The organism is Okeania sp. KiyG1 (assembly GCF_014132355.1).
In the GTDB taxonomy this organism is placed as follows: domain Bacteria; phylum Cyanobacteriota; class Cyanobacteriia; order Cyanobacteriales; family Microcoleaceae; genus Okeania.
In genome coordinates this window covers 1-57671 of record NZ_BLZO01000060.1, presented here as the reverse complement: position 1 = coordinate 57671, position 57671 = coordinate 1, and the positions used below count along the sequence as shown (strand labels likewise).

The 57671-nt window shown below is 38.1% G+C and carries 44 protein-coding genes and 1 pseudogene; 24 read left to right on the top strand and 21 right to left on the bottom strand.

Translation table 11 applies throughout. From position 1 onward, the window contains the following. Positions 1-196: 196 nt before the first annotated feature. The 3 genes from SAGCYANO_RS12320 to SAGCYANO_RS12310 all read right to left on the bottom strand — a co-directional run bounded on the left by SAGCYANO_RS12320 (position 197) and on the right by SAGCYANO_RS12310 (position 4774). The gene (locus tag SAGCYANO_RS12320; protein WP_202220350.1) at positions 197-1381 is read right to left on the bottom strand and encodes a methyltransferase domain-containing protein; all 1185 of its coding nucleotides are present in this window, start codon (positions 1379-1381) and stop codon (positions 197-199) included. A gap of 853 nt (positions 1382-2234) precedes the next feature. Next, positions 2235-3623: a hypothetical protein gene (locus SAGCYANO_RS12315; protein ID WP_202220349.1), complete on the bottom strand. Its 1389-nt coding sequence runs from the start codon at positions 3621-3623 to the stop codon at positions 2235-2237. A gap of 668 nt (positions 3624-4291) precedes the next feature. Next, the gene (locus tag SAGCYANO_RS12310) at positions 4292-4774 is read right to left on the bottom strand and encodes a hypothetical protein (RefSeq protein ID WP_202220348.1); all 483 of its coding nucleotides are present in this window, start codon (positions 4772-4774) and stop codon (positions 4292-4294) included. 187 nt (positions 4775-4961) lie between these two features. Here SAGCYANO_RS12310 and SAGCYANO_RS12305 point away from each other — a divergent pair, with 187 nt between their 5' ends. The 5 genes from SAGCYANO_RS12305 to SAGCYANO_RS12285 all read left to right on the top strand — a co-directional run bounded on the left by SAGCYANO_RS12305 (position 4962) and on the right by SAGCYANO_RS12285 (position 10735). Then, entirely contained in the window at positions 4962-5225 is a 264-nt protein-coding gene (locus tag SAGCYANO_RS12305) for a hypothetical protein (RefSeq protein WP_202220347.1), read from the top strand. Next, complete coding sequence (locus tag SAGCYANO_RS12300) at positions 5226-5459, top strand: type II toxin-antitoxin system VapC family toxin (protein ID WP_202220346.1); 234 nt, start codon at positions 5226-5228, stop codon at positions 5457-5459. A 138-nt stretch (positions 5460-5597) separates the two neighbouring features. Beyond that, a complete protein-coding gene (locus SAGCYANO_RS12295) occupies positions 5598-5789 on the top strand; it encodes a hypothetical protein (RefSeq protein WP_202220345.1) in 192 nt (63 codons plus the stop codon). 33 nt (positions 5790-5822) lie between these two features. After that, the gene (locus tag SAGCYANO_RS12290; protein ID WP_202220344.1) at positions 5823-9338 is read left to right on the top strand and encodes a caspase family protein; all 3516 of its coding nucleotides are present in this window, start codon (positions 5823-5825) and stop codon (positions 9336-9338) included. 278 nt (positions 9339-9616) lie between these two features. Beyond that, positions 9617-10735: an RNA-guided endonuclease TnpB family protein gene (locus tag SAGCYANO_RS12285; RefSeq protein WP_202220343.1), complete on the top strand. Its 1119-nt coding sequence runs from the start codon at positions 9617-9619 to the stop codon at positions 10733-10735. A 933-nt stretch (positions 10736-11668) separates the two neighbouring features. On the opposite strand, the gene SAGCYANO_RS12280 is transcribed toward SAGCYANO_RS12285, so the two are convergent. From SAGCYANO_RS12280 to SAGCYANO_RS12270, 3 genes are all read right to left on the bottom strand, one after another. Further along, a complete protein-coding gene (locus SAGCYANO_RS12280; RefSeq protein ID WP_202220342.1) occupies positions 11669-11875 on the bottom strand; it encodes a CopG family antitoxin in 207 nt (68 codons plus the stop codon). A 4-nt stretch (positions 11876-11879) separates the two neighbouring features. Further along, positions 11880-12116: a BrnT family toxin gene (locus tag SAGCYANO_RS12275; protein ID WP_375339921.1), complete on the bottom strand. Its 237-nt coding sequence runs from the start codon at positions 12114-12116 to the stop codon at positions 11880-11882. Between the two features lie 154 nt (positions 12117-12270). Further along, positions 12271-12429, bottom strand: a complete 159-nt coding sequence (locus SAGCYANO_RS12270; RefSeq protein ID WP_202220341.1) for a hypothetical protein — start codon at positions 12427-12429, stop codon at positions 12271-12273. Positions 12430-12656: 227 nt separating this feature from the next. Here SAGCYANO_RS12270 and SAGCYANO_RS12265 point away from each other — a divergent pair, with 227 nt between their 5' ends. Beyond that, a complete protein-coding gene (locus SAGCYANO_RS12265) occupies positions 12657-13547 on the top strand; it encodes a Uma2 family endonuclease (RefSeq protein ID WP_202220340.1) in 891 nt (296 codons plus the stop codon). Between the two features lie 337 nt (positions 13548-13884). Here SAGCYANO_RS12265 and SAGCYANO_RS12260 read toward each other — a convergent pair whose 3' ends face one another. Then, positions 13885-14343 carry a hypothetical protein gene (locus SAGCYANO_RS12260; protein WP_202220339.1) on the bottom strand — a complete coding sequence of 153 codons (459 nt, stop codon included), beginning with the start codon at positions 14341-14343 and terminating at the stop codon, positions 13885-13887. Between the two features lie 717 nt (positions 14344-15060). On the opposite strand from SAGCYANO_RS12260, the gene SAGCYANO_RS12255 reads away from it, so the two are divergent. Further along, on the top strand, positions 15061-15264 hold the full coding sequence (locus tag SAGCYANO_RS12255) for a hypothetical protein (protein WP_202220398.1): 204 nt from the start codon (positions 15061-15063) through the stop codon (positions 15262-15264). Positions 15265-15529: 265 nt separating this feature from the next. Here SAGCYANO_RS12255 and SAGCYANO_RS12250 read toward each other — a convergent pair whose 3' ends face one another. The 3 genes and pseudogenes from SAGCYANO_RS12250 to SAGCYANO_RS12240 all read right to left on the bottom strand — a co-directional run bounded on the left by SAGCYANO_RS12250 (position 15530) and on the right by SAGCYANO_RS12240 (position 18836). Then, on the bottom strand, positions 15530-16204 hold the full coding sequence (locus SAGCYANO_RS12250; protein WP_202220338.1) for a response regulator transcription factor: 675 nt from the start codon (positions 16202-16204) through the stop codon (positions 15530-15532). Between the two features lie 499 nt (positions 16205-16703). Further along, entirely contained in the window at positions 16704-17510 is an 807-nt protein-coding gene (locus SAGCYANO_RS12245) for a DUF1838 domain-containing protein (RefSeq protein WP_202220337.1), read from the bottom strand. Between the two features lie 41 nt (positions 17511-17551). Then, positions 17552-18836: pseudogene (locus SAGCYANO_RS12240) on the bottom strand (RNA-guided endonuclease InsQ/TnpB family protein). A gap of 179 nt (positions 18837-19015) precedes the next feature. Here SAGCYANO_RS12240 and SAGCYANO_RS12235 point away from each other — a divergent pair. Then, complete coding sequence (locus tag SAGCYANO_RS12235) at positions 19016-20359, top strand: SRPBCC family protein (protein ID WP_202220336.1); 1344 nt, start codon at positions 19016-19018, stop codon at positions 20357-20359. Between the two features lie 731 nt (positions 20360-21090). Here the strand turns inward: SAGCYANO_RS12235 and SAGCYANO_RS12230 are convergent. The 6 genes from SAGCYANO_RS12230 to SAGCYANO_RS12220 form a co-directional block, all read right to left on the bottom strand. After that, positions 21091-21261, bottom strand: coding sequence for a hypothetical protein (locus tag SAGCYANO_RS12230; RefSeq protein WP_202220335.1), 171 nt, complete (start codon positions 21259-21261; stop codon positions 21091-21093). A 239-nt stretch (positions 21262-21500) separates the two neighbouring features. After that, the gene (locus SAGCYANO_RS47515) at positions 21501-21602 is read right to left on the bottom strand and encodes a zinc ribbon domain-containing protein (RefSeq protein WP_255502549.1); all 102 of its coding nucleotides are present in this window, start codon (positions 21600-21602) and stop codon (positions 21501-21503) included. Then, positions 21580-21756, bottom strand: a complete 177-nt coding sequence (locus SAGCYANO_RS44610; protein WP_255502552.1) for a transposase — start codon at positions 21754-21756, stop codon at positions 21580-21582. Before SAGCYANO_RS44610 ends, SAGCYANO_RS47515 begins: the two co-directional genes overlap by 23 nt. A 143-nt stretch (positions 21757-21899) precedes the next feature. Beyond that, complete coding sequence (locus SAGCYANO_RS44605) at positions 21900-22505, bottom strand: RNA-guided endonuclease TnpB family protein (protein WP_237396095.1); 606 nt, start codon at positions 22503-22505, stop codon at positions 21900-21902. A gap of 27 nt (positions 22506-22532) precedes the next feature. Next, positions 22533-22742: a helix-turn-helix domain-containing protein gene (locus SAGCYANO_RS44600; protein WP_237396094.1), complete on the bottom strand. Its 210-nt coding sequence runs from the start codon at positions 22740-22742 to the stop codon at positions 22533-22535. Between the two features lie 31 nt (positions 22743-22773). Next, positions 22774-22968, bottom strand: coding sequence for a hypothetical protein (locus SAGCYANO_RS12220; RefSeq protein WP_202220334.1), 195 nt, complete (start codon positions 22966-22968; stop codon positions 22774-22776). A 727-nt stretch (positions 22969-23695) separates the two neighbouring features. Here SAGCYANO_RS12220 and SAGCYANO_RS12215 point away from each other — a divergent pair. The 5 genes from SAGCYANO_RS12215 (at position 23696) to SAGCYANO_RS12195 (ending at position 26442) form a co-directional block, all read left to right on the top strand. Further along, on the top strand, positions 23696-24094 hold the full coding sequence (locus tag SAGCYANO_RS12215) for a hypothetical protein (protein ID WP_202220333.1): 399 nt from the start codon (positions 23696-23698) through the stop codon (positions 24092-24094). A gap of 180 nt (positions 24095-24274) precedes the next feature. Continuing rightward, positions 24275-24664 carry a hypothetical protein gene (locus SAGCYANO_RS12210; RefSeq protein WP_202220332.1) on the top strand — a complete coding sequence of 130 codons (390 nt, stop codon included), beginning with the start codon at positions 24275-24277 and terminating at the stop codon, positions 24662-24664. A 173-nt stretch (positions 24665-24837) separates the two neighbouring features. Continuing rightward, entirely contained in the window at positions 24838-25227 is a 390-nt protein-coding gene (locus SAGCYANO_RS12205) for a hypothetical protein (protein WP_202220331.1), read from the top strand. A 173-nt stretch (positions 25228-25400) separates the two neighbouring features. Beyond that, positions 25401-25787 carry a hypothetical protein gene (locus SAGCYANO_RS12200; protein WP_202220330.1) on the top strand — a complete coding sequence of 129 codons (387 nt, stop codon included), beginning with the start codon at positions 25401-25403 and terminating at the stop codon, positions 25785-25787. A 457-nt stretch (positions 25788-26244) separates the two neighbouring features. Next, positions 26245-26442 carry a hypothetical protein gene (locus SAGCYANO_RS12195; protein WP_202220329.1) on the top strand — a complete coding sequence of 66 codons (198 nt, stop codon included), beginning with the start codon at positions 26245-26247 and terminating at the stop codon, positions 26440-26442. Here the strand turns inward: SAGCYANO_RS12195 and SAGCYANO_RS12190 are convergent. Together SAGCYANO_RS12190 and SAGCYANO_RS12185 are read right to left on the bottom strand one after the other, a co-directional pair. Further along, positions 26420-35242 carry a CHAT domain-containing protein gene (locus SAGCYANO_RS12190; protein WP_237396093.1) on the bottom strand — a complete coding sequence of 2941 codons (8823 nt, stop codon included), beginning with the start codon at positions 35240-35242 and terminating at the stop codon, positions 26420-26422. The two genes, SAGCYANO_RS12195 and SAGCYANO_RS12190, sit on opposite strands and share 23 nt — an antisense overlap. Next, positions 35235-36242 (bottom strand): filamentous hemagglutinin N-terminal domain-containing protein, encoded by a 1008-nt coding sequence (locus tag SAGCYANO_RS12185; RefSeq protein WP_202220327.1) that lies wholly within the window; start codon positions 36240-36242, stop codon positions 35235-35237. The genes SAGCYANO_RS12190 and SAGCYANO_RS12185 overlap by 8 nt, the downstream gene beginning before the upstream one ends. Before the next feature lie 658 nt (positions 36243-36900). On the opposite strand from SAGCYANO_RS12185, the gene SAGCYANO_RS12180 reads away from it, so the two are divergent. The 10 genes from SAGCYANO_RS12180 (at position 36901) to SAGCYANO_RS44595 (ending at position 48207) form a co-directional block, all read left to right on the top strand. Next, positions 36901-37206 (top strand): aspartyl/asparaginyl beta-hydroxylase domain-containing protein, encoded by a 306-nt coding sequence (locus SAGCYANO_RS12180; protein WP_202220326.1) that lies wholly within the window; start codon positions 36901-36903, stop codon positions 37204-37206. 383 nt (positions 37207-37589) lie between these two features. Then, positions 37590-38936 carry a nitrate/nitrite transporter gene (locus SAGCYANO_RS12175; protein WP_237396092.1) on the top strand — a complete coding sequence of 449 codons (1347 nt, stop codon included), beginning with the start codon at positions 37590-37592 and terminating at the stop codon, positions 38934-38936. Between the two features lie 449 nt (positions 38937-39385). Continuing rightward, complete coding sequence (locus tag SAGCYANO_RS12170) at positions 39386-39880, top strand: hypothetical protein (protein ID WP_202220325.1); 495 nt, start codon at positions 39386-39388, stop codon at positions 39878-39880. A 17-nt stretch (positions 39881-39897) separates the two neighbouring features. Further along, a complete protein-coding gene (locus tag SAGCYANO_RS12165) occupies positions 39898-40602 on the top strand; it encodes a toll/interleukin-1 receptor domain-containing protein (RefSeq protein WP_202220324.1) in 705 nt (234 codons plus the stop codon). A 38-nt stretch (positions 40603-40640) separates the two neighbouring features. After that, entirely contained in the window at positions 40641-42509 is a 1869-nt protein-coding gene (locus tag SAGCYANO_RS12160) for a hypothetical protein (RefSeq protein WP_202220323.1), read from the top strand. 20 nt (positions 42510-42529) lie between these two features. After that, the gene (locus tag SAGCYANO_RS12155) at positions 42530-42805 is read left to right on the top strand and encodes a hypothetical protein (protein ID WP_202220322.1); all 276 of its coding nucleotides are present in this window, start codon (positions 42530-42532) and stop codon (positions 42803-42805) included. Positions 42806-42823: 18 nt separating this feature from the next. Further along, positions 42824-45319 (top strand): hypothetical protein, encoded by a 2496-nt coding sequence (locus SAGCYANO_RS12150; RefSeq protein ID WP_202220321.1) that lies wholly within the window; start codon positions 42824-42826, stop codon positions 45317-45319. A 65-nt stretch (positions 45320-45384) separates the two neighbouring features. After that, positions 45385-46308 carry a hypothetical protein gene (locus SAGCYANO_RS12145; protein WP_202220320.1) on the top strand — a complete coding sequence of 308 codons (924 nt, stop codon included), beginning with the start codon at positions 45385-45387 and terminating at the stop codon, positions 46306-46308. Positions 46309-46384: 76 nt separating this feature from the next. After that, positions 46385-47287, top strand: coding sequence for an ARC6/PARC6 family protein (locus tag SAGCYANO_RS12140; protein WP_202220319.1), 903 nt, complete (start codon positions 46385-46387; stop codon positions 47285-47287). Between the two features lie 5 nt (positions 47288-47292). Further along, positions 47293-48207, top strand: coding sequence for a D-alanyl-D-alanine carboxypeptidase family protein (locus SAGCYANO_RS44595; RefSeq protein WP_237396091.1), 915 nt, complete (start codon positions 47293-47295; stop codon positions 48205-48207). A gap of 369 nt (positions 48208-48576) precedes the next feature. On the opposite strand, the gene SAGCYANO_RS12130 is transcribed toward SAGCYANO_RS44595, so the two are convergent. From SAGCYANO_RS12130 to SAGCYANO_RS12120, 3 genes are all read right to left on the bottom strand, one after another. Further along, positions 48577-49803, bottom strand: a complete 1227-nt coding sequence (locus SAGCYANO_RS12130) for a DUF1501 domain-containing protein (protein ID WP_202220318.1) — start codon at positions 49801-49803, stop codon at positions 48577-48579. A gap of 288 nt (positions 49804-50091) precedes the next feature. Continuing rightward, complete coding sequence (locus tag SAGCYANO_RS12125; protein ID WP_202220317.1) at positions 50092-51573, bottom strand: DUF1800 domain-containing protein; 1482 nt, start codon at positions 51571-51573, stop codon at positions 50092-50094. 1210 nt (positions 51574-52783) lie between these two features. Further along, on the bottom strand, positions 52784-54517 hold the full coding sequence (locus SAGCYANO_RS12120; RefSeq protein ID WP_202220316.1) for a trypsin-like peptidase domain-containing protein: 1734 nt from the start codon (positions 54515-54517) through the stop codon (positions 52784-52786). A 1226-nt stretch (positions 54518-55743) separates the two neighbouring features. Here SAGCYANO_RS12120 and SAGCYANO_RS12115 point away from each other — a divergent pair. Further along, positions 55744-57671: PAS domain S-box protein (locus SAGCYANO_RS12115; RefSeq protein WP_237396089.1), on the top strand; the 1928-nt coding region annotated here is incomplete at its 3' end.

The following is a 57671-nucleotide window of genomic DNA, read 5'->3' as shown; positions in this document are numbered from 1 at the left end:
TTCTGCTATACAAAAAAATACAGTAGAAATTAGTCTCTCGTTTCTACTGTATTTAAAGTCAGAGCATTAATAGCATATCCCTTTAATTAGTGATGAAAAAATCATCTTCTCACTTCAAAAACAAATCTATCTACTCCCATAAATAGCTGATAGCTGATGGCTGTTTGCGCAGCATGACCTAGGAAATGCTTACATCTTAAGGACTACAACAGTCAGTATTATCATTAATACTTGTAATTCGATAATCTAAACCTTTAGTTTCCTTCGGATGCCTATTTTTAGAACGTCGGCAATTAAATTTTTTTGCTGAACTTAATGGAATATCTGTATAAGGTTCAACAGACAAAAAATCCTGATGATAAGGACCATTTTGGTCTGTATAAATTTTGAAAGTTTTATCACAAACAGCCATTCTTTGACCTCTATGCAAAGTATGACCATCATCATCAACTACCTTTTTCCAAGGACCTTTGTAAATTACAGCCTGATTCTTTTCTAAACATTCTCCTTCTTTTCCTTTAAAAGCACGAACTGTCACAGAATTAAATTCAATTCCATCTATTACTTGCCATGGTTTTTCTTGACGTTTGAGAATTTCAACTCCGTAAAAACCAGCCTCTTCAAACATTCTCAGAAAAACATCTTCTCGAAATGCTCCAGCAATACAACCACTCCATAATTCCGGGTCATTAATAATGCCTGGAGTGGGGTCTTCATCGCAGACAATGTCAGAAATAACTGCTCTACCACCTCGCTTTAAAACTCTATAAATTTCACTAAATAGTTTTTCTTTATCTTGAGGGCGAACTAAATTCAATACACAATTAGAAATTACTACATCAACACTATTATCTGGAATTAAAGGTTGTTCCTTGCGGAGAGCATTACATTCTGATTCAAAAGCTGCTAGAGCATCAATAGAAGTAATTGGATTTGCCATTAGCCACTGTTCAACTATGTCTAAGTCAAGGGCTAAATCCTGAATTTTTCCTTTGACAAATTTAGTATTTTTGTATCCAATTTTAGCAGCTATTTCATCTTGATATTTTCGAGCTAATCCTAACATATCATCATTAAAATCTACTCCTATTACTTGCCCTTCAGCACCAACCTTTTGAGCAATAATATAGCAATTTTTTCCAACACCCGAACCTAAATCTACAACTGTTTCTCCTGGATAAATATAACGAGTAGGGTCGCCACAACCATAATCTTTTTGAATAATTTCTTGAGGCAAAATATCTAGATAATTTTCCTCATATTCAGTCGGACAACATAGAGTTGGTTGTACTTGTTGAGCGCCTGCTTGATAACGTTCTAAAACTGCATTTTCAATATTATAGTTAGCAGTCAATTTTTCATTTGTAGTTGTATCGGTCATTTCAGTTATCAGTTATCAGTTATCAGTTATCAGTTATCAGTACCTCTAGTTAAAGTTAGAGGTTTGAAATATTGAACTTTATTTTCTCTTGGTCGATTGGATATGGTTAGGAAACCCATCCATCCCTCGACCGCTTTTTTCATCCCCTTGAAAGGGGATGATTCAGACTTTATTTTTTGGTCATAGATAAATCTTGTTCAAATTTTTCCCAATTCATTATATCTACCAAATAATTAAGCTGAAGACGACACATATTAAGGAAATTTTCACAAAGTATAATTTATATCTTGTGAAAATTTATTTAGTTATATATTTTTATTTAAAACACTTTTAAATGAGTTTTTGCTGAGAAAAAGTAAAGAATAAGAGAATAAATAGGTAGACATAGTGCGGCTACGTGGAACTTAAAAGTCATGCATTTCAAAGTCAATCATTTTTGATTTGTAATTGTTTTAGTATTTTGTAACTGGTCAGTTATTTCTGCCATCCTGCAATAGTTAAACCAAATATCCCTGAAGGAATAAATTTTCCATACTACTCTGACTTCTAGACATCTACATAAAAGAGGGAATAGGGATTAGGGAGTAGGAAATAGGGGGAAAGAATTGATGAATAAGAGTGTGATAATTGATTTAATTTTTTATTATAGGAGATGTCTTTTGTACGAAGAATAATTGATTAAAAGCAAACTAATTTATTTATCAACATAATTGGGTCTAAAACCCCGCCTTTTAAGGCGAAATATTTTTGGAGAGTTACTCACGTATCCCCTACTTCCCCTCCCCTCCACGGTCGGGGTTAGGGGTGGGTTAACTTCTAACTTCTAACTTCTGACTTCTGACTTCTGACTTCGTTAAGGCCGCTTTAATATATATCTTCTGACAAACCAAGCTAAGAAACTGCCAATAATCACTAATATAAATTTGTACAATAGTGTACTTTGACAAAGAAAAAAGTTGTTAGCAAACATAGATTTACATTCTGCTATTACATTAAAACCCGCTAAACTAGCAAAAGCTACTCCTGAACCTAATACCGCAATGAATTCTTGAAAGTCGCGATCGCTCTTAGCTTTTTCTGTTTCTATTTGAGTGTTGATAGCATTAATATTATCTTCTAATAATCTCAGTCCTAGCTCAAAACTTTCTAAATCTTTTGTGATTTGCAAGATATATTTTTCGTGTACTAATTGACTAAAATTTTCTAAAAAATTGATGTTAGTTTGATTATATACTACTTTTTTTGTGGCTCTCTTAGTAAGGGTTTCTAATCTTTTATCGTAATTATTTAAGTTAATTTCTATGGCACCTTGTTGAAATTTGAGATTATTGAGATTGCTGGTGTATTGCTTGATAATAACTTGAACTTTACTCAGGATATCGCTAATTTTTTGCAACTTATTAATTTTGGCATTCTCTTGAGTAATATTTTCTTCTATAGATTCAGTTATTGTCTGAATTTTACGAAATTTTTCTTTAGTTTGATTTGTTAAAATGCGGCTTTGACCGTAAGCCCAAATAATTTTGTGGTGGTAATAAAATAAGCGCATCCAGTCTGCATAGAATTCGGCTAATTTCTGGAATGTTTCTTGGTCTGGATAGATGGCAATAATAATATGTTGAGTTTGAACAACAGTAAAAATTTCTTTATCTTCTAGTTTGACTATCTCTTGTTTTAAACTCTTGTCAGAATATTCAAAAATTGCTGCTCCAATAAATTCACCTTCACTGTCAAACTCTATTTCTTCTATATCAGGAAAAATTACTTTGTAACATTCTTGGGCAATTTTTTCTATTTCTTCTGGGGTTTTTTCTGAGGAGTTGGGTAGGTAGGTAGATAGCATCCAGGTCTGACCTAATGTGGCTATATTTTCTCCTAATTTTTGTTTGATTTTTGTTCTTAATTCGGCAAAATGTTCGGGCAGTTGTTTGTCGGGTTTAGCTACTTCTAATAATAATCCGTAACTGTCTCCGAGTTGCACTGGATAGTAATAACCATTTTCTAGGGAAGTATCAGGATATAAGGGAGCATAAATAGATTTAAGAAGGTGAAGATATTCTACTTCTAGGTTTTGTTTTTGGTCGTTATATTGTCCGTCTTGTTTTAATTTTTCCCGAACAGTTTCATGCAATTTTTGATAAAAATATTGACGTTTTTGGTCTATGTCTTTTTCATCATCACCGAGACTGTTTTTCAGGTCATAGAGAAATAAGTCAATCGTAGGATTAATAATATCGGTCATTTCAGTTATCAGTTAATAGTTAGTTATTAAGTAAGCATTCAGCCGTCAGCTATCAGCCATCAGCTATTGCTTTTAGTTTTAGATAAAAGTTTTACTAATTGAGTCAGATTTAAATCTGACTATCAAAGCTGGCTTTAAAATCTATATTCATTAACATCCCCTTATGGAGAGCTGAGAGCTGACAGCTAATAGCTGAATGCTTACGTTATTAATATAAGTATGTAGGAAGGAAAATTTACCGAATTATTAATTATTAATTATTAATTATTAAATAATTCTGGTTTAAAGCCTCCCCTTGATCGGGGAAAAAGCGGTCGAGGGATGGCGAGGTCCCCTCGCCATATCCAATCGACCAAGAGAAGAAATAATATTTCCTTATATTCAATTCCGTAACGGTTTTAACCAGAGGTAATTATCAATTATCCATTATCAATTATCAATTAATGAAAACTACGTCATTGCGATTGTAACGGAGTGGAAAGAAGCAATCTCAAGAGTTTCGACTACATAAATATTTAGTTACATAGTGACGTTTATTCGTGCCTACCTACTTAGTTGAAAAGAATGATTGGTGGGTTCAGTAGATAGCTATAATATCGTGTTAATTAATATAATTATTCCCCCTTGACCCAATCTACACAAAAGCTGAAAAATTTTATAATTATGGTTTATTTATTCTCTGACCGATTTGGAAAAATAAAATTTAATAACTGCTCAAGCTTACTAATTTTTTTAGCTGTTTTTGATGGCTCTGGTGATGAGATAATCTGAATAGACATATTTGTAATTTCGTTACTTTTTAAATCTGAAGCATCAAGTTTGATAATAGGACGTTGAGGTGGTTCAATTTTAGTCTGGATAACTGTTGCTAATTCATCTTGACTGGGAATTAAGTTTTCGGGAATATTATCAATTTTTTCTAATTTGGATTTAATGTCTTGAAAAACTGCATTTAAACATGGGTTATTGTGAATTAGTTCTATTAAATTAGGCTTAATAGATATTTCCCAAGCAGTGATATCAGCCTTTAATTGCCCAGCAAAAATATAAAGATTGTTTTTTTCCTGGGAATTTAAGGGAGTATCTAATTCGTCTAATTCTCTGATTGCTAGTAACATAGATAATAAAAATTTGTTCTTTGAATCATTCATGGTAAATATCCTTTATTTATAGTTTATTTCTAATAAATATATACTCTCTAGGTCAAGGCCAGTTTTTTCCCAATACTTTCTTTCCTCTGACCTAGAGACGTTGTATTCAACGTTCCTAGCATTTGTAACAAACATTTATCATACTTAGTATAATAGAAGAAAAATTAGCTAAAAAAACGGGTAGGTTATGACACAAGCAATCCTTACACAAATTATAAATCAACTTGAGATGCTTGAGCCAGAAGAACTGCAACAACTTAATCAAAAAATTAAACAATACCTAACTAAAAGAAATGGATTAGATCCACAAGATGCTTTTCATAAATCTTTAATAAATTCTGGGATTATCAAGAAAATTAAAACTCCATCTTATAAACCAATAACTGAACGACAACTGGTTCAAATAGAGGGAAAACCTATTTCTGAAACAATTATTGAGGAACGTCGTTAAATGGCAATCTACTTTTTAAATAGTAGTGCATTAGTCAAGGGTTATATCAGTGAAATTGGTTCTACTTGGGTTTTAGGTTTGTTCAATCCTGCTTTGGATAATCAAATATTTATTGCTGCTATTACCCAGGTAGAAATTATTGCTGCTATTTCCAGGCGATCGCGTGGTGGAAATATTAGTATTAGGACTTACGCAGATACGCTATATATAGCGATCAAAACTATTGTCCAATAGTACTTTGACTCTATAAATAGTGCCTTTGCGTAAGTCATGAGTATGACAGATGCAGCAAAAATTAATCATCAATTTAGACAAGACACTCTTCAAGAGTAGCAAATTATTGAAATTACTGAAAGTATTATTAACTTGGGAATGACATTCGCTGAAACTTATGGTTTAAGGGTTTATGATGCGATTCAGTTAGCAGCAGGTTGTAATATTAATTCGCTCTGTTTAGCTTATAATTTACCTGCTATTACTTTTGTCTCAGCCGACAATGAACTAAATTTAGCTGTTTTGAATGAGGGATTATTGATAGAAAATCCTAATAATTATCTATCTTAATTTATTTAAAATTTTAATTAATAATTAATCATTATGTCTAGAGAAGCTTTAGTGGTTGGAATTAATTTTTATCCGTTTCTTATCAAAGCAGAACCTGGAGATTTAAACCTTAAAGCTCCTGTTAAAGATGCTGAATCTATTGCCAATCTTTTAGAAAAATCTGGTAACTTTCGAGTCCAACGTTTGCCAAAAGGCTATGATGAGGAAGGTAGAGAAAGATTTATTTCTGATGGTTTAGTTAAAATTAATGACCTCCAACAAGCAATTATCAATTTATTTAATCCACCTCTAAAAAATGAAGTTCCTGATGTAGCTTTACTCTTTTTTGCCGGCCATGGTTATCTAACAACTGAAGGGGGAATTCGAGAAGGATATTTAGTCACAAGTGATGCTCAACTGAATAGAAATATTTATGGTATTTCTTTAACTTGGTTAAAAGAATTATTACGCCAAAGTCCGGTTAAAAAACAAATTGTTTGGTTAGATTGTTGTTTTAGTGGTGAATTCTTGAATTTTGAGGAGGAATTTGACCCTGGAACTGAGGGAAAACAAATAAGTCGTTGTTTGATTACTGCTTGTCGTTCCTTTGAAAAAAGTGTCGAACAATTGAGTGGTAAACATGGTATTTTCACCTCTAATTTGTTGGAAGGTTTAAACCCAGAAAATAATATTGATGGTTGGGTAACTAATTATATTTTGGCAGATTTTATCAAAAAAAATATGTCTCAGACACCTCAAGCACCAATGTTTCATAATTCTGGGGATGCGATTATTCTTACTACTAATACACTCAAGCAACCTGTTGATGAACGCTGGAAAAATGTTGTTCCTTATCGGGGTTTATCTTATTTTCAACAGCAGGAAAATGATGCGGTATTTTTTCATGGTAGAACTCGGTTAACTGATGAATTAATTGACCGAATAAGGACTAATAATTTTGTGGCGGTTTTGGGAGCTTCGGGAAGTGGTAAATCTTCTTTGTTACGGGCAGGTTTGTTATATCAATTGAAGCGGGGGCAGAAAATTTCAGGGAGCGATAGATGGCTTTATATTAATCCCTTTACTCCTGGTTCATCTCCTCTGGAAAGTCTGAAACAGGCAATAGAAATTCCTACAGTTATGAGGTACATTGACGAACCCCTCCCCGCCCCCCTTGAAAAGGAGGGAGCCTTCAAAGTCCCCCTTTTTAAGGGGGATTTAGGGGGATCTAAAACTAGACCTCACCGCCATAATATAGAAGGGGAACAACCAGAGAATTTAACCGAGAAATTAATTGAGTTTATTGATGTAGCTGAAGCCGAAAGAGTAGTAATGATAATTGACCAGTTTGAAGAGGCTTTTACTCTCTGTCAAGGCAAAGAACAAAAAGAACAAGAACGACAGAAATTTTTTGATGTTTTTTTAGAAGCGCTGGAAAGGCAATCCGATAAATTTTGTGTGGTATTGGGAATGCGGGCAGATTTTCTCGACCGATGTTCTGAATATGCAGGGTTAGCTAATCAAATTAAGCAGCATCAACTATTAGTAATACCCTTGGAAAAAGATGAAATAGAAGAAGCAATAAAAAAACCAGCAGAATTAGTGGGAATCGGAGTTGAGCCGACATTAGTTGCGCAAATGACTGAAGACTTTTTGCGTAATCCTGGTAGTTTACCTCTCCTGCAATATACTCTGGATGAACTGTGGAAATCTGCTACTCAAGGGGAAGATAAATGTCAGTACTTAACTCTGGCAACTTATACAAACTTTGGTGGAATTAAGGGTACTTTGACTAAGCGAGCTAATGAAGTTTTTGAGAGTCTGAACAAAGAGGAAAAGTCGGTTGCTAAGAGGATATTTTTAAAATTAGTTCAGCCTGGGGAACAACAAATAAGTTCGGGAAAAATAACAGATACTCGCAGAAGAGTAATTTTAGAAAAGTTACCCAATGAACGACATAGTTTAGAGCTTTTGTCGGAAGTTAGTGATAAGTTGGCTGACCAAAATAATCGGTTAATTACTAAAGATAATTCTGAGGGAGGAACAGTTTTAGATGTTATTCACGAAGAGTTAATTAGAAGTTGGAAAACATTGAGAAAGTGGGTAGAAGAATATCAAGAAGCTTTGCCGTTGGAAAGAAAAATTGAAGCAGATGCTGCTCAGTGGGAAAAGGATGGTAAAAAAGAGGGTTTGTTATTACGAGCAGGCCAGTTAACTAAAGCAGAAGAATATCTGGAAAAGTATGGTGAAATGGCTTTATTGGATGGGGTGGCTTATGAGTTTATTGAGGCGAGTAAATATTTGAGAAGTTGTCAAGAAAAAGAAGAGAAAGAACGCCAAAAGCAAGTAGAAGAACAAGCAGCCAGAGTATTAGCAATGCTCTCTGAATCAATGATCGAACAGCCATTTTTAGTTCTTGAGAGGAGTCTTGAGAAGGGTGTATTACTGAGCGTGGAGTCAATGAAGCAATACCTTGATACTAAAAAACGTTATGGGAAAGCCAACCAAGATCTACTTGTTAAACTGGATAAAAATCTACGGAATGGGCTAACTAAACTATCCAACAATCTCGATACCCTCAAACATCGGGGCATGGTAAATGCAGTGGCTTTTAGCCCCGACGGCAAAACCATTGCTACTGCAAGTAATGACAAAACCGCTCGCCTCTGGGATGCAGATACCCAAAAAGAATCAGCTACCCTCAACCACGGAGAGAGGGTAAATGCAGTAACCTTTAGCCCTGACGGCAAAATCATTGCTACTGCAAGTCGTGACAAAACCGCTCGTCTTTGGAATGCTGACACTGGCGAAAAATTAGCTACCCTCAACCACCGCCAGTATGAGGTAAATGCAGTAGCCTTTAACCCCGACGGCAAGACCATTGCTACTGCAAGTAATGACAAAACTGCCCGCCTCTGGGATGCTAAAACCGGCCAAGAATTAGTTCGCCTCAAACATCTCAAACATGGGAGTAGGGTAAATTCAGTAGCCTTTAGCCCCGACGGCAAAACCATTGCTACTGCAAGTAATGACAAAACTGCCAACCTTTGGGAGCTTACTACTGGAAAAAAATTAGCTACTCTCGACCACCAGGGCAAAGTAATAGCAATAGCCTTTAGTGCCGACGGCAAAACCATTGCTACTGCTAGTGACAATAAAACCTACCTTTGGGAGCCTACTACTGGCAAAAAATTAGCTACCCTTAAACACAAGCGCACAGTAAATGCAGTAACTTTTAGCCCCGATAGTCAAACCATTGCTACTGCTAGTGACGATAAAACTGCCCGCATCTGGGATGTAGATACCCACAAAGAGTTGGCTACTTTTTACCACCAGAACTTGGTAAGAGCAGTAGCCTTTAGCCCCGATAGCCAAACCATTGCTACTGCAAATTTTGACAGAACTGCCCGCCTCCATTCAGTAACACCAGAAGCCTTAGTTCAACAAGCTTGTCGCCATCTCAGTCGGAATTTAACAGCAGAAGAGTGGCAGCAGTATATCAACAGTGACTTGGAGACATATCAGAAAACTTGCGAAAATCTTCCCGTTCATCCTTCCGTTAATCTTTAGGTGAGGAATATGATTATCCTGCTACCGTGTATGAGGGAGATAGTCATATTATCCCTTCCTGAAATATTAAGAGCGATCTCTGTCAAAAAAAGGAGTTTTGACTTAGTTGACAATTTGCGTTATAAAGCAGTATAATATGATAGTTTCTCTGGCTAAAGAAAATCACAATTGTCAACTAAAAAAAAGAGTCATTGACTAGCATTGACTTAATCAAAGAATAACGATAGAATACACTCAGTAATTGCTTACTACTCCGGTAAACTGCCACTCAGTCATACATGAAATCAATTCATACCAAGCTCAAACTGAATAACAAACAGAAAACCCTGATGGCTCAACACGCAGGTTATAGCAGATGGTGTTATAATTGGGGTTTGAGCTTGTGGAATGCAGCCTATAAAGACGGTTATAAACCGAATGTCCGTAAACTCAGAGAGGTTTTTACTAATCATACAAAACCACTAATACCCTGGATGAAAAAGTTGTCGTCTAGAGTTTATCAATACGCTTTCATCCACTTAGATGCAGCATTTAAGAGGTTTTTTAAAGGATTGGGTAAATATCCAAAATTTAAGAAAAAAGGTAGGTCTGATTCTTTCACAATAGATAATTGTGGAAAACCAATAGAACTAAACGGATGGAGTCACAAATTACCTTTTATTGGTATTGTCAAAACTTATGAAGCCATTGAGGCAACAACCAAAAAAATCACCATTAGCAGACAAGCAGGTGACTGGTATCTGAGCTGTAGCTATGAATTTAATGCCACAACTACACCAAAAAAAACTGATGTAGTTGGTGTAGATTTAGGAGTGAAAACCTTAGCGACTTTGAGTGATGGTAAAGTTGTGACAAGTGTGAAATCTTATCGCAGATTTGAAACTAAGCTGTCTAGAATGCAATACCTAAATCGTAATAAAGAGATAGGCTCTGCTAACTGGAAAGCAGCACAACTGAAAATAGCCAGGCTGCATAGAAAAGTAGCAAGCATCCGTAAAGACGCACTTCATAAATTGACAACATATTTAGCCAAAAACCACGGCAAAATTGTCATAGAAGATTTGAATGTTCGCGGTATGTTAGCCAATCATAAGCTAGCTAAATCTATAGCTGACCAAGGATTTTATGAATTCAGGCGACAGTTAGAATATAAGTGCCAATGGTACGGTTCTGAGTTAATAGTAGTTGATAGGTTTTTTCCATCATCAAAGACTTGTTCTAGTTGTGGTCACGTTCAAGAAATGCCATTAAATCTAAGGACTTATGACTGCCCTGAGTGTGGCTTGTCAATGGACAGAGATTTAAACGCCAGTATTAATTTAAGAAATGCGGTCGGCTCGGTCGTTAATGCCTGTGGACGGAGTGCTGCCGACAGTTCCGGTAGAAGCAGGAAGTAAACAGTAAAATGTCACATTATGACGTTTTATATCGGTTTTATAGAGCAGGAATATCTAGCCAAAAACCTTAGTCAAGCACTCTACAAGATAGCGAACGCTTCCTCTGAGTGTATCTAAACTTAACATGACTATTGGACAATAGTTAAAAAAAATCAATATGCTGAAAGTTAGCGTTCGTAAGGAAGAAATATCTACCTAAAAACTTTAGTCAAGCACTCTCAAAGATAGCGATCGCTTCCCCGGAGTGTATCTCTACTCAACATTACTATTGGACAATAGTTAAAAAAAATCAATCTGCTCAAAGTTAGCCTTTGTAAGGCAGAAATATCTAGCTAAAAACTTTAGTCAAGCATCCTAAAAGATAGCGATCGCTTTCCCTGACTGTATCTAAATTCAACATTACTATTGGACAATAGTTAAACAAAAATCCATATGCTGAAAGTTAGCGTTCCTAAAGAAGAAATATCTAGCCCAAAATTTTACTCAAGCACCTAACAACATAGCGATCGCTTTCCCTGAGTGTATCTAAATTCAACATTACTATTGGACAATAGTTAAAAAAAAATCAATCTGCTCAAAGTTAGCGTTCCTAAAGAAGAAATATCTAGCCCAAAATTTTACTCAAGCATTCTACAACATAGCGATCGCTTTCCCTGAGTGTATCTCTACTCAACATTACTATTGGACAATAGTTAAAAAAAAATCAATCTGCTCAAAGTTAGCGTTCCTAAAGAAGAAATATCTAGCCAAAAACTTTAGTCAAGCATCTTACAAGATAGCGATCGCTTTCCCTGAGTATATCTCTACTCAACATTACTATTGGACAATAGTTAAAAAATAATCAATCTGCTGAAAGTTAGCGTTCCTAAAGAAGAAATATCTAGCCCAAAATTTTACTCAAGCATTCTACAACATAGCGATCGCGCTATTGTTTCAAAAAGATAGTTCACGTTTGCTATTTACACAATTTTGAAGGTATAAATCAATTAATTGTTGATAAGAAATTCCTTTTTCTTGTGCTTTTTTTTCAAAATATTCTATTACTTCAATCCCTAAAGATAAACTTATTTGTTGCTTGAGTTTTTTAGCATAAGGATTAGGACGACTTTTCATTTTAGTTAGGTCATATTCTGGTTTCATAGTTTTATTTTCCATAAAGTTGACTTTCATTTTTAGTTGCTTTGCGGGCAGAAATAATTCTGATTACAGACTCTTGTTCTCGATAACAATGAACTATCAATAATATTCGCATTTTTGAGCTGATACCAAGCAACAAAAATCTATCCTCAAAATCAGAGTGTTGTTCATCCCAAAATTGAATAGCATTATCATCATAAAACACTGATTTTGCCTCTTCAAATGAAATATCGTACTTTTTAATCTGTGAGGTACAGATATTAGATCCCCCCTAACCCCCCTTAAGAAGGGGGGAACTTCAAAGTCCCCCTTTTCAAGGGGGATTTAGGGGGATCGTAGGTGTACCTCATCGATTCGATAATTGCTATAAATAAATATTTGTATATAAAAAAATATCCTCATCCATAACACTCCTGAAAAAGTTCTTGCTTCACTTCACGAATCAGCTCTAAAATTTGTTCTTGAGTTTCGATGCCAGCTTCTTTAAAATCAGCTTGCATTTTCCTACGAGCTTCTTCTAACTCAATTGATTGATTTTTATCAGAAACAATAATCACAACTTAAACCTCCTTATCAGTAGGCAAATATTGATGAGGTTGAGTAAGAATTAATTGCCCATTTTTAACTTTAGCTTTAGTTTGAATAAATTCCATATTTAATTTCCTAGCATTCCTCATTTGATTGACTAAATTTATCTAAATTTATCTTATCATTGTTTTCTACTTGGACTAATGTAGTTGTGATAAAATTCAGGTAATCATAATCACTAAAGGTAGAATTTTTAATGACAGAAACAAAAATAAAAATAGACCTACCACCACCCTTTCCCGATCATACTCAATTACCAGATGAAGACGGCAAATTTGTGAAAAATTTCCAGGAACATCCCCAAAGTATCCTTTTAACTGATTCCATCGCACCAATTTTACAACAACGACACCCAGATGGAAATTATGCCATCGGGCAAGATAGTGGTATCTATTGGCGAGAAACAGAACCCCGCGAAAAAGGTGCAGAAGCACCAGATTGGTTTTACGTTCCCAATGTACCACCACTATTAAACGGTGAAATTCGTCGTTCCTATTGTCTGTGGCGAGAATATATGGCACCTTTAATTGCTCTAGAATTTGCCAGTGGAGATGGAACAGAAGAATTAGACAAAACACCTTTGTCAGTTTCCGAAGATGGTGAAACAACAAAACCAGGAAAATTTTGGGTCTACGAACGCATAGTTAGAATATCTTACTACGGAGTATATATCATCAAAACTGGCAACCTAGAAATGTATCATTTAGAGGATGACTCTTATCGCCAGATGTCTCCTAATGAGCGGGGTCACTACTTTATTAGACCCCTGGGAATAGAATTGGGAAAATGGGAAGGTTCCTATCAAAATCAAAGTTTATCATGGTTACGTTGGTGGGACTCGGAAGGTAACTTGTTGTTAACAGGAGCAGAAAGAGCAGAAATAGAAAAAGCGCGTGGCGATCGCTTTGCCAACCAAGCAGAACAAGAACGCCAACGGGCTGAACAAGAACGCCAACGGGCTGAACAAGAACGTCAAGCACGAAGAAATGCTATTCCTCAATTATTAGCAACGGGAATGAGTGTGGAACAAGTAGCACAAATTCTTAGTTTAACTGTTGAGGAAGTATTGATAATGAATAATGAATAATGAATAATGGATAATTGCCTCTGGTTAAAACCATCGGATTGATTAATTATCAATTATCCATAGGGCTTACGCATCCAAATTTGGAGCATAACCCGGTTTTTGCGTAAGCCCTGAAAATGTATAATAATTACCAAATTCGATTGTGAAAAATTTCCAAGAACATCCCCAAAGTATTCTTTTAACTGATTCCATAACATCTAGTTAGGTAATACAGCAGATTTCAAGTATATGAAGTACAGATATTAACAATTAAATCTTCCCAGTGCATGCATCTTACCCGTTATGAGTATACCTCACTAAGCTGGAATCTGCTGTATTATTGAGTCTATAAATATTCTCAAGTTTCATTTGATTTCAACCACTCTTGATAACGCTGTTCATTACCGCCAAAAGATTCAGCCGAAACTTGAGCTTCTCGCTCATAAACTAAAGACTTATATTCCTCAAGAGTCATTGGTTTTTTCTCACAATATGCAATAATAACTTCACGGAATAATGGCATATTTTGCAAGTCTGGTTCATAACGTTCTACATGAGAAACTATCCAGTCCGTAGGAATTGCCCTGGAAGAACGAAGGGTAGCACCAGAACCAGTAGAATAGAGTCGCCGACCAATTTCTTGTTCATACTGTCTTTTTTCTACTGCTTGCCAATCATAACTAGCACGAATAAGACGAGTTGTTTCATCTTTTTCAATTAACCCTCCTGAATGTCGAACCCATTGCTCGCCTTGTTTTACCATATAAATAATTAGAGTTGCTCGATCGTCTAATAATTGTTCAATATTTTCAGTCATTGTCTTTTTCTTTGTGGTCTGCAAATGATGTTTCTCCTTCAAAAATACATTCGAATAGATTTACCGAAAAATTGGGTTTAAAGCCTCGCCCTTGTAGGGCGACTTTTTATTTTTATGTTAAGTCAATTGAATATATGCTATAGTATTATTAGTTGCCGGGGGGCACTCGGAAACTCTAAACGGACGTGGAGGGAAGCGTTAGACTACCGCCAAGGAAGCAGCACCCTGTGTTAGCGACAGCTATGCGAAGCAAAGCGTCAACCCGCCGAGGAGCTATGGCTCAGTAGGAATTCCCGTGCCTTTAGGCCGGGGAGGATGTCAATATCGTCTTTCCTAGTTTCTAATAATTTCCATTGATTTCTTTCTGCCATATTTTCACAATCTTCTTCTGAAACTGCCCAATGGCTAGATGTCTTATTTTGATCACTATTATTCGGCTCTGACATTTGCTAAGATTAGAGTGTATATTTTGTTTGTTCCTTGGGCTGAAGCTATTACTTCAAAGCCCAAGTTTTTTTGTGCTAAGTCCCTAGTTAACTTCCAGGGATGCTTACTTTTTATTTTTCATTTTTTAAAAAAATAGCAGATGTATACGTCGGTATATGTTTTTTGTTGATAAATATTACTGATGTATAGGTCGGAATAGAATAATAAAATCTGGCGACCGATGTATACAATGATATAATAGATAGATACAAAAATCATCAGCAGAAAATTATGTCCAAGTTAGTCAGAAATAAAAAAGGCCAAATAATGACCGTATTAGGTGAAGGTGAAAAGCCAAAAGCTGAAAAGCCTTTATCTGTAAGAGTTCCACAGGATATTGATGAGTATGTGCGATCGCTCCCAAATAGAAGTAAATGGTTAGAGGAAGCGATAACAGAAAAGGCGAGAAAAGAAATGCAGGAATATATTCATTAATTGATAATTGATAATGGATAATTGATAATTACCTCGGGTTTTAACCGCTACGGAATTGAATATAAGGAAATATTATTTCTTCTCTTGGTCGATTAGATATGGCGAGGAGACCTCGCCATCTCTCGACCGCTTTTTTCCCCTTAAAAGGGGGGGCTTTAAGGCGCGAATTATTTAATTATTAATTCTTCGGTAAGGAATAGTTTAACAATTAATAATTAACAGTGGGAAAACATTTCTCCAGATAATATTTTTCCTTATTCCTAAATTATTCCCGCAAAACATAACCCACTCCTCGCACAGTTTGAATTAACCTTTTTTCATCATTAGATTCTAACTTCAAACGTAAGTAACGAATATAAACTTCAATAATATTTGAATCGCCCATAAAATCATAACCCCAAACAGTTTCTAAAATTCTATCTCTTGTCAAAACTTGTCGAGGATGAGCCATTAAATATTCCAATAAATCAAATTCTTTTGCTGTTAATTCAATTGCTCTATTATCCCGATAAACTTCCCTCGTACTTCTATTTAAACTCAAGTCTTCAAACATTAATAAATCAGGATTAGGTTCTTGAGTACGTCTGAGATGTGCCCTAACTCTAGCTAATAATTCTTCCACACTAAAAGGCTTTAAAACATAGTCATCTGCCCCTGCATCTAAACCAGCTACGCGATCGCTCACATCATCTTTAGCTGTTAATAGAATAATTGGTACTTTATCGCCAGTAGTTCGCAAACGACGACATAATTCTAGTCCTGATAAACCAGGTAACATCCAGTCAAGAATTATCAAATCTGGCTTAATTTCTCGTGCCATTGTTATGCCAGCGAATCCATCATTAGCCACCGTTACTTGATAACCTTCATATTTAAGTTCTAGCTCGATAAATTGAGCTAGCTTTGCCTCATCTTCAACTACCAGAATGTGAGATGACATTTGCTTTTTAATCTAAACACTTCTATTTATTCTATAGCAGGGAATAGGCAATAGGGAACAGGGAATAGGCAACAGGCAACAGTGAGAAAAACATTTCCCGATTTTAGGTAATACTTCAGTTATTAAGTAATTAAAAAGGACGCATAGAACTTTTTTGGGCGTTGCTGAATTGAAGTATGAATGCGCGATTGTTTGGTTCTGATCAAGCCCCTAAATCCCCGTTCAACAAAAAGCGCAGCAACATCTGGCTTCCCCGATCCTGCGGGGGACGGGAGGGGATCGCGGGGGACTTTTAGAGTTTTATTCCCCCAAATTGGGGGCTAGGGGGCTTGCATCATACCCAGAATCAGCAACGCCCTTTTTTGCTAATTCGAGCAAAGTTAATGTTAATTATTTTGATGTTTACTACTCCCCCGCTCCCCTACTCCCCGCTCCCCTACTCCCCTACTCCCCGCTTCCCCACTCCCCTACTCAAAATACGGGTTGAAAAGAAATGGCATCACGCCTCCGGAATAGGAAACTTTTCTCCTTTCAAATAAGCATCAAAATTTTGCTTAAAATAAATCCAAGAAGTCACATCATCCTGATCTAAAAGAGATTTAGCTGCATTTTTAAACAACGGAACGCGAGTATTCATTTCATCCTGAATTAACTGAGGTAATTCAGCAACACCAGCCACCTTCCCACCCCAAGCACTATAAATTAGATTACCAGAGCGATCGCCCATTTTCATCCACGGCACCCAAGGACCTATTCTATCCCATGCCAACATTACCTTAGATACAGAAGTTGTGTCGGGATTTTGTAAATCTGCTGTCGGTACTGTCAACTTAAATAATTCGCTAGCTTGATAAAGAAGTTGAGGACTATATTCAGCAAACTTTGGATCGTCGGCGAGGGGGTTGGGGTAGTTAGAAAACAGGTCAAACTTATAAGTAGTCAACTCCTCATCAACTAATGCAGGCATTGGTCTTTTAAACAACCCCTGTACCGGATTATTGGCCACATGAACTACAGGCAAAACTTCATCCGTCCAGGGATTTTTCCAAGTATCCAACTTTTCCCCTGTTTCGGGGTCAAGATAAAAGGTTAGTTCCCTAGAAGTAAAATCCCAACCTCCCTCCGGCCTCGGAATACATCTGGCCACACTCATCCCTACTATTTGGAATAAATGCTGTTTTGGCTCCCCAGGAATAAAGGCATAAACCGAACCCTGCCAAGTCAGAAAAGATTGTTGAGCGTCGGTACTAGCACGCACTTTAACCCAGTCTTTTGCTTCCAGGAGTTTTTTGGTGAGATTGACCATTCGTTTGCTGATATAATTTTTTGTCTATCATAATATAGCAATTAGCACTTGACATCCTCCCGACGCTGCACTTGCGTGACAGCGCGGGATTCCCTAGCATTGCTGTTAGGGGCTTTCTGCCTCATAGCACCCGCCCTCCGAGTCATCTCTTCAGGTCTTACAGTCGCTCCGCAGACTGACACTGCTCCTCCCGCAGCCTTCGAGCGTGGGCGTTCCCTTGCGTCTATCGCCGACGCGGGTTCCCATCCGCAAAATGTTTATACTTGCATTTACGTCGCGGTCATGGTGACTGCCACACTCTGGACAATCCCACTCTCTAATATTTAGAGGTAGTTTTTCTACTACATGACCGCAACTAGAGCAACGTTTTGAGCTGGGAAAATATCGGTCAATTTTGATTAATTGACGACCATACCATTCAGCTTTGTACTCTAGTTGCCTGACTAATTCTCCCCAATTAGCATCTGATATTGCTCTTGCTAATTTGTGGTTCTTGACCATATTTTTTACTGCCAAATCCTCAACCACTATCGTTTGGTTTTCTCTAATTAGTTGGGTTGTTAGTTTGTGGGTATAGTCAAGTCTTGAATCTTTGATCTTTGCGTGTATCCTAGCTACTTTGAGTCGGGCTTTTTGATAGTTGTTAGTTCCTTTGGTTTTTCTATCTAGAGATTTCTGAGCCAACCTCAGCTTTTTGTGTAGCTTGTTTAGATTCTTAGGGTTAGCAAATGTTTTTCCATCGCTGGTAGTTAATAGATTGGTAATTCCTAAATCAATACCTATTTGCTTTTTAATCGGCTTGAGTCTCAAATCTCTGGTTTCATTAACTCTCAGAGATACTGACCACCTACCAGAAGGGTTGAGTCTCACTGTGATTGTGCTTGGTACACAACCCGGTGGTAGTTGCCTACTCCATCTTATAGGTAATGGACTAGAACATTTAGCTAGATAGACTTTACCATCTTTCCATCTAAATGCTGATTTGGTAAATTCAGCACTACCGCCATTACGTTTTTTCTTGAATTTCGGGTAGTTAGCACGGCCACTAAAAAAGTTAGTGAAAGCCTGCTGTAGATGTCTCAAACCCTGCTGTAAGGGTACACAGCTTACTTGTGCCAGGAAATCTAAATCCTCCTGCTTTTTCCAGGAGGTCAGCATAGCTGAGGTTTGCTTGTAACTTACTCGCTGTTTGTTTTCATGCCAGGCTTGAGTTCTAGCAGCTAAAGCTTTGTTGTAGACTAAACGTACACAGCCCAAAGTCCTCCGCAGGAGATTTTCCTGTTCTGGAGTAGGGTAAAACCTAAATTTGTACGCTTTTTCAACCATCAAGTAATAATTAAAAATTCTTTAGTCCTTAGATGGTAACATATTGTGTGTGAAACCGCAAAATTGATTGGTTTTCGCGGACGACGCTCCCCTATCGGGAGAGCGCGGGTCTCCAACCAACGTTGAGATGATATAAGATATACCTGCAACTTATCCTAATCAATAAAAAAGTACAAAAGATGAGGAAAAATTTCAGTAGAGACGAGATGGAAACAGTGCAGGAAATATTGCAGACTGATAGCCGACCTGTGCCGTCTGTATTAAAACAAGAGTCGGTCAAAAATCTGGGAACTGCCGATATTCCCAGAGAAATATTCTTTTCTCCTGAATATCATAACTTAGAAGTAGAAAAATTGTGGAAAAAAGTCTGGCAGTGGGCTTGTCGAGAAGAAAATATCCCCAATGTCGGCGATTATGTGGTATATGATGTCGCCGATCTTTCGGTAATTGTTGTTAGGAGTAAAACCGATCAAATTCAGGCATTCTACAACTCTTGTTTGCACCGTGGAACCCAGTTATGTGTTAACGAGGGAAATACTTTAGCTCTACAATGTCCCTTTCATGGTTGGACATGGAAACTGGATGGTACTCTAGCTCATATTCCTTGTCGGTGGGATTTTGAACAAGTAGAGGATGAAGCTTTCCGGTTGCCGGAAATTAAGGTGGCAACATGGCAGGGTTTTGTCTTTATTAATTTTGACCCAGACTGTGAGTCTCTGGAGAGTTACTTAGAAAATATACCCGAACATTTCCAACAGTTTGCTTTACAAGAAAGGTTTACAGCAGTTCACGTTGCCAAAGTGATGCCTGCTAACTGGAAAGTTACACTAACGGCTACTTTAGAATCTTATCATGTAATTACAACACATCCACAAATTCTCAAACTTATCGGAGATGTTAATTCCCAATATGACATTTATGGTCGTCACAATCGCATGATTAGTCCGTTTGCTGTTTGTAGTCCTCATCTCGGTAAGCCACAAGACCCAATGGTTCCCGCAAAAGCTCTAATAGAATTTAAAGGAGGAGACCCAGCAACATTACAGATGTCTGACGAAATGAACCCTCGTGCTTATGCAGCAGAGGTGACTCGCCAAACCTTAAAGCAACATCTTAAGATTGACTGCTCTGCTGTTTCTGATACAGAAATGCTAGATGCAATTTCTTACTTTATTTTTCCAAACTTTATGAGCTGGCCTGGTGTCGGTCAACCCCTCCAGTTTAGGTTTAGACCTTATGGTGCTAATCCCGATCTTTGTATTATGGATGTGCTTCTCCTCCAACCATTCCCACCTGGAATGACCCCACCAACAGCTAAAATTAACTGGCTGACATTAGAACAGAACTTTGCTGATGCACCAGAATTACGAGGAATAGGACCTTTTTTAGATCAAGATACCTCCAATTTTCTGCGACTGCAAAAAGGTTTGAAGGCATCTGCAAAACCAGGCATTACTCTGGGTAACTATCAAGAATCTCGCATCCGTCACTTTCATCAGATATTGGATAAATATTTGAGCTAATATTGTACTAAGCGCAATTTAGAATTTAGAACTAATTCCTGACTGAATTTAATCAAGTCAATGTCAGTCCAGTAGGGTGCGTTAGTGGAACGAAGTGGAGCGTAACGCACCAGCAATATCAAAAATGGTGCGTTATGCTATCGCTAACAGCACCCTACTTTATGAGAACTGTTAACTGTTAACTGTTAACTGTTTTCCCATAGGGTCGCGACAAATATTTTCCTTGGGGCGACCCTAAAACTTCTCCTTTGTCATAAATCAAATTTCCGTTCTTAGAAACCTACGATTATCTACATAAATCTATGATTTTCTTGCTGATAATCTGTTCTATTCCTGCTTCAACCTGGCAACGTCGGCGCCTGTCCAGTCCGCAAGCTGTCACGGTCGTTTGCGCTAGCGTTGCGGAGCAAACTGACCGCCATAGCTAAATTTAACGCTCTTATCAAGTCTCGTTCGCGCTAGCGTTGCGGAGCAATCACAGCTAAAATTGCAGTGTTCGCAATTAAACACGCGCTCTGATAAAAACAGAGACTCACGATTCAGTTCCACACCTACTGCAAGTTTTAGAACTTGGAAACCATCTATCAACGATGATTAACTCAGCAACCTAATAACTCATACTTGTACTCGCGCCTGTCTACGAAACTCATAAAAACCCATAGACTAGGGCAGCCTTAGCTAGCTTGTGATTTGACATCATACCTGATACATTTAAGTCTTCACCCACCTCTCTAGCTCCCCTCCCGGGAGGGGATGGGGGCGAGATGGTAACCATAGTCTACAAAAAAATTACCTTCTGAAAGCTTCAATGCTTCAGGAAAAAAATCTTTGTAAGGACCACCTCGGTTGAGATAATATTGCCCGGTACGAATATAAGTTAAACCTGTTGTCACCCCACCCATAGCAGCGGCTTTTGTTTCCGTTATGGCGTCTTGAGGTAGGGGTTGATAAATACCAATGTGTTGATGGGAGTCTACTAACCGTTCTACTAAACTTACCCAAACTTACCCATGAATGATTGCATGAGCTTTGGAGCTAGCTTCCTGCTTTGCTGACGCAATGCTGCGCAAACACTGAAGACCACTGACCGCAGTCTGCAAACTTATCTTCTCCACAGGCTTAAATTCGCTCTTGACTCAAGCTACTGATACACATAGTTTTTCAAGTTGACAGCAGCATTAAAATCTCTGTCAGTTTCAAAACCGCATTCACTACATTTGCTAACGCAAAGCTCCGCTAACATACGTTCTCAAGTGCAATGGCATTTTCTGTTGATGCCCACAGTTTGAACATATTTGAGAACTTGGATAAAATCTATCCGCTATGATTAATTTACTGTCGTACCATTCACATTTGTATGTAAGTTGACGTTGAAATTCATAAAACCCACAACCCACCACATCCCGGGAGCGAGCTAGAGTGGGTCTAGTTTGTGATTTTTAAGCATTCCACTTACATTCAAATCCTCAATTACTATGGTGCTGTGGTTTAAAGCTCGCCCATGTTGTGAGTTTATGTAGTGCATCTGCTCTGATATCGGCTACTGCTTGGTGCGCGTTCCGCAAGCGAGCTGACGTCGTCGCGGGGTCGCATCCGCTTTTTGTGGACTTTGGCTAGTTTTTACTGCTTTGCGTCTGTTTTTGGAGCCAATAACTTTTTTACTGACTGCACGTTGATGACGAACTAATTGTTTTTTGGCTTGTCTGTAGGCTTTGACATTGGCAAATTTACTACCATCAGAACAGGTTGCTAATGTATTTATGCCTATGTCTACACCTATAGTTTCTCTTACTTTTTCTGTTGGGTATGGTTCAAATTTGTACTTGAAACTGATGTACCAACTATCTGCTTTTTTTGAGATGGTGACGTTTTTTACTGGTACAGAGGGTAAGATTTCGTATGTTTTTACTATTCCTATTCTGGGTAATTGTATGTAGTTTCCTTGGAAAATCTTAATACTTCCTTCTAAGTAAAAGCTGTCTTTTCTCCCTTTTTTTTTAAAGACTGGAAATCCACGTTCAGGAATAGTTAGAAAGTTTTTAAATGCTCTCTCTAAATCTCTTAATGCTTGCTGGGGGGCACATTTAGATACCTCATAGTACCAAGGATTAACTGATTTTACTTCAGCTACTAAACGTTTATGCAAGGTAATTGCGCTTGGGCGTTTTTTAGTTTATTTGTACTCTTTTATACAAGTTGCTAACCCCCAGTTATAAGCATGACGTGCAACACCTGCGTGTTTGGCAAGTATTGTTTTTTGCTGGTTGTTAAGTTTTAGCTTGGTCTTGATTGATTTCATTGGAACTGGTAAACCATGAAAAAAAGCATTTGATAAATTAGGAGAATTGAATATACCATAGCAGATAATCGTAATTGTTTTCAAGATTTATTGATATTTTTCTAACTTTGTCCAATTATTCGGCTTCAGTAGTTAGCCCTGGAAAACCTAATAAATTTTGGGCATCAAATACCTCATTAGCTAATTCTGGGTTAATGTGAGCAAACTTGCCATTTTTAATTCCGAGGTCGAAGCGATCGCTCGAATTCTGATTTGGACGCACTACCCGGACATTTTTAATAACTAAATCGAAATCTAATACTTCTGACATTATCTATTTCCAAAAATTTAGCAATAACTTTGTCTATATTTTATCAAAATAACATGGGTCTAAAACCCCGCCTTTTAAGGCGCAATAATATTTTGGAGAGTTGCTCAAATCCCCTACTTCCCCTCCCTCCACGGTCGGGGTTAGGGGTGGGTTGGGAGGGGAGGGGCGAGGGTGGGTTAACTTCTGACTTCTAACTTCGTTAAGCTAATTGAGTAGGGGAGTAATATCAACAGGACTTACGCACGGACACTAAATAGACTGAGGGGGTTTTGCTCCGCAACATATAAAGTGGAGCTTTGCGGAACGCAAATGCCACTCGCCCCTAAAGATGCTGTTTTCAAGGTGAATTTGTGTAAGTCCCGATCGAGTAACATTAATTAACCGCAATGTACGTTGCATGCAACGTCCCTACCAGGTTGGGTAAAGATTGTTGATTACAGTTATTTAATGAGACATGATATAGTGGAGAAATTGAGCATCGTAGATTGCCACCCTATTTATATTGCAGCGATTAGAATAATTAAAATTAAAATCAAAAGTCAAAAGTCAAAAATCAAAAATAGTATGGTGGGTAAATGTAGTTGTGGATATTAGAAATTAATAATGCAGGCCTTAAACTATATTCTACTGTGAAATATAAAGAAAAAATAAATAATAGTCAATCTAATACAGTTTGCTATATTCTGTTATTAGGAAAAAACGTTCACACACAAAGTGACCTCACGGAGTGATAAAAATGAAAAAAGCATTAGGCAAAGTCATCGTTGCATTTTTTGTCTGTTTACTATCTTTTGCAGTAATTTCTCCCAGCCATGCAATGGCAGCTACATATTATTGTGATTTAGGACAACAGCCACAATGTGTAGAATTCTTGCCGGAATCTGGAGACTTGTTATATGTAAATATACCTCCATCTGGAGTTTACGCCATAGATGTTACTGTCAGCAATTACTCACAAGAGTATTATGCTGTATTTAACACCAATCTTGGCAACCCAATAGAACTACCCCCATATATGACTAGTGAAGTAATAACTTATCCAGTCCAACCATCAAGTTCAGCTACATTCTCAAATGCGAGTCGTGTTACAGATACACCAATACAGATCACAGTAGTTGCGAAATAGTGGTTAATTAAGATAATTTTTTTTAGGGGTGGGCTAATGTAGTGATTGATATTCGCAGTTAATAGACTTGATGTTTGCCCACCCTACCCATCACAAAACAATTGTAATAATAGAGGAACAAACTCCTCTGAAGATTTGGAAAAAACCTTCACACACAAAGTTACTTACGGAGTAATAAAAATGAAAAAAGCATTAGGCAAAGTCATCGTTGCATTTTTTGTCTGTTTACTATCTTTTGCAGTAGTATCTCCCAGCCCTGCAATGGCAGCTGAATATTATTGTATTTTAGAACTAGAGCCAGATTGTTTAAGACAATTACCGTTATCTGGAGACTTGTTACATGTAGATATACCTGAATTTGGAGTTAACTTAATATATGTGGATTTCAGCAATTTCTCAGAGAACGATGCTGTAGTTAACAGTAGTATTGACAGCCCAATATTCATGCCCCCATTTGGTCGTGAACGAAGAACTTATCCAGTCCAACCAGCAAGTTCAGTTACATTCTCAAATGCGAGTCGTGTTCTAGAGACACCAGTACAACTCAGAGTATTTGGGTATAGTCGTTAATTAAGATAATTTTTTGTAGGGGTGGGCTAATGTAGTGATTGATATTAGCAGTTAATAGACTTGATGTTTACCCACCCTACCCATCATGAAACAATTGTAATAATAGAGGAACAAACTCCTCTGAAGATTTGGAAAAAACGTTCACACAAAAATTGACTTACGGAGTAATAAAAATGAAAAAAGCATTAGGCAAAGTCATCGTTGCATTTCTTGTCTGTTTACTATCTTTTGCAGTAGTTTCCCCCAGCCCTGCAATGGCAGCTGAATATTATTGTATTTTAGAACTAGAGCCAGATTGTTTAAGACAATTACCGTTCTCTGGAGACTTGTTATTTGTAGATATACCTCCATCTGGAGTTGACTTCATATATGTGGATTTCAGCAATTTCTCAGATAACGGAGCTGTAGTTAACAGTAGTATTGACAGCCCAATATTCATGCCCCCATTTGGTCGTGAACGAAGAACTTATCCAGTCCAACCAGCAAGTTCAGTTACATTCTCAAATGCGAGTCGTGTTCCAGAGACACCAGTACAACTCAGAGTATTTGGGTATAGTCGTTAATTAAGATAATTTTTTGTAGGGGTGGGCTAATGTGGTGATTGATATTAGCAGTTAATAGACTTGATGTTTGCCCACCCTACCCATCACAAAACAATTGTAATAATAGAGGAACAAACTCCTCTGAAGATTTGGAAAAAACGTTCACACACAAAGTGACTTACGGAGTAATAAAAATGAAAAAAGCATTAGGCAAAGTCATCGTTGCATTTTTTGTCTGTTTACTATCTTTTGCAGTAGTTTCCCCCAGCCCTGCAATGGCAGCTACAGAATTTTGTTATTTACAACAAGAGCCAGATTGTGTAAGACGATTGCCATTATCTGGAGACTTGTTATATGTAGATATACCTTCATATGTTAGCGCTATAGATGTTACTTACACCAATTACTCAACTGAATATGAAGCTGTATTTAACACTAATCTTGGCAACCCAATAGCAATACCCCCATATCAAAGTAGTGAAGTAATAACTTATCCAGTCCAACCAGCAAGCTCAGCTAAATTCTCAAATGCGAGTCGTGTTACAGATACACCAGTACAAATCAGAGTAGTTGCGAAATAGTGGTTAATTAAGATAATTTTTTGTAGGGATGGGCTAATGTGGTGATTGATATTAGCAGTTATATAGACTTGATGTTTGCCCACCCTACCCATTAGATAAAATCCGGTAGCATTGGTGTAATTAGATAGTTAATCTAGGAGTCAGGAGTCAGGAGTCATATCAAATCCGGTTGAATACTTATCATATATTTGGGTGTGGGAAGGGTGGGAACCCACCCCTAACCCCTCCCAGGAGGGGAGTGTGGGGAGTGTGGGGAGGGTGGAGAGTTTCGGGATATTGAAGGCGAGAAAGTGTGGATAGAATTATAAACATATACTGTATAACCGGATTCTATATCAGGAGGAGAAAGAATTACAAAGATGAGCGTAGTTATGACGATTGGAGAATTTTTTGATGTTCAATAAAACGGATTTGATATCAGCAGCTAGAGAAATAGAATAGAGAAAAAGGTGGAAATTTGCCTCCCCATCACCCCATCACCCCATCACCCCATCACCCCATCACCCCATCACCCCATCACCCCATCACCCCATCACCCCATCACCCCATCACCCCATCACCCCATCACCCCATCACCCCATCACCCCATCACCCCATCACCCCATCACCCCATCACCCCATCACCCCATCACCTACCAAGGACTACCCACCATAGTAAACCCTGCCCAATGATAAGGATGAGATAATTTTCGATTCTCGATCTCCCCTAGCACCGATGGTAACTCTACGGACTCAAGACCTCCAACCCTCTCGATCTGATTTCCCCTAATCACCACATCCCCACGCAACATGGCTAACTGCGCCTGTCTTACAGCTTCTGCCTTAATCTTAGTCTGATTCAAATGACTATAAAACTCAGTCATTAATGCTAAGGTAGCTCGATCGTTGACATACCAAATGCTAGCTAAAGCTGACCTTACTCCTGATGCTATTGCTAATCCCGCAAATCCTAATTCGGCATCTTTGTCCCCAAAGGCGGTGCGACAAGCTGATAATACTAACAATTCTACAGAACTCTCATTCCAACCCAACTCCCTAATTTGGTCTAATTTTATTTGTTCAGTTCCCCATAACTGAATGTAAGAATTACTAATTTTTCCCGGTCTAAAATCAGCATGAGTGGCTAAATGAATAATAGGATAGGGATAACTTTCTTTTTGAGTAATTAAATTCTTAAGAGTAAAATCTTCATTGAGGAACATACTACCCTGCCATAGTTTTTGGGAAACAATTTCTAGTTCAACAGGTACTCCTGGTAAGGAATTGTGAGCAATAAACTCACTTGCTCCCATTGCTAATACCCTAGTATTTTGCAGCGGTCGGTAGTTGGTATCCATTAAACTGACACTGGGAATTAAACTCAGGCTATATTTTTCGATCAGGAATTGTTCGCCATCGTGTAATGCTGCTACGGCTAAAGTTCGCAAACCTTCATCCATACTGAATAGTAAGGTATCGATATTGGCTGCTTCTAGTTCTGATGCTATGGGTGCAATGAGCCAATTGTATAATGTTTGTGCTGGTGATAGATAACTATCATTATCTTGCTGGGACGGAGTTGTAACTCTTATTCGTAATTCTAGGGCAACTTTCATGATTTGTTCGCGGTTGACTTCGGGAATGGTTTTGATTATTGGTTGACCTTCTTTGGTATATAAGATTATTTGTAGTTGTTCTGGATAGACATTAATATAAACAATGGCAGATTCTTTTCCGGTTTGATTTGCCATGTCACTTAATATGTCTCGGACGCTTTGTGTAGAAATTAATTTTTCCTCAAGATTTGCTCCCAGGAAATCTGAATATTCCTGGAGACTGTTTCGTTCTAACATTGTTACTACTTGGTCTGAAGCTGTGGCTGTTATTAGAGTTCTGGTATTAACTGGATTAATTGTTTTTAAGATTTGTTGGGTGTCAGTTGTATGCTTGATAGATGCTTCTGTTTGTTCTTGAGCAGTGCCTGCATTGGTTGTTTGGTTATTGTTAGTGGGAGCGGTCAGGGTGAAAAAATTGCTATTGTTTGATATTTGCTGTAATATTGACTGGGATTGATTATTCTCTATTTGGGTGTCAGTGGTGTCAGTTGCGGTGGTTACTGGTATCTCGGTTGAATCATTGAGATTTTCTATTTGGATGGGGTTAGTTTCTACTGGGAGAATCTGGTTATCAGTGGTATCTTCTGGTATAATAATGTCGCTACTATCAATATTAGTAATTGTTTCTATTTCCTGTGGGGCGATCGCTATTTGTTCTCCGGTATTGATATTGTCTGGAGTATCATTAATAGTTGCATTCCCACCTACGGAAGTAGTTGTTTGCTCTTCTACAGGAATATTACCACCTGCTTGAATATCGATATTAGCGTCTCCTTGATTGACCTGTACAGTTTGATTTTCGGTGCTAATATTACTACCTGGTTGAATATTGATATTAGCATTTCCTTGATTGGTCTGTGCAGTTTGATTCTCGGCGCTAATATTCCCACCTGGTTGAATATCGATATTAGCATCTCCTTGATTGGCGATCGCCTCTTGATTACCTACGGAAACATCTCCTCCACCATCAATATCAATATTGGCATCTCCATCTCCAGAAATTATATTTTGGTCTTCGCTGCTTATATCTTCTGTTGCATCTAGATCGATACCACCTGCTTCCCCCTCTGAAGCAATTGATTCTAAGTCCAAAGTAGTAATGGAGCCATCAGTTGCTTCTAGTTGAATAATACCTGAACTGACTGTACCCAAAGAACTTAAGTTTCCTGTAGTTATTTGACTGCCATTAATAATAACTTCACCACTGGGACCGTCTGGTGCTTGAGTCGTCACATTTCCTGTATTCACTGTTGCTGTCTGACTTTTAATCATCAAATCCCCACTGTTAGTGGCACCAAAGGATGATATATTTTCCAGATTCACACTTTCTGGGGCATCAATATCAATATTTCCTCCTCTACCTTCCTCTGAAAAAGATGTAATGTCTCCCGTTGAACTAATCTCCCCTATTTCACTCTCCAATGTGATGTCACCACCCTGTTGCATCCCTTCGGAACGAATGCCGCTAATACTGATATTACCTCGAGATGTGAGAGTGACATCCCCACCAATACCGTCCGTCGAAAAAGTGTTTAACTCTCCTTGAATATCCATGCTGTTTTCACTGCGAGTGTCAATAGTAATATCACCCCCACGCTCCCTTCCCTGGGATAGAATATTTTCTAGATTAATCGAACCTTCGGCTTGAATATTCACATTTCCGGCTGTACCTTGTTCTGAAAATGTTTCTATTGCTTGGGTCGAATTGACTTCACCTTTTTCACTAATAATTTCAACGTTTCCGCCTGTGGTTGGTGTGGTTTCGTTGATAGCGCTAGCTTCTAGTTTGCCTAGAGTAATATCTTCTCTGGCATTGAGGGTAATGTCTCCAGTGCCGTCAGGGGAACGAGAGTTTATTACTCCAGCAGTGGTGTCTATTGTGCCGTTGTTGCTAGTAATATTGATATTTCCTGCTACTCCTTGGGTGGCTTCTCCTTGGGGTCTAGGTATGAGGGTAAAATTGTTAAATACTGGTCTTTCTTCTCTGACAAACCCTGATTCCAGGTCTATTTGACCTACTTCTATTGCGTCATCCGCAACAATATCTATTGTACCTGTATCGCCCTCATCTGCACCGGAATATATTCTTGCTGCTGTGGTGTTGATGTTGTTACCTGCTTCGAGAATAATATCTCCCCCTCTCCCTACTCCCCCGCTCCCCCTCTCCCCCTCTTTTTCTGATGGTTCGGAGGCAGAGATAACATTACTATTTTCGGTGATATTGATGTCACCTCCTGCTTTTAAGAGAATTTGGCCACCGTCTGCATCGGCAAAGGAGTAAATGTCACTGGTAGTGATGTTTCCTGCGGATGCTTCTAGGGTGAGGTTGCCGCCAGTTCCCTCCCCAGAATAGTTTGCCAAAAATCCATTACTGGTGTCTATGTTTCCTGTTTCTGTAATTATGGTAATTTCACCGCCTTGTTGTTCTCCGTGGGAACTGATGGTATTAGTAGTCACGTCTGTTTTGGCAGTCAGAGTCACATCTCCAGCGTTACCATTTTCAGAAAATGATTGGATGGGTTGGGTGGCATTTATTTCTCCTTCTTCACTGGTAATAGTAATGTCACTTCCGTTAGCAGCTTCTTGTGATTCAGATGATTCTGAGGCAGAAGATTGGATAACCCCTGTTACGATATTTTCTTGAGCTGTGATTTCTATTGCGCCTGCGTTGCCAGTACTTGTGCTTCTGGCTGAGATGGTACTATTTTCGGCTGATAGTTCCCCTGTGTTAATAGTAATTTTTCCTCCGTCTCCAGCTCCGGTAGTCTCCGTAATAATTTGACCTTCCAGTTGAAAAGTTTCACTGGGGTTGATGTTGATGCTGCCTCCGTCTCCACTATCGGAAGTAGCTGCTGATATAGTTGTGTTTTCAGCTATTGTGAGGTTTTTGGTTTCGATATTGATGATGCCTGCGTTTCCTCTGTCTTCTGTTTCAACTGTTATTCGTCCTTCCCCTGAAATATTTATATTTTCTGGAGCGAATATATTGATGTTACCTCCATCTCCACTTGCTGTGGTGAGTGCTGAGATAAAGCCATTTTCGGTGAAAGTAATATTGAGGTCGGGGTCAAAGCGAGGGGAACGATTTTCTCTACTCCCCTGCTCCCCTCTCTTATAAGGGTTGAGAGTAAGAGTACCTGCCGGAGTTTCTCCTGCTGTTTCTACGAATATTCCTAGTTGACCTGATATTAGTAAATCTGTAGCATTAATGGTAATGTTGCCTCCTGCTTCGGTATTGGTTGCTCCTTCTCTTGCTGTGGCACTAATTTGGGCATCTTCTCCTATGGTTAGTTTTCTGGTGTTGATTTCTATATCTCCAGCTTTTCCTTGATTATTGGTTTGTGTAGTTAAACTTGTTCCTGTTTCTAGGGTGAAGTCTTCGGTGTCGATCTCGATCGCTCCACCGTTTCCTTTGTCTGTGGTAGAAGCGAATATAGCTACTCCATCTGAGAGGGTGAGGTTTTGGGTTTCAATGTTGATAATACCAGCGTTTCCTTTGTCTGAGGTTTCTACAGCGATGAATCCTTTTCCAGCAATATCTATAGTTTCTGGGGCACTGAGGTTAATATTACCCCCATTACCTGTGGAGGAGGTAGAAGCAGAAATAAAACCGTTGTTGCTGAAATTGATGTTGAGGTCTGGGTTGTCTTTGTAAGGACTGAGGGTAAGGGTGCCCGCGTTGGCCGTTCCTTCGGTTTCTGCGAATATTCCGAGTTTTCCCGTGATATTAAGTTCGTTGGTGTTGATGGTAATATTGCCTCCGTCTTCAGTGCTGGTTGAGCCTAATACTAATGTGCTACTGATTTGAGCATCTTCCCCAATGTCTACAGTGTTGGCGTTGATGGCAATCTCTCCTGGCGCACCTGCTGCAAAAGTTTCTGTAATTATGCTAGTCCCTTGCTGTAGGTTGAGCTTGTTTGCTTGGATGTCGATAATGCCTGCGTTACCTGTACCTTCTGTACTTGCTCGGAGTTTGCTGTTGTTGGTGAGTTGAATGTTTCGGGGAGTTACAAGGGTGATGTTGCCTGCGTCTCCTTCGGCGTTGGTGATACTGAAGATATTAGTGTTGTCGAGTGTGATGTTTTTTTGGCTATCGATGTAGACTTCTCCAGCATTTTGGTCTCCTTTGGTGTCACTTGCGATGGTGACGTTGTTGAGGTTGAGGTTGCCTGAACTGAAAATGTTGACGTTTCCCGATCGCCCTTCTGTGCTGCCTACGTCTATTATTATTTCTCCTGACAAAGGGGTGTCGGTCGCTATTTGTTTACTGGTGATGATGGATAAGTCATTCAGTAGAAGGTTTCCTCTTGATTTATTTTCTATTGTTACTTGTCCTGACTCGGAGTTGCTAGATAGTGTCAATATTTCTACATTGCTGAGGTTGTTGGTGGTAATGTTAACGTCTCCACCTTTTTCGGAGTTGTTTGTTCCGACTGAGAATGTATTTATTTGCAGTTGTTCTGTATCTGCATCTTTTGGTTGATTAAATTTGATAGTTTCTGCGTTGAGGAAAATAGTACCTCCATTCCCTGAATTGCCATCATTTGAGAAAGAATAGGAATTGAGGTTTTCTGTAGTTATATTACTCCCTGCTTCCAGAGAAATATTACCCCCATCTCCTGATGCACCATCATTTGATAAAGAATAGGAATTGATATCTTCTGTAGTTATATTACCTCCTGCTTCCAGAAAAATAGTACTGCCATCTCCTGATGCACCATCATTTGATAAAGAATAGGAATTGATATCTTCTGTAGTTATATTACCTCTTGCTTCCAGAGAAATAGTACCGCCATCTCCTGATGCACCATCATTTGATAAAGAATAGGAATTAAGGTCTTCTGTAGTTATATCGCCCCCTGCTTGTAGTGATATAGCACCGCCATCTCCTGATGCACCATCATTTGATAAAGAATAGGAATTGATATCTTCTGTAGTTATATCGCCCCCTGCTTCCAGAGAAATAGTACCGCCATCTCCTGATGCACCATCATTTGATAAAGAATAGGAATTAAGGTCTTCTGTAGTTATATTACCTCCTGCGTCCAGAAAAATAGCCCCTCCATCCCCAGATTCGCCATCATTTAAAGAATAGGAATTGAGGTCTTCTATTGCGATATCGCCCCCTGCTTGTAGTGATATAGCACCGCCATTTCCAGATTCGCCATCATTTGATAAAGAATAGGAATTTAAGTTTTCTGTAGTTATATTACCCCCTGCTTGTAGTGATATAGCACCGCCATTTCCAGATTCGCCATCATTTGAGATAGATTTTGTAGCAATGTCGCCCTCTGCTTCCAGAGAAATAGCACCCCCATCCCCGAAAAATGAACGAGCAAAAAGCGATCCGGCCGTGGTATCAATTGAACCTGTGGTACTTTCTATGTTAATCTGACCAGCATTGCCACTACCACCGCTTCCCTGTTCTCCTTCAGATACAACAAAAAATTCACCAGAATTAGTAATAATTTCTGCCGTAGTAATATCCCCTACCGCCTCAATATTAACATTACCCCCATCCCGATTGATAGATAAACTCTCTAACGAATCTGTAAGAATATCTCCAGAGATAGATTCTGTTGATATTAGTCCACTCTTATCCTCTTCTTCTGATGGTATAGCTCCTCCCTCATCCACATCTATAGTTGCCAGCAAGTCCCCGGTTGGGAACCAAGAAGTATCAACATTACCCAAACTAATACTGGCACCAGCAATAGTCAAATTTCGCCCATTGGTCTTAATAGTATCCGCACCATTCTTAAAGGTATCCTCGTTGCTGCTAACATCTGGCAGATTATCTAACATCGTCACAGTACCAATTCCATCCTCATCCACATCTGCACGAAATTCTATCTCTCCTGTTCCAGGTAGAAATTCCAAGACATCATCTGCGATATCCTCAACAGTTATATCGTTTATCGCGAACAACTGAACATTCCCATCCCCAGAAGTTTCATCGAATTCATCATTTATTGTAATATTCGTCCCAGATAGAAAAACACTTTCCCCACTAATTCCACTACCTGTAGCAACAATATCTCCCGTAGCTTCAATATTAATTGCACCACCTCTACCACTATCAATTTCTGTATTTTCTGTAGATTCCACCTCAGAATTATTTTCTCTAGTCGGAGCATCTTGCTCCGAAGTCGGAGTATCTTGTTCCAAAGTGGGAGCATCTTGTTCCGAAGTAGGAGCATCTTGCTCCGAAGTAGGAGTATCTTGTTGGGAAGTAGGATTATCTTGCTCTGAATTATTTTCTATAGTGGGAGCATCTTGCTCGGAAGTGGGAGTATCTTGCTCCGAAGTAGGAGTATCTTGCTCCGAAGTAGGAGTATCTTGCTCCGAAGTAGGAGTATCTTGCTCCGAAGTAGGAGTATCTTGCTCCGAAGTAGAAAGACTTTCTGTTAAAGTCACATTTCCTGCACTCTGAATTTCTATATCTCCCCCAGCAGTAACAATACCATTTACATCCTCACTCACATCACCAATATTCACATCTCCCAACACATCAAAAAACGCTCCACCACTACCAGAAACCGCTTCTAAATTTTCTACATTCAACTGCAAAGACGCACCCGCTAAACCTATTCCTCCACTGCCATTTGTTTCAAATAAAACACTACCTGCATTAATAATTGAACTATCAGAAACTCTAGCAATATTTCCACCATTGGCATTAACTAAAATTTTCCCTGTAGTTGTTAAATTTGCCAGATTTATATCCCCTACTTCTCCCAAATTTCCTAACTGAATATTAATCGTTCCACTACCAGCATTTAATGTTGTTCCATCTAGTTGATTTATTGATGCTACTCCGGCACTCCGGTTAGCAATATTCATTTCATCATTATTACCAAGTAAGTCAATATTTCCATTGCCAATTGATGTATCAATATCGGCATTTATATTAATACTTCTACCTGCTTTTAATTCTACAGATTCGGTAGTTTCTATCTTTTCATTAATTGTTATATCGTTGTCGGCAAATAAAATTATATCTCCTGATAACTCCCCAAAATTTTCTGCTGAAATTGTCACATCAGCATTTTCATCTTGAGCAAAGGGGTCTATTGGTGTTTCTGTTTCTGTTTCTGTTTTTTCTGAATTATCAGTATTTTCTGTAGAAGTAACTTCTGTCTCTGAATTTGTATTTTCTGTTATTTCTGAATTATCAACATTTTCTTCTGTATTTTCACCAGATGCCACTTCCGAATTATTATCTACTGTTTCTGTTTCTGAACTTTCAGTATTTTCTGTAGTTTCTGAATTTTCCGAATTTTCACCAGATGCCACTTCCGAATTATCATCTACTGTTTCTGTTTCTGAACTTTCAGTATTTTCTGACTCTCCCACTGTGATATTTTCTGGGTCTAATAATATTGTTCCTGGGGTGCCAAATTCAGCACTAACATTGACATTTCCATCAAATATTAATTGCTGTTTTCCAGATACTTCAACAAACCCTCCATCACCAGAAAATTCTCCTCCTCTCGCACTAATATTCCCGGAAAAATTAGTAATTCCATCTGACCAAATTATGACTTGACCGCCGTCACCATTTGTGGTAGCATCAGCGGAAATAAATGAGTTTTGATTGACAAAAGTTTGCTGAGAGTTGAGTACTATTCCATCACCTTGAAAGTCCCCTCCAATTAATACTCTTCCCCCTCCATTTAGACCATCGGCGTTAATATTGGCATCAATAATTGCTACGCGATCGCCTAAAATATTTACTTGTCCACCAATATTAGATCCCCCCTGACCCCCCTTTTTAAGGGGGGAACTGGAGTTGGTATTCGTTTCTATTCCTTGAGAGTTCCCCCTTCTGTCTCCCTGGGAAAGAAGAAGACTATTCATATCCCCCTTGAGCGATCCCCCTCCCGTCCCCCTGATCAAGAGGAAGGCCAGATGTTGCTGCGCTTTTTGTTGAACGGGGGTTAGGGGAGAGCGATACATCTATGTTTCCCGAAGCGATCGCATCTCCTGATATATCACCCACTATTGTATTTGAATCTATCAACACCACATCACCATTTCCATTCACAGTCATAGATGTGGCCTGAGTTACTTCTCCACCTGTTAAAAGTTCGGGCAACGATAAGGGGTTTATACCAGAGAGAGCTTCCCCATTCGCTGCTGTTGAACCTACTTCCAAACTTAATAAATTTCCTGGTTGGGATATTCTCAGGGTACTACCTCCTTCTACTGCTGCAATAGTAACGTTACCGCCTGCTGTGGCGAGTTGCCCCGTGTTGATAACCGTGCCACCCAACAAAGTAAGATTTTCTCCAGGGTTTAAACTCAGGTTTCCTTCATTAACTATTGCGCCTGGGTTTGATACATTAAATTTATAGCCACTGGGGTTTCCTACTAGGTTGGCATAATCATTTGTTCCCATAGCTTGAAACCAGAAATTATTACTGTTAAAGCCTATACCTGTAGCAGTAGTAACGCTGAATGAGGCGGGGACATTAAGGCTAGCATTGGGGCCAAACATTATGCCTGCGGGGTTCATCAAGAAGAGGTTAGAGTTACCACCGATGACTTGGATGAGACCGTTAATTATAGAAGGGTCTCCACCTGTAATTCTACCCAGAATGTTGCGAGTATCTGGAGTAGTGACAAAGTTGGCTGTTTGACCGGAGTTAACGTTGAATCGATCGAAACTGTGGAAGAGGTTAGTCCCGTTGTGAGTGCCACCTTGAATATTAAATTGATTGCCGTTTTGATTGACAGTTGTACCTGTGCCATCGTTTGAGGGGGTTATGGGTTGAGATTTGGCGGGAGTTGTAGCCAATATCCCTAAAATTACAGTCAGAGCTGTTATACTGTAAGATTCTAATTTATTAGCTTTCATAAAAGACTTCTGCAGGCAGTTATAACATTAATTTATAAGTAAACAGAGAAATTAGGCAACGACACTATTTTTAGTTTCACAATATCATCGTATTTTTCTTCTAGAAATTGTAGCAACTATCCTCCTGTTAATACCACTAAACTGAACACCCTAATTTTCCTATTCCCATATAATAATATTAGAACCTTTGATCTTTAATATAATAGTTGTTAACCCAGGCCCAACTACAGCCCTTTTCAGATTGATAAACCACATCGTCATAACCAAAAACCTATAAGGGCGCAATTCGGAGCTTTGCGGAGCGCAAATGCCATTTGCTTCGCATAACTATCGTTAACGCCCCTACTGTGGTTTACTGAAATGAAAACCGCTGTAAGATAATAGTTAACATTCGAGTCAGTTGAATTGCAAACACTTAGTATATTTGTATAAGTCTTGATACTGCTATTTTGGGTGGTGGTGCATTGTAATGGTGGTGCACTGTAATGGTGGTGCATTGTAATTATTGTTGTTACCAGACAGGGTAGTGGGAGCATCTTGCTCCCGTCGCGGGTAGGATGCCTACACTAGGCATTGCTTATTTCTATTCAGCATTACTATGCAGGACTACCCTATTTTGATATAACACTAGAGTTTTTCATTCTCTTAACTATCAGATATGAAAATATGCCACGATAAACTTTACTGGCAAGAAGGCAAGTTTATGATTTTAGACCACAGTTATCCACACTGTCCCCATAATTACACTAATTATGACAGAGTAGTTTTAGTTGTAGACTTTTTTAAACCCGATCGCCCTAGAGAGGAAGTAGCAAAATTTGAACGAGAGCAAGTTAGACAACGTATGCAAGATAACCCTTATAGTTTAGGAGTTTTTGGTAAAAGCGATAGAGCAAAAACAGAAGATTTTATTAAGTATGGTTTGGCTCATCAGTTAGAGTGGGATAAAGCTTTAGAAAAGTAATTATTAATGGATTAGGACTTACGCAAATAAACCTTGAAAACGCCATATGTAGGGGCGAATGGCATTTGCGCTCCGCAAAGCTCCGAATTGCGCCCTTACTGGATTTAGTATCAGTGCGTAAGTCCTGTGGATAATGGATAATGGATAATTGATAATTAATCCCCATTCAGTTTAAAGCCTCTCCTTCGGACATGATATTAGTTTATAGCAGGACTTACGCAAATTAACCTTGACAACCCAATATGTAGGGGCGTTTTGCTCCGCAACATATAAAGCGGAGCATTCCCTTAGCAAATGGCATTCGCCCTCACTGGATTTAGTATTTGTGCGTAAGTCCTGATGATATTAGTTTATACGTTCTTTGCTTGGCAAAAATCATAATTATGTTGAAAATTACTCCCAAAAATCTGTTACATCCCGACTATCCTTTCGCTCCTAAAAATTTCCCGTTTTTTTATGGCTGGATAATTTTAATTGTTTGCACCATTGGGGTAATAATGAGTATACCCGCTCAAACTATTGGGATGAGTGCTTTCACTGACTATTTACTAGCTGCTACTGGTCTGTCACGGTTACAACTGAGTAATGCTTATTTTTTTGGTACTTTGACCAGTGGTTTACTATTGCCTTATGGCGGAGTATTGCTAGACCGTTTTGGGGCGCGAGTCACTGTTGTTTGTGCATCAGTAGGTTTAGCTTTAACTTTGTGTTATCTCAGTTTTAGCGATCGCCTAACTACTCTCATCAGTAACGCATTTCCTAGAATTCCCGATTTAACTATAGCGCTATTAATGCTGATATTAGGTTTTGTCTGCCTGCGTTTTTCCGGCCAAGGTATGTTAACCATGACCAGTCGTACCACTCTCGGTAAATGGTTTAACCGTCGTCGGGGTTTTGTTTCTGGTCTTAATGGTTTATTCATGGTTTTTGGGTTCTCTATTGCACCCATAGTTTCAAGTTCATTGATTAATATTTTAGGTTGGCGAAATGCTTGGCTAACTATGGCAGCAGTTGTTGGTATTGGTATGGGTTTAATAGGGTGGGTATTTTATCGCGATCTTCCTGAAGAATGCGGTTTATTAATGGATGGAGAGTTACAAACACCTACGGTTGAAGTAGAAAACTCATCTGAAAACAACTTACAAGATTTTACCCGCGCTGAAGCGATCGCCACAATTATGTTTTGGGTGGTGACATTAGTATTATCATCCCAGTCTTTGATATTTACAGGTATCACTTTTCATATCGTTGATATTGGTGCAGAATTTGGATTATCCCAAGTGCAGACAGTGAGTATATTTTTACCCCAGGCGGTTGTATCTACAATTGTTGGTTATTTGATGGGGGTAGCTGCAGACAGAGTTAATATCAAATATTTATTCATGGTTATGATGGTTGGTGAAGCAATAGGTGTGGCTGCTATTGCTAATTTTGGCGTGCCTTTATTTCGGGTATTAACTATTGTTGGATTTGGTATTAGTATGGGATCTTTTGGTACTTTATCAGCAGTGGCTTTACCGCGTTTTTTTGGTAGAGCTTATTTGGGTGCTATTTCTGGTTTTCAGATGATGATTCTGGTCATAGCTAGTGCCATAGGACCTTCTTTTTTAGCTATATTTAAAGATAAATTGGGTTCTTATAAACCTGGTCTTTATAGTTGTTTGATATTGGTAATTTTGATTTTAATTCTCACCTTTTTTGCCCGTAAACCTCGCCAACCTGATAGATGAATTATATCAAATCCGGTTGATTAGTATAATAAAAATATTCTCCTCTAAATATTATGGATGTTTATGGCTTTCATCTTGACAGTCGTATTATTAGGGTACTACAATAGTATTAAAAATGTTGGCGTTGCTGATTATGGGTATGATTTTGCCCCCCTAGCCCCCCAATTTTGGGGGGAATAAAACTCTAAAAGTCCCCCAATGCGCGGGGGATGCGCGGGGCGAAGGCGAGAACCAAACATATGATTTTGCCCCCCTAGCCCCCCAATTTTGGGGGGAATAAAACTCTAAAAGTCCCCCAATGCGCGGGGGACCAGCGGGGGCGAAGGCGAGAACCAAACAATCGCACATTCATACTTCAATTCAGCAACGCCAAAATTTCGACTAACTAGGCTTACTTATTGCAGGATGGCTAACCAAGGCTTAGTAGATATGGTAATGGAGAAAATTCAATGGAACGAGACCCGGCGGTTTTAAAAAAAGTTTCAGTTAGCCTTCCTTTTGGCCTGGGGTCTGCTGAGTGGGAGGCAGACCAAACAGAACGTCATGCGGCTTGGTCGCTCTATGTTGAACTGGTGACACGCATTTCGATACAACCATTAGGCCAAGAGGAGGGCATTTTTAGAGAAGCTTTAGACTCTCTCTATAGTTTATTTGAAACCACTCGTGAAATTTTGAAAGAAGCAGGTCCTGGTGTGGGTGCTTCACATAACTCAGTTGGTGGTATCGCGATCGCTGTTCTTAACCAAGGACTACGGCCTTTTGTAACTAAGTGGCATCCTAGTTTGGAGGTGTGGGAAACTCAGAGACCCGATGGCGTTAGTTCTAAAGAACATGAAAAGCAGTGGTCAGAAGAGCCTGAACTGCGAAAGGAACTAGAGGTTTTGGGAAAGGAGCTAAATAAGTATGCTCAAGCTCTGGCTCAAGTTGCTGGTGTAGAAAATTGAAAAAAAGGAGTTTATAAATGACTGAACAAAAAGAATTTGATGTTTTTCTTTCTCATAATAGTCTTGATAAAGATAGTGTGAGAATTATAGGGGAAAAGCTTGAAAAAGCAGGTATTAGAACTTGGCTAGATGAACGGCAGTTTAAAGGTGGAGACCATTGGCCAGGCAAACTCTACGAAATTCTTGATAACACTGATACGGTTTTCTTCTTTCTGGGAATAAATGGTGTAGGGCCTTGGCAAGATGCGGAAATAGACTATTTACATAACCGTTATATAAGTAGTAGAAGGCAAAGTCCTAGAATTGTTCCGATACTTTTACCTGGAGCTAGTATTGATAATCTTCCTAGTAAACTTAATTACTTAAAAGAGATTCAGTTTGTGACTCTTGACAATTTGGATAGCTATGATGACATTAGCAAATTATTACAAGTATTTACAAATAACTCACAAAAACAAACTTCTTATTATGTTAACACTCTAGACTTCACTCAGGAAAAAATAGGGCGTTTGCAAAGGGATTTGTCTTTGGCTCAAAAACAATCTAACGAATTAACAAAAGTGATAAATGACATAGTAGATGAGATGAATGCGAATATAGGTGATGCAATACGACAGCACAACCTGGACAAGAATAAAAAAAAGTTTGAAGAAAAGCGAAACCAACACGACCAAGAAGTTGAAAGGCTTCAAGCAGAGATTAGCCGACTTGCTCATGGGTAGAATCGTAAACATACAAACTAGAGAGATTAATTTAAGATATGACGGAAGAAGATATCCAAGGTGAGAAGATACCAACACCTCCGGAACTAAAGGAAGGTGACAAGATACCAACACCTCCGGAACTAAAGGAAGGTGACAAGATACCAACACCTCCGGAACTAAAGGAAGGTGACAAGATACCAACACCTCCGGAACTAAAGGAAGGTGACAAGATACCAACACCTCTTAGCAGATATTCAATTGAAGGAAATTTTTTCAATCCACTTAGAGGTCAGGGAAAAAGTAAAGATGATGATAGTAAATATTCTAGTGATTCTTCTACAAAGGAAAAGACCAAATACTCTGACTTACCAACACAACTATTACAAACCTGGAAGGAAAGATATAAAACGGAAATTGCTAGTTTAAAAGATCAATATGATGAATTAACTGAAGAGATAGAAGATTTATCTGAGGACAAGAGAGAAGCTTATTCTCCTATTGAGGAACGCAAAACTCAAAGAAAGCTAGATAGAATTAGGGGAGAACGTGAAGAAAAACGGCTGAAACTTGAACAACTTGAGAAAGATTTAAGCGACCTTAATAAAGAGCTAGAAGAAAGAGAGCAGAACAGAAGAGGGAATAAAAACACAAGAGGAACAGGTCAGGGTTATGCCTCAGAAGAGTCCGAAAGCGTTACAGCTCACTCGCTATTTTCAAACAGTGACACTATCCAGAAAACTGTTTTGTATGTGGCAACTTTCTTTCCAGAATTAAACCCCCAAGACTTTAAGTGGGTCGTTTCACTCTTACTAGAAGGCCAAACAAAAATTATACCTGTTAAAGAGTCAATAACCACAGAAGAAGGAAAAACACAGGTAAAAGAAACTCAAAAGGAAAAGTTATTAACTGAAATTTGGCAAGAGAGCTTTGAACAGTCGGATGGATATTTAGAGAATTCTTATTTAAGAGTCAGTCGTCAGAATAAAATGCAGGGTATTGACTTTACTTTTCCTAGCTTAAGAAGGGATTTTTTGACTTATTTTGAAGAACAGCAACCTTTATATTTAGAGGAGCAACTCCAAAAAACCCAAAAGCTAGACTTATTACTTGACACTTCTGATGATCTTGCGAGAAAGGCAATAGATGTCGCTTTAAGGGCTAGCGTTGACTATCCAAGTTCCTATGGGGAGGGTTGGCTGATAGAACTTCTAGTAAAAATTGCTCAGGAAGACAAGCGGAGAATTAACCCTTTACTTCTGCGTTTGTCGTACTTAATTTATAGATTACAAATTGAATCAGATTATTCTAGAGCTGAGGATATCGCTCAAAGCTTTCTTGAAAGTTTAATGTCTCCAGAACATCGAACCCTTGCCTTTGAAATTGTTCGAGATTTAATGGACAAGCACTTACGTTCAGGAGCATTAGGTATTCAAGCTGCAAAACAACTCCTAATTTGGCTGAAAAAGTTGCTAGATCGAGAGAGTTTAGAAAATAAGGATGAAAACCTCCAGGCTGATGTTTACAGCTTATTAGACAAACTATTGTGGCAAAGTGGTTTATATTCCTACATCTATGATTTTCTAGAGATTTTAAAGGAATGGTTGCCTTCACCAGATGTTCCTTCAGAAAAATACTCTCTGTCAAATCGAGTCGCTTTTCTTTTGTTATTTGTTTACTGCAATCAAACAACATACATCTGGACGAATAACTTAAAGTGGTATGGAGAGTGGCCTTCTGCGTATCCTTTGTTTGCACCATTGAAAAGCCAAGATGATAGTAAATTTGGTAGTGAGTTAAATACTTTATTTAGTTGGCTATTTTATTGTACTGCTAATGGAGAACTTGCTCTGGTAAATGTCTTAGAATTCTTTTTAAAGATTTTACTCCAGATAGTTTTAATCCTCTTGAAAACATTAGCTATTTAATTGCAGAATGGTTGGTAATTTTGCGTGGTTTTGATCATGTAGAGCTGGAGCAAGAAGTTGAAAATTTAATCGAAGATATGGCTCGCAGCATTATTTCAAATACTCCTCGTTCTCTAAAAAGTGAGCTGAGTAATTTTTGGACATCTCTTACAGAAAAATATCTAGAACAAGGTACAAAGTCAAATCAATTAGGAGATAGAAAACTACAGAAGCAGTTCACTACCAGAAGAAAAATTTTAAGAGATTTCAAGAAGAAATTTAGGGCTTTACAAAAAGAAATCAAAGTAACAAAGTAACTTAAATTAGAGGTAAAAATGGTAAAACATCACGCTTTAGATAAAATTATTCGTAAAGTAGAAAAAGCTGAAGCATCTGCTAAAAGCAAAACTAAATCTTCTACTGAAAAAATCATAGTTATTAACAAACAAAAAAAGGACTATTTGGACAAAATACCCTTTATCGATCGCAAGAATATAGTATATTATTTAATTTCTAACAACAATGATGCTTCAAATATTGCCGAACGTACAGATCTACCTGTAGAGGTAACGGATTTTGGGAATAATCGTAAACTTCGTATTTCTGTAGCTTATCGTGCTAGTTGCCCTCCTGGAAAAGAACAACAAGTTGCTCTAGCTCTCTGTAGTGATGATTCTCCTGGTGATGAATTGGATAAGAGAGTTGAGAGATGGATAGCTGAACTAACCTATGAAAAGGAGGCTATATATATAGATGATTTTTTCGGTCAAGTAGAAGGTTTACAGACCTCCTTAAAGAAAAAAACACAAGATGAGATTGGTCTTAACATTCATTTTCGGCTATCTCTAGGGGATGAAAAACAGCTCGAAGCAGTAAAAATTGGCCCGACAGAGATTACCGTATACGTTTCCGATTCTGATGATAAGCTAGACCTTGAACTTGAGACTGAACTAATTATTGAGGACCCAGTTAAGGCTGTGTCTAACCAGGAGTCTGGTTGGCTGATCTCCTTAGTCAAAGTTACTAAGAAAGAAATTAAAAGCTACTTACTTGAAAAAGTTTCCATTACTCAGTTCTACTATGAATTGAAAGATACGGTTAGGAATGGATTAGTTGAGCATTTAGATAGGATTCTACGCGATCAAGGTCGCCGAGTTGGACACTTATATCTCAATAGTAAGAAAATTTCTTCATCTCCAGTTCCCAAGGAGCTTGTAGAAATAAGTTGTACTGTCGATTGCAAGGTACAGAAGTATACGGGTTTAGTATATGTTGAAAATACTCTCCAGATGCTTCCTCAAGATGTTAGACGATATATTTCTGCACAATCTCCTAACTTAGAAGCTTGGGTGCAGAGTAAACTGGAAAAAATTGTTAAGCCTTTGCTGCTTGATAAGAACTATGCAGGTATATTGTGCGATTTTAGCAAAGAATCTGATGAAATTCGGCGTGCAATGCAAACTGAAGCCGAATCTATCGGTTATCTAGTGAAGCATATAGTTTCTCTCCCAAAACAAAAGCATAGCGAACTACTAGAAAATCTAGAAATAAATAATGACGACAAACCAGAAGAATTTTCAACCAGTGCTACTGGCGTCAAAGTTAAGTTAAGTACAGCAGTCAATCTCAAGTTTAAGAGTCTTGAAAAAATTGAAGATTATCTCAATCAAACAGTTGATGAAATTAAAGACTTAATCAAAGATACAGTTAAAAGTACCACTAGAGAAAATATACGCACTATCGACCCCGAAAGATTTTATATGCGTTTTTATGAACCTATAGCTGGCGAAAAGTCGGTTGAACAAGAACTGAAAGATGCAATTACGACAACCTTAGAAGAGCGTTTTGGGGTAATAGTAATTAGAGTTGTTCCTATTCCCGAACAAACAGATATTATTGATTATCTGCAAAGGTTAATGGGAATGGTGGGTTCTTTCAACTGTGAAGTGCTTTCTTTGACTGGTGGACAAGCTGTTAAGTTTCAAGGAGAGTTCAAAATTTTAGGTATTGAGCAGGGTAGTTGGTATGTATTCCAGTCTGCATTCCAATCTATGCGAGAATTGCAGCAAGAGTCGTTGAAAGAACGCAAAGCCCTCAAAAAGCAATATGCTAAAGTTGTTAACTTAGGTGATGTAGAAGAGAACAGAGAGGAACTTGGCGAAATTAGCCAGAGAATTCGTGATATAGAAAAGGAGATTTTTGGCATGGATAATATTAAAAACTCAATAGAAAAGAGTGTTAATGCTAAGTTGACTACCATTGACAGCGAACTTCTTAGATACACAGATAATAAACATTTATCTACTATGGAGCGCTACGTCAATCAATGGGCAAGGGAGAGTGTTGTTAAGCAATATGGTCTAGAAATTGAGATTATAAACCTGTATCGCATCCGCACTGAAGGAGAAGAATATTTGTCTGCAGCTAGAACTAAATTAGAGAGATCAAAAGTTGATGAAGCTTTAGCTCAAGTTGAGGCAAGAACTCAACAGCGTCAGAATCAATTGGAGATGTCCTCAAGAAAGAATAAAGCACAATCTAATGAACTTGATAAACTTTATGAGCAAAGAGCAAAGTTGGTTGCAGATCCCGATGCAGATCCGGATGAACGGGAGTATTTGGATGAACAAATAGATCGCTTAGAGAAAGAAATTCTTACTCCTTCGTTGGAGGATGCTGGAAGCGCTCTTGATATATTAGAGCCTAAAAGAGATGGAAGTAAGAACACCCTCGCATTTGAAGAGCAGATGGGTCTACTACCAGGCAAAAACAATTTAGATTCTGATCCTAGCAGTGATACTAGCGTTCCTAATCAGAAAGACTTGACTTAAAAAAGTAATTAGACCAATTTTTATTTAGGTACAGTATAAAATTACTACATAAAGAACTAACAAAAATGGAAGTAATATTTACAAAAAATGATGATACTGCTGAGAAGATTATAGATGTCTCGCCTGATTCAAAGGTAGGTGAGTCTCGCGAAGTAGTGCAAATGTTATTGGGTTTACCAGAAAGTCCCCCTTACAAAGTTGTTCTAGAAAGAACTAGCAAAAAATTAAGGGATAATTTGACATTCAAAGAGGCGGGTATTCAGGACAATGACAAGCTTATACTTTTTCCTTTAAATACTTTTGAGACCTACCAAGAGGGTGAGAGTGATACCTACCAAGATAATCAGAAAACAAACGATATTTCTAGCGTAACTGAAGAAAAAGAATCCCCATCGTCTTTCAATTTTAAAGTTTTTCCAACAGCATTCATGGTTGGTACCATGGTATTAATTGCAGTAGTTGGAAGCTTGCTTTATCTCCAAACTCTACAACAACAAGCGATTATTAACGAGCAGTTAGAACAGGAGAGGATTCAAAGGCAAGAAGCTGAAAGAAAGTTAGAACAGGAAAGGAGTCAAAGACAAGGAGCCGAGAGAAAGTTAGAACAGGAAAGAACTCAAAAGCAGATTTCCCGAACCGAACCCAACCTTCTTCGAGCGTTACCAGAACAAGCTTTAAGAAATTACTACCAAACTCTAAACAATTATGAGTATCAAAGTGCTTGGAATTCTTTATCCTCTAGATCGCAACGAAGTACTAAAGCCCATCCAGAAGGATACAAGTCCTACATAGATTGGTGGACTCAAGTTGCAAGGATAGATGTACTAAGTACCAAATTGGTATCAGAAGATGGGTTTAATTCTATAGTAGACAGTAGACTGCGGTATTTTATGAAATCTGGCAGAGAAATCAATCAAACTCTTCGCTTTTATTTTGTTTGGGACACAGATTCTGACCGTTGGCTGGTTAATAAAGTTGAACGCTTGTAGTTGTAAACACTTAAGGTATTTAGACCAAGTTTTTTTAAATACGAGTAGAAAAATATTATATAAACAAATAATAAAAATGGAAGTAATATTTACAAGAACTGATGATACTGCTGAGAGAATTATAGATGTTTCACCTGATTCAAAGTTAGGTGAATCTCGCGAAGCAGTGCAAATGTTATTGGGTTTACCAGAAACTCCCCCGTACAAACTTGTTCTAGAAAGAACAGAAGAAGAATTAAAAGACAATTTAACATTTAAACAAGCTGGTATCCAGGACAATGACAAACTCATATTGTCTCCACCGACTGATAAAAAAACACCACCACCAGAACCTACTCCTGCTCCTACTCCTGCTCCTACTCCTGCTCCTACACCTTCACCGCCAACACCTTCACCGCCTCCGTCTCCTTTAGATTGGCGAACAGCAGTTATCATTGGGGGTGTAATTGGAGTATTTGGCTTAGTTAGCTTGGTTTTGTCTCAAAATCGAGTTGTTGTAATAGAACCGACACCTAAACCTTCTCCTATACCACCAGCATCGCCAAAGCCTAGTCCTGTTAAATCACCTGCACCACCTCAGCGACCACCAGAGCCATCTATTTCACGGCAGAAAGCTGTTAATTTGATTCAGAAATACTTAGAAGCAAAAAAAGTAATGTTTGCTCCACCCTATAATCGTCAAGTTCTTGCTGAAATAGCCACTAGCGAGTTCTATGAAAAGGCAGTTGGTGCAATAGATTGGTTACAAAGCAATGGTGCATACTATCGTTATAATGTACAAAGGGTTGACAGTGTTCAGGAGTTTGTTTCAGAGGGTAACGAAGCAGCAATTAAAGTAAGGATCACAGAAGATTACACCCTTTATAATTCAGATGGTTCAGTTGACCGTAGTAGTAGTAACTTTAAAACTTTAACAGTGATCTACAACATGAGATTGATTAATGGAAACCTGAAAATTTATGCCTCTAAAGTAATTTAATAAAAATGAAATTGTTTAAAATAGAGAAATTTAGTTTAAAAAACTGGTTAAAATTTATCCTAATAGCTGTTTCTGTTGCTGGAACAATTGTTTTATTTGGAACAATAATCCTACATTTTTCACCTGAAAGTCTATATATGCAAACTGCAACAGAACCTTCTCCTAACTCATCTCCAGAAGTTCAGGTAGTTGATGTACCTATTACTCCTGTAACAGAAACTTCTCCCGAACCATCTCAAAAGGTTCAAGAGTCTCCTGCTCCAAATTCGTCTACTCAAGCAGAACCCTCTCCTCTGCTTCAGCGACTCCCTGAAGCTGCGAGACGAATTGGGCTACTAAACCCAACATCTCAAAACTCTGAAGTGGATAGAGAGGAACAGAAACTTGTTGGTGGCGAAACTGCCTATGGTCACTTTCTATACCCACCAGGTCACATTAACAGGATGGTGATTATTAGCAGTTATGGCGCTAGGCAATACCAAAGGTTTGAATATCTGCACCCAGAAGCAGCAAAAGCACTAATGAATATGATTTATACTGCAAGAGACGAAGGTGTTTGGCTTGTACCTGTTTCAGGATTTCGTACTTTTGAGCTCCAGGAAGAACTATTTAAAGCTCAGATTCAACGTCGTGGTTCAGTTGAGGCCGCTGCAAAAGTTTCCGCCCCACCAGGATACAGCGAACACCATACAGGTTTTGCCATTGACTTAACTGATGGGAACTTTCCCAAAAAGGATATAACTATCGATTTTGAAAATACCAAAGCTTTCCAGTGGTTAACCCGTCACGCTCAGAAGTTTGGTTTTGAGTTATCTTTTCCTCCAAACAATTCACAAGGAGTCAGCTACGAACCTTGGCACTGGAGATATATAGGCTCTCCAGAAGCTGCTGCTACTTTTGCTCAAGCGAGAAAATTTTAGCCCTGGTGGTTGTCTGGAATGTAACTATCTCATGACTTACGCACGGACACTAAATCAAGAGGGCGAATGGCATTCGCCCCTACAGGTTTTTGGTTATGACGTGAGGTCATCAATCTGAAAAGCGCTGTAAATATATTAACTGATTTTTATGAAGCACGGCAGTGGGAGCATCTTGCTCCCGTGCCAGATATTCCTTTTTTCTGTAAACCATTACACAAGCAGGACTACCATATAATCATAACTGACGCAAATTTACCTTAAAAATGCCATATGTAGGGGCGCCATTCGGAGCTTTGCGTTAGCAAATGGCATTCGCCCTCAGAAGAAGAATTAATACTCTCACCGCCAAATCATCAACCATTACTTACTTCACAATAAAGCCAAACGCCGCTCAGAAGAATAACCAGAAAAAATCCGCGCTATTTGCGATCGCTCAATCTCAAGATGCTGCTCTAAAACACTAGAAATCACATTCCGGAAGTCCGTTGTCACCGCTAGATCCCGTTGCTGAAACAATTCTGATTCATCTAAACCAGGCCATTGTCCGTAAACCTGACCACCACGCACCCCACCACCTAAAACCCACATTACATTACCATGACCATGATCGGTGCCACCATTACCATTTTCTTTCACCGTGCGACCAAATTCTGACATTACTAAAATCACGGTATCTGAGTAAAGCGGACCCAACTCCTGAACTAGAGTAACTAAACCTTCCCCAAGAGGTTTCAATCGTCTTGCTAAAGTACCTTGACTGCTTCCTTGGTTAACGTGGGTATCCCAATTACCGAGAGCGAGAAACCCTAACTGTGTTTTGGAATCACCAACCATAATTTGAGCTAAATTTTTGGCATCACCAGCAAAACCCTCGGGAGGTGGCGCTCCTGCTGAAGCAGCTTCCATTTCCTGCTCTAAGTCAGCTAGTAGTAAATCTCTTGCTTGGCGACCTTCTTGGTAAACTCTACTAAGTTCGTCATTGCTGCTGTAAAGGCGATCGAATGCTTCATAAATTTTGGGGCGGTCTATGGGTAAACTACTGGTCGATTTTCTTCCGGTGGGAAGACTAGCAACTGGCATTGCACCCATGAGAATGCGAGGTGGTGTATCTCCTAAGTTTACAGCTTGAGTAGGTTTATCTTTTGGCAGATTTGCTAACAAACGATTCATCCATCCATCAGGTATTTTTTTATTATCTGGAATACCTGTTTCCATATAATATTGAGCATCAAAATGGGAGCGAGTGTTGTTGTTTAAACCGCAGGCGTGAATAAATGCTAAACTGCGATTTTGCCAGAGGGGTATGATACTTGCTAGAGCAGGATGTAAGCCAAATTGACCGTCTAAGTCGATCGCTCCTTCTGCTTCTCCTGGAGCTGGAATTGCTATTTTTGGTCGTACATCATAATAATTGTATTCCTGATGAGGAATAACTACATTTAATCCATCGACTCCACCTCGGAGAAAAATAACTATTAATCGTTTACGATTGTTGGTTTGAGCTAATCCTTTTGCTACCCAAGCATGACTGCCAACAGAGATTATTCCTGAAGCTGATAGTAAGCTAGCAAATTGTAAAAAATTACGTCTTTTCATAGTGTCTCCAAAATATTAAATCTGGTTGAATACTTAATTATCTAGTTGGGAGTGGGGGAGTAGGGGAGTAGGGGAGATTGAAGTAATTATAGAATTATCAACATACAGTAGATTCCTTATCTATTCCCCTTTATAAGAAGGAAAGTGGGGGAGTGGGGGAGTAGGGGAGTGGGGAGTAGGGAGATTGCAGTAATTATAGAATTATCAACATACAGTAGATTCCTTATCTATTCCCCTTTATAAGAAGAAGTAATTCTAAATTCTAAATTCTAAATTCTAAATTCTAAATTATTTTTCCATCATTTCCGGACTACCTAACATTAAAGGTGCTTGTAAACGTTCTGGACTACTGCTAATTACAGCTTGAGTTTGAGCAGAAAAATTATTTCCTAAAGTTGCAGAAAGTTGCTGACGATCTATCGGTTTGGGTTTTCCTTGGTTTAAATGACCACGAGATATCATTGTCGCAAAGCTAATTCGACGCATGATGGCATCGGGATTTAACCATGCTTCTTTAGTGTTTTTATAGCCGTCAGGAGTTTTACAAGCATAAAGCTTCATTCCTAATTGCTCTAAAAATTGTTTAATTCTACCCCATCTAGGTTTGTCAATATCGGTTGCTCTAGCAGCAGAAATAATATATTGATAAGGGGTTTTAAATTTGCTGCCGTAGTATTTTTCCTCCCAGAATTCAGGACTATTAAATAAAGTTTGTAACACATCACGAATGTTGCCATTAGTTTCTTGAAATTTTTTAGCTAGTTTATTAACTAAGCTACCGGGAGGTGTATCGGCAACAAAATATTGAGCTAATTTATAACTAATAAAACGGGCGGTAGATGGATGACTTGCGAGAATATCTAAGGCTTTTTCTCCTTCTTCTATTCCACCACCTTTAATGGGTATTCCTAAGAATATTTTATCACTATAATCATGGCGGTCTGAAAAAAATTTAAACCCACTCCCATCTCCACCATGACGTCTTATTCCCCAACCTGTAAAAATTCTTGCTAAAGTTATTATATCTTGTTGTGTATAACCTCCATTGACTCCGATAGTATGAAGCTCCATAAGTTCACGGGCATAGTTTTCATTTAAGCCTTTAAATCTGCCACGAACGCCTTTACTATTAGGAGCAGTATTTAGCCAATTATCTAAATAAAATAACATGGCTGGATGATATGCTGTTGCCCCTAATAAATTACGAAAATTACCAAGTGCATAAGGTCGAATAGCGTCTCTTTCGTAAGTGCCAACCCAGAGGCGAGCTAAGTTACCTTTATCTACAGAAATATTGAAGTGGTTAAACCAAAAATCTACCATTACTTCTTGTAGTTGTTGGTTGCTAAATATGGCTTGAACTAAACGTGCATTTTCTGATTCTCGTAAAATTTTACTGGTACTTTTGCTCATTTGTATTTGTTGTTTTCGAGTAAAGTTTTTAGCTCCTTTTTTTAGTGGAGGGACAGTTTTTTTATATAATTCTGTTGGAGCTAAGTAGAAGTTAGTTAACTTAGCTATTTTTTGTGTTACTTGAGGAGATTCTCTAATAGTTTCTGGTCTGAGTTGAGATTGAATATAATTATTAATTCCTATTGATTTAACTCGTTCTATATCTCCTGGTCTAGGACCAAAACTTAGACGATTCAAAACATGGATAGTTTGGGCATTAATAGATTGACTATCAGCGTAACTAGGACTTGCTAATCCTAACCAGATAATTAAGCCTAATAACAGAGATATAATCCAGTACCTAGAGGCTTTTTTCATTAATTATTCCTCCTGAAATATTCTCAAATTTTCATTACATAATTTTCTATTTTGCTCTAAGTTTATGCAAATACGATTCTGACAAAAGTTAGTTTTTAAGTAGCCCTATTAGTAGGGGCAGATTTAACCGAAAATTTTGATTTAAGCGCGCTCAAGTCCTAAAAACCCGCCCTATAGCATTTCTTATAAAGATGAGGTAAATTTACGATCCCCCTAAATCCCCCTTTTTAAGGGGGACTTTGAAAGTTCCCCCCTTATTAAGGGGGGTTAGGGGGATCTAAAACTGTACCTCATAGATTAGGGAACTGCTTTATTTAAGTAGGTAAGTATAATTAAATGAATTAAACGTTAAAAAATTGTAGGGGCGGGTTTAACCAAAAGCTTTGACTTAAGCGCGCTCAAGTCCTAAAAATCTGCCCTCTAATATTACGTTTATTTATACTGAACATGACATTAATATACAGTTTTTACCGAATAATTAAAGCTTAAAGCTTCTCCTTTAAAGGAGAAACAAGAAAAATTTTCCTTTTATTCAATCTTCTTCCTTTTAGGTAGAGGTAATTATCAATTATCCATTATCAATTATCAATTATTGAAAATTCTATCTATAAAAAAGTATAACTTAAATATTTTAATTTTACCACTACAAAATTTCTCTATAAAAATCAGGAATTATCTTATCTTCTCTAAGTACCTCTAGTAAGCATTTACTGCGTAATACTGCACAAACATAATTTTGAATTCTCCTTCTAATATCATCTCTCATTAAATAACTGTAATAAACAATCTTTACCGAAATATTGTGGTTTAAAGCCTCCCCTTTTAAGGGGATAATAAATAAAAATTTTCCTGTTCGTCAATCCTCTTCTTTTCAAGGAGAGGTAATTCTAAATTCTAAATTCTAAATTCTAAATTATTGAACCAACCTGGTAGGGATGTTGCATGCAACGTCCCTACATTTCAATGGTTTGATAATTAATCAGCAAACTCTAATTATTAATTATTAATTATTAATTATTGATTGTTGAATACCTCTGTTAGATTTTGACTGAAATGAAGAGGATATCTGAAAATTTTTTTGATACTTAATTTTGCCCCCCTGACCCCCCAACTTTGGGGGGAACAAGAGTCAATTTGCTTGCTCTAGTCCCCCAAAATTGGGGGATGCGCGGGGGCTTAGATGTAGCAAATGGGACTTCTCAGACAACCTCTAAGGAACTTTCCAAATATTAATTTTCCGGTCCCAACCACCGCTAACTATTGTTTGACCATCAGGACTAATTGCTACTGTACTAATATAACTTGTGTGTCCGTTTAAACTACCTTTTAAGTTACCCGTACTCAGTTCCCAAAACTTGATGGTTTTATCCCAACTGCTACTAATTAAAGTTTTACCATTAGGAGTAATAACAATTGACCATACTCCATCTATATGTTCTTTTAAACTATGAATTAATTCATCTGTCTGCAAGTTCCAAATATTAATCGTGCCATCACTACTACTACTAGCTAATATCTGACTATCAGGACTAAAAACTACAGACAAAATTGATAGAGAATTAGTATTTATATTACGAATTAGTTGACCTGTTTGTAGGTTCCATAATTTAATCTTATTATCTTTACTACCACTAGCTAGAAATTGACCGTCAGGACTAATGGCGATCGCATTAATTATCTCAGAATGTCCTTCTAAGGTGCGGAGCAACTCTCCAGTACTTAAATTCCAAATTTTAATAGTTCTATCCCAACTCCCACTTACCAACATTTCACCGTCAGGAGCGATCGCTACTGCATCTACCACATCGTTATGTCCAGTGAGAGTCTGCACCAGAGTAATATCAGTGACATTTTTATTTTTGGGTAGTTTCCAAATTTTGATAGTTTTGTCATCACTACCACTGACAACTAACTCTTCATCGGGAGATACTGCAACTGAATTTATTGATTCTTTGTGAGCTTTCCAAATAGCTATGACTTCGCCATTCTTAATATCCCTGACTGAAATCATCCCGTTACTACTACCACTGATGATATGGGAATTTAAAGCAACTACAGAATTAACTATTCCACCTACTTCATTGGAAATTGCCTTTGCCAGAGTAAAATTTACAGCAGTTTCTGTTCCATTTTCCTGTTTAGAGATAGTTGTAGAAACAGGGTTTGCTGCTGCTGTTGGAGTAGTTGTAGTTTGAGCAGTCTCGGGTTGTTGAGAAATGGTCGGCAACGAAACCTGTTGTCGCCACTGCCAAAAAGTATTAATTTCTATTCCTCCAGAAACGATCGCATCAGAGTTTTCTTGTAACTTGACAATACCGTTAATAGCAACTAGACGACCTTCTGTATCTAGTACTGGTCCGCCACTCATCCCCGCTCTGACTAAATTATCATAAAGTAAACTATAACCACCGATAGGTTGCTGACGCCCTTTGACTACCCCTGGTGTACTCAGAAAAATTCGTTGTTGAAGGTTGCTGCCAGAGCGCGGCCATCCCCCGACAAAAACTGGTTTTCCTTGAATTAACTGAGTTGGGTCGCCTGTTTCAGCAACGGGGTAATTTTGAGAACTGGTAAATGGCACGACTGCTAAATCTACATTTGGTACTTGTTTAATCAGACTATAGTAAACTGGATGCATTTCTCCATCAGGTGTGCGTACTTGATAATCTCCTACTTTATTAACAACGTGCCAGTTAGTGAGTACATAATATGTATCTCCTTGTTTTTCGACAATTACACCTGAACCACCTCTGTTTTGTCCATCAATTCTAACTGTAATTTCTCCTGCTATTTTGTTGATTTCTGATTCTGTTAAACTCAGAGCAACTTCTGATGCTATTAGTGGCATTAGGGCAGTGATACTAATAATTAAGTTTCTGACATTAATAGTTTTTAGGGGTAAAATACTAATAATAATTATGGTGATAATTCTCTGAAAATTCATTTTTTTATAAGTAATAGTTTTTTTGAGTTCAGATATTTAATCGACATGAATTACGCATATGCAACGCATTTCCGTCATTGCGAACCACAGGGAAGCAATCTCTAATCCTAATTTTTCGTACTTTATGTGTAAGTCCTGATCGAATACTTTAGTTAACTTCTCAACCTAAGCAGATATTTTATGCTTAGTATAAATATTATTACCAGGACTTACGCACCAAGCGCAATATTTAGTAGGGGCGAATGGCATTTGCTAACGCAAAGCTCCGCTAACGCCCCCTACGGATAGCGTATTTTCTAAGAATTTGCGTAAGTCCTGATTACATTATATCATGACAAGCATTCAGCCGACAGAACCACCATATCTAGTAGGGGCAAACGGCCTGCTTCGCACACTTCGTAACGCTCCTACAAATGGTGTATAACTTGATATTTTGCGTAAGTCCTGTTAAAGTATTTTGGTGTTGGTGAAGCGCGTGTATGAAATCGCGCATTACTTAGGAGTCAGCAGAGAAGAAAGAAGAAGAAAGAAGAAGAAAAAGGAGTAGAAGGAGAAAGTTTTTGGTCGCGGGGCGCGCTCTTATCCGGACATGATATCATACCTCTTTTCACCAATGCCGTATTTTATTCTTTATACAAAGAATAAAATATAGCTGCTCAAGTTAATTACTAATAGTTCAAAAGCAACTTTTGTGTGGTATGAATTTGATGCAGTGGTATGATACTCCTCAAACAAAACTAGGGCAAAAATGCTATAGATTAAACAACCGTATAATAAATCTTCATTTTGTTAGGCTCAAGTAAAATATCGCTAAACTATTGGACTGATAAAAGCCATTAAATACTTTTTAAGTATTTACTACTTGTTAGAAGAATGCTATGTTTTGTGTTAATAATAAAAAAACTTTCCCGAATAATTAAAGTTTAAAGCCTCTCCTTTAAAGGAGAAACAAGCGGTCGTAGCGCAGCTTCCCGTAGGGTGGGATGGCGAGGTATCCTTGCCATATCCAATCGACCAAGAGAGAAAAAATTTTCCTTTTATTCAATCCTCTTCCTTTTAAGGATAGGTAATTATCAATTATCCATTATCAATTATCAATTATTGAAATACCTCTATCCCTCAGACTACTGCTACTGATTTAATGATGTTTTTCAAACTTGATGTTGTAGCCTATAGAAAACATAGATTATAATAAATTAAAATCATTTTGTTGAAGTGACTTTGATATGGTAGAGCGAAAAAAGAGCGAGTATCAAAAAATACTAAAATCTAGCAAAGAACTAAATTTGCTAATTGTAGGAGATGTGATGGAAGATTTAGCGCTCATAGTACACACCTTAAAGTCCAATGGTGTAGAATTTACCTATAATGTTGCAGACAGCAATCTAAAATACCAAAAATTACTTCAAGATAATGTATATGATGCCATATTGTCAGATTATTATTTAGCAGATTTTGATATCTTCGAGGTGCTGAAATTACTACAAAAATCAGGACAAGAAGTTCCTGTGATTTTGATCGCAGATGATTTACCAGAAGAGAAAGCTTTTGAATGTTTAAAAGCCGGGGTTAATAATTATATTTTCAAAGATAGATTATTGAGTTTATCAATTATTTTAGAGCGAGCGACTGCTGAATTTAGATCGAAAAAAGAACAGCAACGTGCCATTATCAAATTACAACAACAAGCTAAACAAGAAGCAATTATTAATCGCATTGTTCAAGGAATGCGTAATACCTTATTACTGGATGAAGTCCTGCAAAATACTGTCGAACAATTAAATGAGGTTTTACAAGTTAGTCATTGTATAATTGTCAGGCTGGACTATCAGAAAAACACTAATCTTTGTCACTTAAATAATATGACAGTTGAATGCGATCGCCAAGTTAGTTTTTCTTACGATGTTCATCAACATTATTCAGATATACTCGCTAGAGGAGAACAAGTAAAAATTAGTAAATTCGATACAACCATAGACTCAGAAGTTAAAAATCTGATTGACGAGTTTCAAGTAATTTCAGTCTTAATTACACCCCTGTTGTATCAAGATACTTACCTCGGTGGGATTATTCTAGACCAGTGCGATCGAGAAAGAAAATGGACTGAAGATGAACTATCTCTATTGACATCAATTGCTGACCATTGTGCCATTGCCATTCATCAAGCTGAACTATATCAACAAGCACAAATAGAAATCGCCGAACGCAAGCGAGTAGAAGAAAATCTACGCCAAAGTCAGGAACGTTATGCTCTTGCCATTGAAGCAGGTCATGTGGGAATTTGGGAATGGGACTTACAAACGAATGTAATTTACCTAGATCCTATATTGAAAGCAATGCTTGGTTATGAAGATTGGGAAATTAGAAACACGATCAATGATTGGCATCAATTGGTTCACCCAGAAGACCGAGAACAGGTAATAGTAGCAAAAAATGCTCACTTAGCAGGACTGACACCAAAATACGAAATCGAACATAGGATGCAACATAAAGATGGCAGTTATCGATGGTTTTTTTGTTGCGCAGTTGCTATTTCTAATGAAAAAGGAATAACGGACAAAATGATGGGAACAAATACAGACATTACACAATATAAACACGCAGAAGAAACTGTTATTGCAAGTCAACAGCAGCTTGTAGCTATGATGATGCTTATCCGTAACATCACAGAGTGTAAACAAGCACAACAAGCCTTACGAAATAATGAAGTCAGGTTTCACGCTCTAATTGAAAATGCTAACGATTTGATTTTGATTATTGATGCTGAGGGAATCTCTCGTTATATTAGTCCATCACTAATCAGAGTTTTGGGATATATACCAGAAAAAGCTATCGGTCAGGTCATCTTCGATCTAATTCATATAGATGATTTACCCCTCATCACCCAGACTTTTCACAAAGCAATTGCAAATCCTGGTATTAGTCAGCTACCTATTGAGTATAGAGTTAAGCATAGTAATGGTTCTTGGTGCTTTTTTGAAAGTGTTGTCACTAACCTTTTACATGACCCAGCGGTGGCAGGTATTATTGTTAATAGTCATGATATTACTCAACGCAAGCTAATTGAAGAACAATTAAAACATGATGCACTACACGATCCACTGACTCATCTTCCTAATCGTACTCTACTTATGGATCGTTTAGAGCAAACAAT

What these genes read in the sequence shown, in the direction of transcription:
- SAGCYANO_RS12320 (WP_202220350.1), bottom strand. Translation starts at nt 1,381, where the DNA reads ATGACCGATACAACTACAAATGAAAAATTGACTGCTAACTATAATATT.
- SAGCYANO_RS12315 (WP_202220349.1), bottom strand. Translation starts at nt 3,623, where the DNA reads ATGACCGATATTATTAATCCTACGATTGACTTATTTCTCTATGACCTG.
- SAGCYANO_RS12310 (WP_202220348.1), bottom strand. Translation starts at nt 4,774, where the DNA reads ATGAATGATTCAAAGAACAAATTTTTATTATCTATGTTACTAGCAATC.
- SAGCYANO_RS12305 (WP_202220347.1), top strand. Translation starts at nt 4,962, where the DNA reads ATGACACAAGCAATCCTTACACAAATTATAAATCAACTTGAGATGCTT.
- SAGCYANO_RS12300 (WP_202220346.1), top strand. Translation starts at nt 5,226, where the DNA reads ATGGCAATCTACTTTTTAAATAGTAGTGCATTAGTCAAGGGTTATATC.
- SAGCYANO_RS12295 (WP_202220345.1), top strand. Translation starts at nt 5,598, where the DNA reads ATGACATTCGCTGAAACTTATGGTTTAAGGGTTTATGATGCGATTCAG.
- SAGCYANO_RS12290 (WP_202220344.1), top strand. Translation starts at nt 5,823, where the DNA reads ATGTCTAGAGAAGCTTTAGTGGTTGGAATTAATTTTTATCCGTTTCTT.
- SAGCYANO_RS12285 (WP_202220343.1), top strand. Translation starts at nt 9,617, where the DNA reads ATGAAATCAATTCATACCAAGCTCAAACTGAATAACAAACAGAAAACC.
- SAGCYANO_RS12280 (WP_202220342.1), bottom strand. Translation starts at nt 11,875, where the DNA reads ATGAAACCAGAATATGACCTAACTAAAATGAAAAGTCGTCCTAATCCT.
- SAGCYANO_RS12265 (WP_202220340.1), top strand. Translation starts at nt 12,657, where the DNA reads ATGACAGAAACAAAAATAAAAATAGACCTACCACCACCCTTTCCCGAT.
- SAGCYANO_RS12260 (WP_202220339.1), bottom strand. Translation starts at nt 14,343, where the DNA reads ATGACTGAAAATATTGAACAATTATTAGACGATCGAGCAACTCTAATT.
- SAGCYANO_RS12255 (WP_202220398.1), top strand. Translation starts at nt 15,061, where the DNA reads ATGTCCAAGTTAGTCAGAAATAAAAAAGGCCAAATAATGACCGTATTA.
- SAGCYANO_RS12250 (WP_202220338.1), bottom strand. Translation starts at nt 16,204, where the DNA reads ATGTCATCTCACATTCTGGTAGTTGAAGATGAGGCAAAGCTAGCTCAA.
- SAGCYANO_RS12245 (WP_202220337.1), bottom strand. Translation starts at nt 17,510, where the DNA reads ATGGTCAATCTCACCAAAAAACTCCTGGAAGCAAAAGACTGGGTTAAA.
- SAGCYANO_RS12235 (WP_202220336.1), top strand. Translation starts at nt 19,016, where the DNA reads ATGAGGAAAAATTTCAGTAGAGACGAGATGGAAACAGTGCAGGAAATA.
- SAGCYANO_RS12230 (WP_202220335.1), bottom strand. Translation starts at nt 21,261, where the DNA reads ATGGGTGGGGTGACAACAGGTTTAACTTATATTCGTACCGGGCAATAT.
- SAGCYANO_RS47515 (WP_255502549.1), bottom strand. Translation starts at nt 21,602, where the DNA reads ATGTTAGCGGAGCTTTGCGTTAGCAAATGTAGTGAATGCGGTTTTGAA.
- SAGCYANO_RS12220 (WP_202220334.1), bottom strand. Translation starts at nt 22,968, where the DNA reads ATGTCAGAAGTATTAGATTTCGATTTAGTTATTAAAAATGTCCGGGTA.
- SAGCYANO_RS12210 (WP_202220332.1), top strand. Translation starts at nt 24,275, where the DNA reads ATGAAAAAAGCATTAGGCAAAGTCATCGTTGCATTTTTTGTCTGTTTA.
- SAGCYANO_RS12205 (WP_202220331.1), top strand. Translation starts at nt 24,838, where the DNA reads ATGAAAAAAGCATTAGGCAAAGTCATCGTTGCATTTCTTGTCTGTTTA.
- SAGCYANO_RS12200 (WP_202220330.1), top strand. Translation starts at nt 25,401, where the DNA reads ATGAAAAAAGCATTAGGCAAAGTCATCGTTGCATTTTTTGTCTGTTTA.
- SAGCYANO_RS12190 (WP_237396093.1), bottom strand. Translation starts at nt 35,242, where the DNA reads ATGAATAGTCTTCTTCTTTCCCAGGGAGACAGAAGGGGGAACTCTCAA.
- SAGCYANO_RS12185 (WP_202220327.1), bottom strand. Translation starts at nt 36,242, where the DNA reads ATGAAAGCTAATAAATTAGAATCTTACAGTATAACAGCTCTGACTGTA.
- SAGCYANO_RS12180 (WP_202220326.1), top strand. Translation starts at nt 36,901, where the DNA reads ATGAAAATATGCCACGATAAACTTTACTGGCAAGAAGGCAAGTTTATG.
- SAGCYANO_RS12175 (WP_237396092.1), top strand. Translation starts at nt 37,590, where the DNA reads ATGTTGAAAATTACTCCCAAAAATCTGTTACATCCCGACTATCCTTTC.
- SAGCYANO_RS12170 (WP_202220325.1), top strand. Translation starts at nt 39,386, where the DNA reads ATGGAACGAGACCCGGCGGTTTTAAAAAAAGTTTCAGTTAGCCTTCCT.
- SAGCYANO_RS12165 (WP_202220324.1), top strand. Translation starts at nt 39,898, where the DNA reads ATGACTGAACAAAAAGAATTTGATGTTTTTCTTTCTCATAATAGTCTT.
- SAGCYANO_RS12160 (WP_202220323.1), top strand. Translation starts at nt 40,641, where the DNA reads ATGACGGAAGAAGATATCCAAGGTGAGAAGATACCAACACCTCCGGAA.
- SAGCYANO_RS12150 (WP_202220321.1), top strand. Translation starts at nt 42,824, where the DNA reads ATGGTAAAACATCACGCTTTAGATAAAATTATTCGTAAAGTAGAAAAA.
- SAGCYANO_RS12145 (WP_202220320.1), top strand. Translation starts at nt 45,385, where the DNA reads ATGGAAGTAATATTTACAAAAAATGATGATACTGCTGAGAAGATTATA.
- SAGCYANO_RS12140 (WP_202220319.1), top strand. Translation starts at nt 46,385, where the DNA reads ATGGAAGTAATATTTACAAGAACTGATGATACTGCTGAGAGAATTATA.
- SAGCYANO_RS44595 (WP_237396091.1), top strand. Translation starts at nt 47,293, where the DNA reads ATGAAATTGTTTAAAATAGAGAAATTTAGTTTAAAAAACTGGTTAAAA.
- SAGCYANO_RS12130 (WP_202220318.1), bottom strand. Translation starts at nt 49,803, where the DNA reads ATGAAAAGACGTAATTTTTTACAATTTGCTAGCTTACTATCAGCTTCA.
- SAGCYANO_RS12125 (WP_202220317.1), bottom strand. Translation starts at nt 51,573, where the DNA reads ATGAAAAAAGCCTCTAGGTACTGGATTATATCTCTGTTATTAGGCTTA.
- SAGCYANO_RS12120 (WP_202220316.1), bottom strand. Translation starts at nt 54,517, where the DNA reads ATGAATTTTCAGAGAATTATCACCATAATTATTATTAGTATTTTACCC.